Source organism: Amycolatopsis sp. cmx-11-12 (assembly GCF_046269425.1).
Lineage (GTDB): Bacteria > Actinomycetota > Actinomycetes > Mycobacteriales > Pseudonocardiaceae > Amycolatopsis.
In genome coordinates this window covers 168,182-209,631 of record NZ_JADNQM010000012.1, presented here as the reverse complement: position 1 = coordinate 209,631, position 41,450 = coordinate 168,182, and the positions used below count along the sequence as shown (strand labels likewise).

General features: G+C 68.6%; 40 protein-coding genes (1 of these 40 cut by a window edge). 14 read left to right on the top strand and 26 right to left on the bottom strand.

The window, feature by feature from the left end:
• Positions 1 to 172: 172 nt before the first annotated feature.
• The 3 genes from ACLARN_RS19310 to ACLARN_RS19300 all read right to left on the bottom strand — a co-directional run bounded on the left by ACLARN_RS19310 (position 173) and on the right by ACLARN_RS19300 (position 3,280).
• Positions 173 to 1,426 (bottom strand): sensor histidine kinase, encoded by a 1,254-nt coding sequence (locus ACLARN_RS19310; protein WP_409492809.1) that lies wholly within the window; start codon positions 1,424 to 1,426, stop codon positions 173 to 175.
• Between the two features lie 83 nt (positions 1,427 to 1,509).
• Positions 1,510 to 2,319, bottom strand: a complete 810-nt coding sequence (locus tag ACLARN_RS19305; protein ID WP_409492808.1) for a uroporphyrinogen-III synthase — start codon at positions 2,317 to 2,319, stop codon at positions 1,510 to 1,512.
• On the bottom strand, positions 2,312 to 3,280 hold the full coding sequence (locus ACLARN_RS19300) for a helix-turn-helix transcriptional regulator (RefSeq protein WP_409492807.1): 969 nt from the start codon (positions 3,278 to 3,280) through the stop codon (positions 2,312 to 2,314). The genes ACLARN_RS19305 and ACLARN_RS19300 overlap by 8 nt, the downstream gene beginning before the upstream one ends.
• 62 nt (positions 3,281 to 3,342) lie before the next feature.
• Between ACLARN_RS19300 and ACLARN_RS19295 the strand changes: the two genes are divergently transcribed.
• The 4 genes from ACLARN_RS19295 to ACLARN_RS19280 all read left to right on the top strand — a co-directional run bounded on the left by ACLARN_RS19295 (position 3,343) and on the right by ACLARN_RS19280 (position 7,128).
• Positions 3,343 to 3,738 carry a DUF3224 domain-containing protein gene (locus tag ACLARN_RS19295; RefSeq protein ID WP_409492806.1) on the top strand — a complete coding sequence of 132 codons (396 nt, stop codon included), beginning with the start codon at positions 3,343 to 3,345 and terminating at the stop codon, positions 3,736 to 3,738.
• Between the two features lie 9 nt (positions 3,739 to 3,747).
• On the top strand, positions 3,748 to 4,866 hold the full coding sequence (locus ACLARN_RS19290) for a DNA glycosylase AlkZ-like family protein (protein ID WP_409492805.1): 1,119 nt from the start codon (positions 3,748 to 3,750) through the stop codon (positions 4,864 to 4,866).
• A 196-nt stretch (positions 4,867 to 5,062) separates the two neighbouring features.
• On the top strand, positions 5,063 to 6,229 hold the full coding sequence (locus tag ACLARN_RS19285) for a hypothetical protein (RefSeq protein WP_409492804.1): 1,167 nt from the start codon (positions 5,063 to 5,065) through the stop codon (positions 6,227 to 6,229).
• A gap of 32 nt (positions 6,230 to 6,261) precedes the next feature.
• Positions 6,262 to 7,128 (top strand): hypothetical protein, encoded by an 867-nt coding sequence (locus tag ACLARN_RS19280; RefSeq protein WP_409492803.1) that lies wholly within the window; start codon positions 6,262 to 6,264, stop codon positions 7,126 to 7,128.
• Positions 7,129 to 7,173: 45 nt separating this feature from the next.
• Here ACLARN_RS19280 and ACLARN_RS19275 read toward each other — a convergent pair whose 3' ends face one another.
• The 6 genes from ACLARN_RS19275 to ACLARN_RS19250 are packed head-to-tail and all read right to left on the bottom strand — an operon-like array spanning position 7,174 to position 15,934.
• Positions 7,174 to 8,277: a uroporphyrinogen-III synthase gene (locus ACLARN_RS19275; RefSeq protein WP_409492802.1), complete on the bottom strand. Its 1,104-nt coding sequence runs from the start codon at positions 8,275 to 8,277 to the stop codon at positions 7,174 to 7,176.
• Positions 8,274 to 8,621 carry a nitrite reductase small subunit NirD gene (nirD, locus tag ACLARN_RS19270; protein ID WP_409492801.1) on the bottom strand — a complete coding sequence of 116 codons (348 nt, stop codon included), beginning with the start codon at positions 8,619 to 8,621 and terminating at the stop codon, positions 8,274 to 8,276. The genes ACLARN_RS19275 and nirD overlap by 4 nt, the downstream gene beginning before the upstream one ends.
• Positions 8,618 to 11,122 carry a nitrite reductase large subunit NirB gene (gene nirB, locus ACLARN_RS19265; protein WP_409492800.1) on the bottom strand — a complete coding sequence of 835 codons (2,505 nt, stop codon included), beginning with the start codon at positions 11,120 to 11,122 and terminating at the stop codon, positions 8,618 to 8,620. The genes nirD and nirB overlap by 4 nt, the downstream gene beginning before the upstream one ends.
• Positions 11,122 to 12,480 carry a nitrate/nitrite transporter gene (locus tag ACLARN_RS19260; RefSeq protein WP_409492799.1) on the bottom strand — a complete coding sequence of 453 codons (1,359 nt, stop codon included), beginning with the start codon at positions 12,478 to 12,480 and terminating at the stop codon, positions 11,122 to 11,124. The genes nirB and ACLARN_RS19260 overlap by 1 nt, the downstream gene beginning before the upstream one ends.
• A 29-nt stretch (positions 12,481 to 12,509) precedes the next feature.
• Entirely contained in the window at positions 12,510 to 13,937 is a 1,428-nt protein-coding gene (locus ACLARN_RS19255) for an FAD-dependent oxidoreductase (RefSeq protein ID WP_409492798.1), read from the bottom strand.
• On the bottom strand, positions 13,934 to 15,934 hold the full coding sequence (locus tag ACLARN_RS19250) for a molybdopterin oxidoreductase family protein (RefSeq protein WP_409492822.1): 2,001 nt from the start codon (positions 15,932 to 15,934) through the stop codon (positions 13,934 to 13,936). The genes ACLARN_RS19255 and ACLARN_RS19250 overlap by 4 nt, the downstream gene beginning before the upstream one ends.
• 246 nt (positions 15,935 to 16,180) lie before the next feature.
• Here ACLARN_RS19250 and ACLARN_RS19245 point away from each other — a divergent pair, with 246 nt between their 5' ends.
• From ACLARN_RS19245 to ACLARN_RS19235, 3 genes are read left to right on the top strand one after another with little or no spacing between them, the layout of a single operon-like run.
• Positions 16,181 to 16,705, top strand: coding sequence for a PadR family transcriptional regulator (locus tag ACLARN_RS19245; RefSeq protein WP_409492797.1), 525 nt, complete (start codon positions 16,181 to 16,183; stop codon positions 16,703 to 16,705).
• Between the two features lie 15 nt (positions 16,706 to 16,720).
• Positions 16,721 to 17,401 carry an ABC transporter ATP-binding protein gene (locus ACLARN_RS19240; RefSeq protein ID WP_409492796.1) on the top strand — a complete coding sequence of 227 codons (681 nt, stop codon included), beginning with the start codon at positions 16,721 to 16,723 and terminating at the stop codon, positions 17,399 to 17,401.
• Complete coding sequence (locus ACLARN_RS19235) at positions 17,398 to 19,638, top strand: FtsX-like permease family protein (protein WP_409492795.1); 2,241 nt, start codon at positions 17,398 to 17,400, stop codon at positions 19,636 to 19,638. The genes ACLARN_RS19240 and ACLARN_RS19235 overlap by 4 nt, the downstream gene beginning before the upstream one ends.
• A 44-nt stretch (positions 19,639 to 19,682) precedes the next feature.
• Here ACLARN_RS19235 and ACLARN_RS19230 read toward each other — a convergent pair whose 3' ends face one another.
• From ACLARN_RS19230 to ACLARN_RS19215, 4 genes are all read right to left on the bottom strand, one after another.
• Complete coding sequence (locus tag ACLARN_RS19230) at positions 19,683 to 20,480, bottom strand: TIGR02569 family protein (RefSeq protein WP_409492794.1); 798 nt, start codon at positions 20,478 to 20,480, stop codon at positions 19,683 to 19,685.
• A 395-nt stretch (positions 20,481 to 20,875) separates the two neighbouring features.
• The gene (gene moeZ / locus ACLARN_RS19225; RefSeq protein ID WP_409492793.1) at positions 20,876 to 22,054 is read right to left on the bottom strand and encodes an adenylyltransferase/sulfurtransferase MoeZ; all 1,179 of its coding nucleotides are present in this window, start codon (positions 22,052 to 22,054) and stop codon (positions 20,876 to 20,878) included.
• 117 nt (positions 22,055 to 22,171) lie between these two features.
• Positions 22,172 to 23,338: a DUF3152 domain-containing protein gene (locus ACLARN_RS19220; protein ID WP_409492792.1), complete on the bottom strand. Its 1,167-nt coding sequence runs from the start codon at positions 23,336 to 23,338 to the stop codon at positions 22,172 to 22,174.
• A gap of 81 nt (positions 23,339 to 23,419) precedes the next feature.
• The gene (locus ACLARN_RS19215) at positions 23,420 to 24,277 is read right to left on the bottom strand and encodes an alpha/beta fold hydrolase (protein ID WP_409492791.1); all 858 of its coding nucleotides are present in this window, start codon (positions 24,275 to 24,277) and stop codon (positions 23,420 to 23,422) included.
• 232 nt (positions 24,278 to 24,509) lie between these two features.
• On the opposite strand from ACLARN_RS19215, the gene ACLARN_RS19210 reads away from it, so the two are divergent.
• Both ACLARN_RS19210 and ACLARN_RS19205 read left to right on the top strand, forming a co-directional pair.
• The gene (locus ACLARN_RS19210; RefSeq protein WP_125796629.1) at positions 24,510 to 25,133 is read left to right on the top strand and encodes a TetR/AcrR family transcriptional regulator; all 624 of its coding nucleotides are present in this window, start codon (positions 24,510 to 24,512) and stop codon (positions 25,131 to 25,133) included.
• Between the two features lie 88 nt (positions 25,134 to 25,221).
• Positions 25,222 to 25,758 carry a carboxymuconolactone decarboxylase family protein gene (locus ACLARN_RS19205; protein ID WP_409492790.1) on the top strand — a complete coding sequence of 179 codons (537 nt, stop codon included), beginning with the start codon at positions 25,222 to 25,224 and terminating at the stop codon, positions 25,756 to 25,758.
• A 272-nt stretch (positions 25,759 to 26,030) separates the two neighbouring features.
• Here the strand turns inward: ACLARN_RS19205 and ACLARN_RS19200 are convergent, their stop codons facing one another.
• Positions 26,031 to 26,954, bottom strand: a complete 924-nt coding sequence (locus ACLARN_RS19200) for an alpha/beta fold hydrolase (protein ID WP_409492789.1) — start codon at positions 26,952 to 26,954, stop codon at positions 26,031 to 26,033.
• The gene (locus tag ACLARN_RS19195; RefSeq protein WP_409492788.1) at positions 26,951 to 27,859 is read right to left on the bottom strand and encodes an AurF N-oxygenase family protein; all 909 of its coding nucleotides are present in this window, start codon (positions 27,857 to 27,859) and stop codon (positions 26,951 to 26,953) included. The genes ACLARN_RS19200 and ACLARN_RS19195 overlap by 4 nt, the downstream gene beginning before the upstream one ends.
• A 50-nt stretch (positions 27,860 to 27,909) precedes the next feature.
• Between ACLARN_RS19195 and ACLARN_RS19190 the strand changes: the two genes are divergently transcribed.
• A complete protein-coding gene (locus ACLARN_RS19190) occupies positions 27,910 to 28,677 on the top strand; it encodes a TetR/AcrR family transcriptional regulator (protein ID WP_409492787.1) in 768 nt (255 codons plus the stop codon).
• Complete coding sequence (locus ACLARN_RS19185; protein WP_409492786.1) at positions 28,674 to 29,000, top strand: DUF4873 domain-containing protein; 327 nt, start codon at positions 28,674 to 28,676, stop codon at positions 28,998 to 29,000. Before ACLARN_RS19190 ends, ACLARN_RS19185 begins: the two co-directional genes overlap by 4 nt.
• Before the next feature lie 317 nt (positions 29,001 to 29,317).
• On the opposite strand, the gene ACLARN_RS19180 is transcribed toward ACLARN_RS19185, so the two are convergent.
• The 3 genes from ACLARN_RS19180 to ACLARN_RS19170 form a co-directional block, all read right to left on the bottom strand.
• On the bottom strand, positions 29,318 to 30,598 hold the full coding sequence (locus tag ACLARN_RS19180; RefSeq protein WP_409492785.1) for a heparan-alpha-glucosaminide N-acetyltransferase domain-containing protein: 1,281 nt from the start codon (positions 30,596 to 30,598) through the stop codon (positions 29,318 to 29,320).
• A gap of 114 nt (positions 30,599 to 30,712) precedes the next feature.
• A complete protein-coding gene (locus tag ACLARN_RS19175) occupies positions 30,713 to 30,943 on the bottom strand; it encodes a DUF3107 domain-containing protein (protein ID WP_005167610.1) in 231 nt (76 codons plus the stop codon).
• Between the two features lie 59 nt (positions 30,944 to 31,002).
• On the bottom strand, positions 31,003 to 31,656 hold the full coding sequence (locus ACLARN_RS19170) for a ferritin-like fold-containing protein (RefSeq protein WP_409492784.1): 654 nt from the start codon (positions 31,654 to 31,656) through the stop codon (positions 31,003 to 31,005).
• A 463-nt stretch (positions 31,657 to 32,119) separates the two neighbouring features.
• Here ACLARN_RS19170 and ACLARN_RS19165 point away from each other — a divergent pair, with 463 nt between their 5' ends.
• Positions 32,120 to 33,730, top strand: a complete 1,611-nt coding sequence (locus tag ACLARN_RS19165; protein ID WP_409492783.1) for a DEAD/DEAH box helicase — start codon at positions 32,120 to 32,122, stop codon at positions 33,728 to 33,730.
• Positions 33,731 to 33,767: 37 nt separating this feature from the next.
• Positions 33,768 to 35,162, top strand: coding sequence for a hypothetical protein (locus ACLARN_RS19160; protein WP_409492782.1), 1,395 nt, complete (start codon positions 33,768 to 33,770; stop codon positions 35,160 to 35,162).
• Positions 35,163 to 35,234: 72 nt separating this feature from the next.
• On the opposite strand, the gene ACLARN_RS19155 is transcribed toward ACLARN_RS19160, so the two are convergent.
• The 7 genes from ACLARN_RS19155 to ACLARN_RS19125 form a co-directional block, all read right to left on the bottom strand.
• Positions 35,235 to 35,897 (bottom strand): hypothetical protein, encoded by a 663-nt coding sequence (locus ACLARN_RS19155; protein ID WP_409492781.1) that lies wholly within the window; start codon positions 35,895 to 35,897, stop codon positions 35,235 to 35,237.
• 117 nt (positions 35,898 to 36,014) lie between these two features.
• The gene (locus ACLARN_RS19150) at positions 36,015 to 36,359 is read right to left on the bottom strand and encodes a hypothetical protein (protein ID WP_409492780.1); all 345 of its coding nucleotides are present in this window, start codon (positions 36,357 to 36,359) and stop codon (positions 36,015 to 36,017) included.
• 31 nt (positions 36,360 to 36,390) lie between these two features.
• Positions 36,391 to 37,251, bottom strand: coding sequence for a RecB family exonuclease (locus ACLARN_RS19145; RefSeq protein WP_409492779.1), 861 nt, complete (start codon positions 37,249 to 37,251; stop codon positions 36,391 to 36,393).
• Positions 37,252 to 37,480: 229 nt separating this feature from the next.
• Positions 37,481 to 38,110: a MarC family protein gene (locus ACLARN_RS19140; RefSeq protein WP_409492778.1), complete on the bottom strand. Its 630-nt coding sequence runs from the start codon at positions 38,108 to 38,110 to the stop codon at positions 37,481 to 37,483.
• A complete protein-coding gene (locus ACLARN_RS19135; RefSeq protein ID WP_409492777.1) occupies positions 38,107 to 38,970 on the bottom strand; it encodes a PHP domain-containing protein in 864 nt (287 codons plus the stop codon). Before ACLARN_RS19135 ends, ACLARN_RS19140 begins: the two co-directional genes overlap by 4 nt.
• Before the next feature lie 209 nt (positions 38,971 to 39,179).
• Entirely contained in the window at positions 39,180 to 39,740 is a 561-nt protein-coding gene (locus ACLARN_RS19130; protein WP_076163317.1) for a PH domain-containing protein, read from the bottom strand.
• A gap of 24 nt (positions 39,741 to 39,764) precedes the next feature.
• On the bottom strand, positions 39,765 to 39,926 hold the full coding sequence (locus tag ACLARN_RS19125) for a hypothetical protein (protein WP_005167589.1): 162 nt from the start codon (positions 39,924 to 39,926) through the stop codon (positions 39,765 to 39,767).
• Between the two features lie 186 nt (positions 39,927 to 40,112).
• On the opposite strand from ACLARN_RS19125, the gene ACLARN_RS19120 reads away from it, so the two are divergent.
• Positions 40,113 to 40,541 carry an NUDIX hydrolase gene (locus tag ACLARN_RS19120; protein ID WP_409492776.1) on the top strand — a complete coding sequence of 143 codons (429 nt, stop codon included), beginning with the start codon at positions 40,113 to 40,115 and terminating at the stop codon, positions 40,539 to 40,541.
• Between the two features lie 106 nt (positions 40,542 to 40,647).
• Here ACLARN_RS19120 and ACLARN_RS19115 read toward each other — a convergent pair whose 3' ends face one another.
• Positions 40,648 to 41,450 carry the 3' portion of a DUF2332 domain-containing protein gene (locus ACLARN_RS19115; RefSeq protein WP_409492775.1) on the bottom strand. It continues 304 nt past the right edge of the window, so the window shows 803 of its 1,107 coding nt (coding positions 305-1,107); the start codon falls outside the window, past its right edge — the gene reads right to left on this strand; its stop codon occupies positions 40,648 to 40,650.

Here is a 41,450-nt window from a genome sequence, read left to right as displayed (position 1 = left end):
ACTGTCGAGGGCTCCCTCACGTTCCAGCCACCACACTGACAGCTCCCCACCCTGTTACACCACAACCACAATCGCCGCTGTCAACCACACTGACCAGCCCCAACAGGATGAAAAGCCCCCATTGGGGGCGCCGCACACCTCGCGGCATGTCGCGAGCGTCTCCCGCAGGCCCTCAGTGCGGCACCCAAAGCGTCACCCGGGTCCCCCGCCCCGGATGCGAATCGATCGTCCCCCGCCCGCCGACCTCCGCCAGCCGCGCCATGATCGACTGGCTGATCCCGAACCCCGGCGGCCGGTCCAGCATGCTGAAACCGGTCCCCTGATCCCGCGCGATGACCGCGATGCCGCCTTCGCGCTCTTCGACGCGAAGCACGACCTGGTTCGTCCCGGCGTGCTTCACGGTGTTTCGGAGCGCTTCGCGGACGGCGTCGCGGATGGCGGTCCGGCGCGCGTGCGAGAGGCGGTAGTCCTCTTCGGTCTCGGCGGCGACGAGTTGGGTGCGGAGGCCGTCTCGCGCCATTTCGGTGGCGACCTCGGCGAGGTCCGCCGCGAGACCGCGGGCCGACGGCGCGTCCGGGCCGGCCAGTTCGCGTCGTAGTTCGGCGGCCTGTGCCCGCGCCGCGGCCCGCATCTCGGCGAGCCGTCGCACGGCGGCGGAATCGTCGTCGGGCGCCTCCATGCCCATCGCTTCCAAGGTTTGCAGCACGGAGTCGTGCATGACCCGCTGAGTCCGCAGGCGTTCGGCCCGCTGTCCGCGACGCATCCCGATCCCCAGCGCGAATCTGGTCCCGACGCCGAGCAGGATCAGGATCCCCGCCGTCGTCACCATCGCCACGACCAGCGCGACCATGCACCCCACCGACCGGCTCACCGCGAGCGGGTGGTCGATCGGGAGCCCGCCGATCCAGGTCAGGAACGCCCGGAACGGGAGAGCCGCGATCAGGAACAGGAAAGCGGCAGGCAGCCCGAACGACAGCGTCCACAGCGCCACCGTCCCGACCAGCCACGTCCACGCGACGTCGATGGCGAACGGCTGGATCTCGGCGGGCGCGGTCGCGGCCACGACCGTCGTGAGCACCATGCCCACCGCGAGATCCGCGTACATCAGCCGCCCGGACGTCTTCGCCCGGATCCCACGCCCCCGCACCACCCACCAGACGGCGAAGACGTTGAGCAACACCGCCAGGATCGTCGTGCTCAGCACCGGGACGATCCCGGCCGACCCGTTCGAGACCAGGAAACCGATGTACACCTTGGGAAACGCGGCCACGCGGTAGAAGATCGGGCCGAGCGCCGAGTAGCGGATCGCGCGCATCAGCAGCGAGTCCGCCGAGTCTTCGCGATAGCGCCAGTCGGGAACGGAATCGGGATCGGGTGCTTCGTCGGCCGGGCTCGCGCTCAGTACCGAAGATCCCTTGCGCAACATAGCCCGAACGAAGGTGACCGACTCGGACATCCTCCGCCCTCCCGTGCGTCCGGTGTCGAGCCTGGCAAAGGGGACCACACCCGTCAAGACGGCCGAATGCGCAGTTCCGCGACGAGAAGCTTCACCAACGCGCCGAGCCGTTGCCGTTCGGGCTGGACGGTCGGCACACCGGCGGCCTCCAGCGGTGCCGCGGTCACCGGCCCGACGCACGCGCACAGCACCGGACCTCGCAGCGCGGCAAGAAGTTCCTCGCGACGCGACCCCGCCAGCGTGAGCAGGTTCGCCGCCGCCGGAGCGGAAGTGAACGCCAGCGCGCCCACCCGCCCGGCGACCACACTTTCGACGAGATCGTGCACAGGTCCGACGTCGGACGGCGAAAGCCAGCGGTACGGCTGCGCCTGGACGACGTCCGCGCCGGAATCCCGCAGCAGCCCGGTGAGTTCGGGCAGCAGGGTGCCATGCAGCTGGACGGCGACGCGTGCCCCGCGCACCCCGGCATCACGCAAACCTTCGAACAGTTCGGCGTTGCTCTCCTCCGGTGCGGAGAATTCCTCACGCAGCCCCTCACCGCGCACCGCGCCGGCCGCTTTCGGCCCGCGTACGAAGATCCGTGACGCCGCCAGCCGGTCCAGCAGCGGTTCGCGCAGCCCCCAGCCTTCGGCCGCCGAAAGCCAGCCGCGGAACCCGGCACCGGTGGTGACCGCGGTGAACCCGACCGGTTCGGCCAGCACCTCGTCCGTGGCCGCCCGTAGTTCGGTGTCGTCGGGCAGCGGGACGATGCGGATGGTGGGCGCGTGCAGCACGGTCGCGCCATGTCGTTCGAGCGCGGCGATGAAGTCGTCGGCCCGCCGCTCCGCGGTGATCCCGATCGTGATGCCGCTGAGGTCAGCCATAACGCGCGCCCATCTTCCTGATCTCCTCCGCCAGCCGCTCGCGCAGATCCGGCGGTTCGAGCACTTCGAGGTTCCCGCCGAACCGCAGCAGTTCGCCGACGGCCGACTCTCCCAGCTCGACGGGCAGTTCCATCGTCAGCCAGCCGTTTTCATCCGGTTCGGCGTCCGCTTCCCGCAACGCCCGTGCTCCGACGGCTCCGAGATAGAACGGTAGGAGTATGCGGGCGAACTCGTTCAGCCGGACCATCGCCACGCGCGAGTACATCCGCTTCTCGAACTGCTCCGACCACTCCTGCCAGTATCGCGCGAGGTCGAAGTCGGACGGCCGTTCGAAGGTCTCGCCGAGATCCTCGAGCTCCTCGATCCGGGACACGCGATAGGTCCGGTCGGTCCCGTCGCACCGCGCCGCGAGATACCAGTTCCCCGCCTTGAGGATCAGGCCCAGCGGGTCGAGGACGCGGTCGACCTTCTTCTGTCCCCAGCGTTCGTACCGGACCTTGATCCGCCGCGCGTGCCACACCGCGTCGGCCAGCTCGGACAATCGCGGCAGGCTCTCGATCCCGCGATGCCAGCCGGGGACGTCCAGGTAGAACCGGTCGGAGACCTTGCTCGCCCCGGCGCGCAGCTCCGCGGGCATGGCCGCGTGCAGTTTGAGCTGCGCGGCGGCGAGGACCGTGCCCAGCCCGAGTTCGGCGGCCGCGCCCGGCAGACCGGCCAGCGAAAGCGATTGCGCCTCCTCCTCGGTCAGCCCGGTCAGCCGCGTGCGATAGCCGTCGACCAGCTGGTAGCCGCCCGTGCGCCCGCGATCGGCGTACACCGGCACGCCCGCCGCGGACAGCGCCTCGACGTCGCGGTAGACCGTCCGGACCGACACCTCCAGCTCGGCAGCCAGCTCCTCGGCCGTCATCCGGCCGCGGTTCTGCAACAGGAGGAGGACCGACAGGAGTCTGCTCGCGCGCATGAATCGAGTATCCCCGAAAAACCTGACATGATCTGACAGGTTTGACTGTCAGGGTGAGTCCCATGAACACCTTCGCCATGAAGAACTGGGACGAAAGCATCGTCAGCGGCACTGAGGGCGGCCCGCGCGTCGCCTACGCCCACGCCACGCTCGCCTACAGCGGGCTGATCGAGGGTGAGTCGGTCGTCGACTACCTGCTGTACTACGCGGGTGAGGGCTACGACGGCGGCGGCACGACCGCCCCGGGACTCGAACGCGTCGAAGGCAGTGTGGACGGCCGCAAGGGAAGTTTCGTGATCAAGCACGACACCGGATTCGACGCCAAGGGCATCTCGTCGGCGTTCACGGTGGTCGAGGGCTCCGGAACGGGTGAACTCGCCGGGATCACCGGGTTCGGTACCACCACGGGTGTGATCGGTGAGCCGACGATGTCGTACACACTCGAATTCGAAATCTAGGGAGGACAAGTGCTCGAGGTCGATCGCGAGCAGGTGCTGGCGTACCGGATCGCGGCGCACGGACTGCACCGCGAGGAGACGGACGCGGCCGAGGTGCCCGTGTTCGACCTCGGCTTGCAGGATTCCGCGCGCGACACCGCCCTGCTGGGCCTCGCCGCCCGTCTCGACGGCGACGTGACGCCCGCGGTCTGGGACGACGAGCGCTTCGTGCTCGCGTGGACGCATCGCGGCGCACCGCATTTCCACCGCCGCGCGGAGCTGGACGGGATCCGGGCGGCGCTCGTCCCGCTCGACGAGAAGGATGCGATGGCCCGGATCCTCTGGCAGCGCAAGCAGGTCGAGGCCGCCGGAATGTCCGCATTGGACGCTCTGTTCACCGCGGCGAAGGCGATCCGCAAGGTCGTCACCGGCACGCAGACCAAGGGAACGGTGAGCGGCGCGGTCACGAAACTGATCCCCGACGGCCTCTCGTACGCCTGCCGCGGCTGCGGTGTCGTGCACATCTACGAGCAGCTGATGCGGGTCGCGACGATCCACGCCGGTGTCCGCCTCGAAGCGGGCGCGACACCGGCGACGTTGGCACCACTGGAAGAACGAGGCACGCTGAAGACCTCGCCGGACGTCGAGGCCGCCACCCGTGTGGTCGAGGGCTACCTGCGGATCAACGGTCCGGCCGCCCCGGGTGACGCCGCCGCGTACGTCGGGACGACCCGCACCGGCGTCGACGCGATGTGGCCGGACGACCTGGTCGAGGTCCGCGTCGACGGCAAGAAGGCCTTCCTGCCGAAGGACCGGGTGTCCTTGCTGGAGAACCCGCCGGAGCCAGACATCGTCCGTCTGCTGCCGCCGCTGGACCCGTTCGTCCAGGCGCGGGACCGCGCCGTACTGGTGCCGGACAAGGCCCGGCAGAAGGAAGTTTGGAAGATCCTCGGCAACCCCGGCGCGCTGCTGGCCGACGGCGAGATCGCCGGGGTCTGGCGGGCCAAGGCGAGCGGGAAGAAGCGGCTCGACTTCACCGTAACCCCGTTCGACACCCCGCGTCCGGCCGTGCGGACGGAAGCCGAAGCGGAGGCCGCCCGTGTCGCCGCGGCACGGGAGTTCCCCGATTTCCGCGTCACCTTCTCGTGACCTACCACCCGCACAGCGCTCGCCGCAACCTCCCGAATCACAGCGCTGACTTGTCCCTGTAGTCCACTTGCGCGCTGTAGACAATCTCCACTTGCGCGCAGACTTGTCTACTAAGTCGACTTGCCCCGTCGGGACAAGTGCCCCTATCGGGCAAGTTTTGTTGACTCTCCGTGTGCAACTGTGACACGATCGTCTCGTGTCCACCGCCGAGAGCACGCCGACTAACCTTGCTGAGCAGGCCGTTCACACCCTGCGGGCGCTATTGGGCGATAGCTGGTCGGTGACCCCGTTGACGCCCGCACCAGATAAAGAACACGAGGGCGACAGCGCTTTCGACGGCCGCGTGACGATCGCTCCACCAGACAACAGTCCCTACACAGAACTGCTGATCACAGCACGACAATCAGTCACACCGCGCGAGGTCGAGACGCAGCTCGGCGCCATCCGAAACATCCTGGCGCACACCCACGCCTCGCCGACCATGCTGGTGGTCTCGCCATGGATCAGCGCACGCGCCCAACAGGAGCTGCGGGACCGCCGAATCGGCTACATCGATCTGACCGGCAACGTCTTCCTATCGGTCACATACCCTGCGATTCACCTTCATCTACAAGGCGCATCCCGCTCTCCCCGCGCGAATCGAGGAACGGCCACCGGCACCAAACGGGTCACCTTGGCAGGAGAGAAAGCAGGGAGGATCGTCCGTTTCCTCGCGGACTTCACGCCACCGTACAAAGCCACGGACATCGCGAACGCGACCGAGGTCGACTTGGGCTGGGTCTCGCGCCTGCTGGGCGCGCTCGACGACCAACGCCTGATCGAGCGCGCAAACCGCACGATCACCGACGTCGACTGGGCCGGTCTTCTCCACGCTCGGGCCATGACGACCAGGCTGCTCACCGACAACAACTACGTCGGCATGATCGCGCCTGCCGGGACTCAATCAGTACTGCGCAAACTGGCCACTTTTCCGCACCCTCCCTACGGAAAGCCACAGGTGATCGTGACCGGTCCGTACGCCGCCCGCGCAGTGGCCCCGCTAGCCACCGGCGGCCAACTGATGCTCTACGTCGACAACTCTGCCGGCTCCGTCGATTTCATGGCCGACTACCTTGGTCTGCTGCCTGCCGACCACGGGGCCGAAGTCCTGCTATTGCGCGCACGTGATGCGGTGATCTTCGAACGTCATCGCAAAGTCGACGACATCCCGCACGTGGCGCTGAGCCAGCTAGTGATGGACAGTCTCTCCGGCCCTGGGCGGATGCCGGCCGAGGCCGAGGCAGTACTCGACCGAATGCGGGCCACCGAGGAATTCTGGCGGCAACCCTGGCTCGCGAAGTTGGAATCGGCACCTCGCCGCTGAGTTGTTTCGCCAATCCCGTTCTCATCAGGAAGATGAATCCAACTGTGGCCAAGGTCCCCGACGGGGTCGACATTCAGGAACTGACCATCGTCGCACGGAAAGTGCTCCTCGATGGACTGACCGCGCTCAAGCCGCACCTCAACGCGCTGACCGTCGTCGGAGCCCAGGCGGTCTATCTTCAAACTGCGGAAGTACCACTAGCCGCCGCTGCCTACACATCCGACGGCGACCTCGGCGTTGACCCTCAACAGCTTGCCGACGAGCCCTTGCTGGAACAGGCGCTGCGGAACGCCGGCTTTGAGCGACTTCAGCAACACCAACCAGGACTCTGGGGCCGCACTGAGACCGTGGGCGACACCACCACAAAGGTCGAGTTGGACCTACTCATCGGCCAAACCCTTGCCGATGGCGGCAGCAGGAGTGCCAAGATCCAGCCTCACGACAGAATGGCCGCCCGGCGTGTGCCCGGCCTGGAGCCCGCAGTGGTCGACCGCAGGCCCATGATCATCACCGCACTGGAGTCCAGCGACGATCGCCGGATCCGAGTACACGTCGCGGGAGCCGCAGCACTCCTGGTCGCGAAAGCCCACAAGATCCACGACCGGCTGAACGACAGCGCTGCCCGCCCGGACCGATTGACCAACAAGGATGCCGGCGACGTCTATCGGCTCATAATGGGCACCCGCGCCGGGGAGGTCAGCGACACTTTCCAGGCACTTCTCGCGGACCCCAGAGTGGGCGACGTGACCGCCACAGGCCTTGCCTATTTGCGCGAGCAGTTCGGCGGTGCGGACACTGCCGGAGTCAGGCTTGCCATCGAGGCGCTGGTCGGTTCGGTCCCTGAAAATACCATTCGTGCCGTGGCACCCGCGTATATTCGTGTGCTCCCCATCCCGTAGCAGAACTCGTTCAAGTCACTTTCGGCATACGGACGAAACGCGGGGTCAGGGGTCGACGGCCAGGCGGTAGCCGCGTTTGACGACCGTCTGGACGAGTTTCGGGGCGCCCAGAGAGTTCCGCAGGCGGCCGATGGCGGTCTCGACGGCGTGTTCCTCGCCGCCATCGGGCAACGCGGAGATCAACTCCCGCCGGGAGAACACGCGGCCCGGAGACTCCGCCAGCGCCCGAAGCAGGGCCATCGGCGCTGGCGCGATGTCGCACCACTGCCCGTCCACCAGTGCCGCTTGGCCGCGCAGTTCGATGCTCCTCCCGCCCGCGTCCAGCCGGGGCGAGCGGGCTTCGAGTGCTTCGGACACCGTCCGCGCCAACGCTCCGATCCGCGACCGTGACGGCTGGACCGTCGGGATCCCGAGCGCGGCAAGCGGCCCCGCGGTGATCGGCCCGACGCAGGCCGCCACGACCCGCTTCTCCAGTGCCCGCACGATTCCCGGCAGCCGTCCGGTCCGCTTCGCCCTCGCCAGCAGCGACGCGACGGCGGGAGCGCTGGTGAACGGCAGGGCGTCCACGGAACCGTCCAGGACGGCGTCCAGCAGCCGGTCCAGCGGCCCGGGATCGGCCGGACCGACCCAGCGGTACACCGGCACCTCGATCACCTCGGCGCCCGCGGCGCGGAGACTGTCCACAAAGTACGGAAGCGGCTCGCCGTGTAACTGCACCGCGATCCGCTGACCGTCCACACCGGATTCGAGCAGATGCCGCAGCACCTCGGCGTTGCTCTCCGACACTGGCGAGTAGTCCTCCGAGAGCCCGGCCGAGCGGATCGCGCCCTTGGCCTTCGGGCCCCGCGCCAGCAGCGACGACTCCCCCAGCCGCTCCAGCAGTTCCTCCCCCAGCCCCCAGCCTTCGGCGGCCTCGGTCCAGCCACGGAAACCGATCCCCGTCGTCGCGACGACGATGTCGGCCCGCTCTTCCAGCAGGCGCATGGTGGCCGACCGCAGTTCGGTGTCGTCGGCGAGCGGCACGATCCGGATGGCCGGGCCGTACCGCACGGTGGCACCCTTGCGCACGAACAGCGCGCCGAGCTCGTCAGCCCGCCGCGCCGCCGTGATCCCGATGACGAATCCCGCCAGGGGAGGGACGTCTGTCACGGTGAATCCTCCACCTCCACCACACCTCCGGTGACCCGCACCCGATACGCCTCGACCGACACACCTTCGGCGTCGAGGCAGCCTCCGGTCCGCAAATCGAATCGTTCCTTGTACACCGGCGAAGCCACCACCGGGACACCGCCGGCGTCGCCGACGATCCCCCGCGAAAGCACCGCCGCACCGCTGATCGGGTCCATATTGGACAGTGCGTACCAGCGGTCGCCGGGCAGCCGGAAGATCGCCACCTGCACGCCGTCGTCGAGCAGGGCGGCGACACCGGACCATTCCGGGACAGCGCCCGCAGCGCAGACGGCCGTCCAGGTGCGCTCGATCGAGGTCGTCACTGTTTCACCTCCGGCATGCCCAAAAGCACGGGCACCTTCTGGTCGCGTTCGGTACGGAACGAGATCGTCGGATCCGGAGTGCCCGGCGCGTTGACGAACGAGCTGAACTTCGCCAGCTTCTCCGGATCCTCCAGCACTCCACGCCATTCGTCGGCGTAGTCGCCGACATGCTTGGCCATCGCCGCGTCGAGGTCCTCGCAGATGCCGAGCTTGTCGTCGACGATAACCGCGCGCAGGTGGTCGAGTCCGCCGTCCATCTCCTCGACCCACGGCGCGGTGCGCTGCAATCGGTCGGCCGTGCGGACGTAGAACATCAGGAACCGGTCGATAGTGCGGATCAGCGTCTCGGTGTCCACTTCGGACACCAGAAGGTCCGCGTGCCGCGGCGTCGCGCCGCCGTTCCCGCCGACGTAAAGGTTCCAGCCTTTGTCGGTCGCGATGATGCCGAAGTCCTTGCTGCGAGCCTCCGCGCATTCCCGTGCGCAACCCGACACAGCGGACTTCAGCTTGTGCGGCGAACGAAGCCCTCGATACCGCAGTTCCAGCTCGATCGCGAGGCCGACACTGTCCTGCACGCCGTACCGGCACCATGTCGAACCGACACAGGACTTGACCGTACGCAACGACTTCCCGTACGCGTGCCCCGATTCGAACCCGGCGTCGACGAGCCGCCGCCAGATCAGTGGCAGCTGGTCGACGGTAGCGCCGAACAAATCGACCCGCTGCCCACCGGTGATCTTGGTGTACAGCCCGAAGTCCATCGCCACCTGCGCGATCACCATCAGCTTCTCGGGCGTGATCTCACCGCCCGGGATCCGCGGGACCACCGAGTAGGTGCCGTTGCGCTGGAGGTTCGCCAGGAACTTGTCGTTGGTGTCTTGCAGAGTCGCCTGCTCACCGGCGAGGATATGCCCGTTGCCCAGCGTGGCCAGGATCGACGCGATCGCCGGTTTGCAGATCGCGCACCCGGTTCCGCTTCCGTACCGGTCGATCATCTCGCTGAACGTACTGATCCGCGTGGCCTGAAGGATCTGGAACAACTCCGCGCGCGACTGCGAAAAGTGCTCGCACAGCGCCTTCGACTGCTCGACACCGCAAGCCGTCAGCAGCTTGCCCAGCAGCGGGACGCACGATCCGCACGCCGTCCCGGCCCGCGTGCAGCCCTTGATCTTGGCGACCGAATCGCAACCGTCTTCGGTGATCGCGTGCGTGATCGCGCCCTTGGAGACCGCGTTGCAGGAACAGATCTGCGCGGCATCGGGCAGCGCGTCCACACCGACCGCCGCGCCGCCACCGGCCGGAGCGAGGATCGCGCCCGGTTCGGCGGGCAACGGCCTGCCGACCATCGCGCGCAGCGTGTTGAACTCGCTCGCGTCACCGACGAGAACGCCGCCCAGCAACGTCTTCGAGTCGTCGGACACCACGAGCTTCTTGTAGGTCCCGGCGACAGCGTCGTTGAACGCGACTTCGAGCGCGCCCTCGGTCGCCGCGTGCGCGTCGCCGAAACTGGCGACGTCGACACCCATGAGCTTGAGTTTTGTCGACATGTCGGGCTCGGGGAATGTGCCCTCACCGCCTGTCAGCTGTGCGGCGACGATCTCCGCCATCGCGTACCCGGGCGCGACGATGCCGTACACCTTTCCGGCCACGGCAGCACATTCGCCGATCGCGTACACCGCCGGGTCGGACGTCCGGCACGAGTCGTCGACCAGGATGCCGCCCCGTGCGCCGACTTCCAGCCCGGACGACCGGGCGAGGTCGTCGCGCGGCCGGATCCCGGCGGAGAACACGACCAGATCGACGTCGAGTTCCGTGCCGTTGCCGAGCCGCGCGAGGTAGCGTTCGCCGTCCGGCTCGATGGCGTCGGTCGACGTTCCCGTGTGGACGGTCACGTCGAGCTCGGTGATCAGCCGACGCAGCAGGCCGCCGCCGCCCTCGTCGACCTGCAGCGGCATCAGCCGCGGCGCCATCTCGACCACATGCGGCGAGAGTCCCATGTCCCGCAAGGCCTTCGCGGCTTCCAACCCCAGGAGCCCACCACCGATGACGACCGCCGAACGCCGCCCGCGTCCAGGCCGCTGAGCGGCTTCCCGGATGGCGTCGAGATCCTCGATCGTCCGGTAGACGAAGCAGCCGGGAAGATCGTGCCCTGGCACCGGCGGGACGAACGGCCGCGAACCGGTCGCGAGGACGAGCGCGTCGTACGACTGCTCGTACCCGGACTCGGTGACGACGACCTTGTGCTCCCGGTCCACCGACACCACCGCGTCGCCGAGCCGCAGCTCGACCAGCGGGTCATCCGCGTAATCCGCGCCGGAAAGCGCCAACGAAGCCGGATCCCAAGTGTCCACATAGGACGTCAGAGCGACGCGATCGTAAGCGGGCCTGGCCTCTTCGGCGAGGACCACCACCTGCCACTCGCCCGCCTTGTCCTCCGCGCGCACCGCTTCCACAAGCCGGTGCGCGACCATCCCGTGCCCCGCGACGACGAGTTTCCGCATCAGACCTCCGCTCCGGCGAGCGCCAGGCCTCGGGTGCTCGCCACCTCCGTCTGCTGTTTGCGCAGGTACACCGCCCACGTGACGGTGAAGCACAGCCCGTAGAAGACGAGGAAGGCGACGAACGCCGGCACCCCGCTCTTCGTGTCCGCGAACGACTGCCGGAAGGCCAGGTTGATGAACAGCCCGCCGAGCGCGCCGATCGCCCCCGCCAGCCCGATCAACGCGCCGGAGAGCTTGCGTGCCTTGAGCATTTCGAGGGTCTCGTCGGCACCTTCGCTGATCGCGACCTTCGCTTTGGCGCGGAAGATCGCCGGGATCATCTTGTACGTCGAGCCGTTGCCGATGCCGGTGAGCACGAACAACACGATGAACGCGACGGTGAACAGCGCCAGCGAGTTCGACGTCGACGCCAGGATCAGCACCACGGTCGCCGCGGCCATGCCGACGAACGTCACGAAGGTGACCTTGCCGCCGCCGATCCGGTCGGCCAGCCAGCCGCCCGTCGGACGCGAGAACGAACCGAGCAGCGGGCCGAGGAACGTCACCGCGGCCGCCTGCAACGGGGTCCGGCCGAACTGGTTCTGCAGCACCAGGCCGAAGGCGAAGCTGTACCCGATGAACGAACCGAACGTGCCGACGTAGAGGAACGACATCACCCAGGTGTGCGGATCCTTGACGACCTCGCGCATCGCCTTGGTGTCGCCCTTCATCGAGGCGAGGTTGTCCATGAAGAAGTACGCGCAGGTCGCGGCGAGCACGATCAGCGGGATGTAGATCGCGAGCACCAGCCGGGGCGCGGTCGCGCCGACGGTGCCGATGACCAGCAGGCCGATCAGCTGGATCGCCGCCACACCGAGGTTCCCGCCGCCCGCGTTGAGCCCGAGCGCCCAGCCCTTGTGCTTCTCGGGATAGAACGCGTTGATGTTGGTCATCGACGACGCGAAGTTCCCGCCGCCGACCCCGCCGAGCGCGGCGATCAGCAAGAACGTGCCGAGCGACGTACCCGGTTGCATCGCGATCGCCGCCAGCACCGTGGGCGCCAAAAGCAACAACGCGCTGACGATCGTCCAGTTCCGCCCGCCGAACCTCGCGACCGCGAAGGTGTAGAGCGGCCGCATGAGCGCGCCGATCAGCGTCGGCGTGGAGACCAGGAGGAACTTGTCGGCGGCTGAGAAACCATACTGCGGCCCCATGAACAGGACCATGACCGACCACAGTGTCCAGACGGAGAAGCCGATGTGCTCGGCCAGGATGGAGAACCAGAGGTTCCGCCGGGCGACCTTCTTCCCGGTCTCCTCCCAGAACCGCTCGTTCTCCGGATCCCAGTGCTCGATCCAGCGCTTTCCACGAGCTTCCATGAGGTCCTCCTTGGTGGATGCGTTCGGGTTCACTGGGCGGCCAGCCATTTCGCGACCCCGCCGACGGCGTCCTTGCAGCCGCCGCAGCCGGTCGTCGCGCGGGTCGCCCCGGCGAGGGCGGGAACGTCGGTGGCACCGGCACGCCAGGCCTCGACGAGCCGTCCCTTGGTCACCGCGTTGCAGCGGCAGATGACCGCCGACGCGGGCAGATCGGCCGGGCTCGACGCCGACGGCGACCCGGCGGGCAGCGCGCGTCCCAAAAGGACGGCGAGCCGGTCTTCGGGCACCGGAGTGCCCCGGTCGTAGAGTTGCGTGATCGTCGCGGCCGCGTCGGGCAGGCCGAGCAGGATCGCCCCCGCCACCTTGTTCTCGCGGACGACGAGCTTGCCGTAGCGACAGCCCGCCGGATCGCTGAAGGTGAGCACTTCCGCGGTCGGGTCGTCCGCGCCGGTCATCGTCTCGCCGAGCGCGGTGAGGTCGATGCCGCGGGCCTTCAACCGGGTCACCGGCTGGGTGCCGCGATAACGCGACGCGGATTTCGTCCCGGTGACCAGATCCGCGACGACGGCGGCCTGTTCCCACGCGGGTTGCACGAGACCGCCGAACGCGCCGGGATGCCGGGCACAGTCGCCGATCGCGTGGATCCGGCCGTCGCTGGTACGCAGCAGATCGTCGACGACGATGCCGCCCTCGACGGTCAGCCCGGCGTCCACGGCCAGCTTCGTCTCGGCGCGGACACCGGTCGAGACGACGATGAGATCGGCGGGCACGTGGGTGCCGTCGTCCAGTTTGAGCCCGTCACCGCTGACATAACGCGCGGCCCCGACGCCGAGCCGGAAGCCGACGCCGAGTTCTTCGAGTTTCCTGGTCAGCACCCGCGCGGATTCCGCGTCCAACTGACGTTCCATGATGTGCGGCATCGGATGCACGACGGTGACGAGGTTTCCGCGCCCCGCCAGGCCTCGCGCGGCTTCCAGGCCGAGCAGCCCGCCGCCGAGTACGGCGACCGGGGCACCCAGTTTGGCGGCGTCGAGGATGCGGGCGCAGTCGTCGAGGGTGCGGAACGCGACGACGTCAGGACCGGGTTCGAGCCCCTCGACCGGCGGCATCCACGGGTTGGCGCCGGTGGCGAGCACGAGCGCGTCGTAGTCCACAGTGGACCCGTCATCGAGGTGTACTCGCCGGGCCGCACGGTCGATCGACGTCGCGGCGACCCCGCGCCGCAGGTCGGCTCCGGTGCGGGTCGGCCAGTCGTCGTCGTGCAGCCGGACAACCTCGGGCCGCATGGTCCCGGCGACCACCGACGACAGCAGTACGCGGTTGTAGGCGGCGTGCGTCTCCGCGCCGACGACGGTGAGCCGGACGCGTTCGCCGTCGGGATCGCGGCGGTGGATGTCGTCGGCCAGCCGTGCGCCCGCCATCCCGTATCCGGCGATGACCACCGACCGGGGGCTCACGCGACGTCTCCGGCCGGGGCGAGCGCGACCGCGCACACCTTGAACTCGGGCATCCGGCTCGTCGGGTCGAGTGCCGGGTTGGTCAGCAGGTTCGCCCTTCCTTCGCCAGGAAAGTGGAACGGCAGGAACACCAGATCCGGGCGCAGCGACGGCACGCAGCGGACGCGGGCGATGGTCTCCCCGCGCCGGGATCGCACGACCGCGAGATCGCCCTCGGCCAGCCCCGCCCGGGCGGCGGTGTCCGGATGTACTTCCACGAAGGCCTCCGCTACGACGTCGTTCAGCTCCTTGACCAGCCGGGTCTGTGCCCCGGACTGGTAGTGCTGCAGGACCCGGCCCGTGGTGGCCTGCAAGGGAAATTCGGCGTCGGGTACTTCGGCCGGGCCGACGTGATCCACCGGTACGAACCGCGCGCGACCGTCCGGGTGGGCGAAGGAGTCGAGGAACATCCGCGGCGTGCCGGGATGCGATTCCGCCGGAACGGGCCAGTACAGTGCCTCGCCGTCACGGAGCCGGTCGTAGGTGATGCCGGAGTAGTCGGCGATGCCGCCCTTCGATGCCTGGCGGAGTTCGGTGAAGACGGTCTCGGCGTCGGAGGAGAACCGGCCGTCGGGCTGCCCGAGCCGCCGGGCGAGTTCCGAAAGCACGTACAGATCCGTCCTCGCGCCGGACGGCGGGTCGATAGCCTTGCGCCGCAACAGGATCCGGCCTTCGAGGTTGGTCATCGTGCCGTCTTCTTCGGCCCATTGGGTGACCGGCAGGACGACGTCGGCCATCGCCGCGGTCTCCGACAGCACGAGGTCCGAGACGACCAGGAAGTCCAAAGAGGACACTTTCTCCTGGACACTTCCCGCCCGGGGCGCCGAAACGACGAGATTACTGCCGAACACCATCAACGCGCTCGGTCCGTCGTCGGTGCCGAGCGCTTCCAGCAGCTCGACGGCCGAGCGGCCCGGCCCCGGCAGGGATTCCGGTGGCACACCCCAGACTTCGGCGACGTACTCGCGGGCGGCGGGATCGTCGATCTTGCGGTACCCCGGCAACTGGTCGGCCTTCTGGCCGTGTTCGCGACCGCCCTGGCCGTTGCCCTGCCCGGTCAGGCAGCCGAAGCCGGAACCCTGACGCCCCGGCAGACCGAGGGCGAGTGCGAGGTTGATCCACGCGTTCACCATCGCCGTGCCGTTGGCGTGCTGTTCGGTACCCCGCGCGGTGAGAATGTAGGCATTACGGGCGGAAGCCAGTTTCGCGGCGACACGGCGCTGGTCCGCGGCGGAGACCCCGGTGATCTGCTCGACGCGCTCCGGCCACCAGGCCGCGACCGAACGCCACAGTTCCTCGAAACCGTTCGTACGCGCGTCCACATAGGACTGATCGAGCAGCCCGTCGGCGACGACGGCGTGCAGGATCCCTTGCGCGAGCGCGACATCGGTACCCGGTGCGGGCGCGAGGTGCAGTCCGGCCAGTTCGGCGGTCGGGGTACGGCGCGGGTCGACCACGATCAGGTCCGCGCCGCGCAGGTGCTGCGTGAACGGCGGCATCGTCTCGGCGGGGTTCGCGCCGACGAGCAGGACGGCGTCGGCGGCGGCGAGATCCGTGACCGGGAACGGCATCCCGCGATCGGCGCCGAACGCCTTGATCCCGGCCGCGGCCGCCGACGACATGCAGAACCGGCCGTTGTAGTCGATCTGCGAGGTACCCAGCGCGACGCGGGCGAATTTCCCCAGCAGGTAAGCCTTTTCATTGGTCAGGCCGCCGCCGCCGAAGACGGCGACCGAGTCGGCGCCCTTGGCCGCGCGGATCTCGGTGAGCCGCCGCGCGACGAGGTCGAGCGCTTGTTCCCAGGTCGCGGGCCGGAGTTCGCCGTCGGCCCTGATCAACGGTGTGGTCAGGCGCGAAGGCGAGGTGAGGAGTTCTCCTGACGTCCAGCCCTTCTGACACAGGCCACCGGCGTTGACCGGGAAGTCGCGCGGGGTGACGCGGGCGCCGTCGAGGCTCATCCCGCACTGCAAGGCGCAGTACGGGCAGTGTGTGGCCACGGCTCGGGCGGGGGCGGCGAGCGGCACGGGCACCTCCTCCAGGCGTCGATTGCGCTTGAAGGTAGGCAGGCCTTGTTACCTGAAAACTCCTGAATGTTTCAGGCGTTTGACATTGCCCGCCGCCGATGGACGTCACACCGTGAGGACCCGTAGGACTATGAACTAGGTGTATAGACGGTGCGTATACACACTGTGTATAGTCGCCGTATGTCCATCGGGAACACCCTGCTCGGCCTGCTCGAAGCCGGCCCCAAACACGGTTACGACCTCAAACAGCTCTACGACAAGCAGTTCCGGCAAGACCGACCACTGCACTACGGGCAGGTCTACTCGACGCTGAACCGGCTGCTGAAGAACGGCCTCGTCGAGGAGAACGGCGTCGAAGCTGGCGGCGGTCCGGACCGGAAGCGGTACGCGATCACCGACGCAGGCGTCACCAACGTCGAGGAATGGCTGAAAAGCCCGGAAAATCCGTCCGTCTACCTGCAGAACACGCTCTACACCAAGGTCGTGCTCGCCCTCCTGTCCGGCCGCGGCGCCCAGGACCTGCTCGACGCCCAGCGCGGCTCCCACCTCCGCGCCATGCGTGAGCTCACCGCCCGCAAGACCGACGGCGACCTCGCCGATCAGCTCATCTGCGATCACGCGCTGTTCCACCTCGAGGCGGATCTGCGGTGGCTGGAGCTCACCGCGGCCCGCCTCGACGATCTCGCGCGTCAGCTGACGCGCTGACCTGGGGACCACAAAGTGGAAACACCGTTGTTACAAGGCTTGGGCCTGCACAAGGCCTTCGGCCCCGATCAGGCGCTCGCCGGGGCAGGGCTGACGCTCGAAGCCGGGGAGATCGTCGCGATCATGGGCCCGTCGGGCTCGGGGAAGTCGACACTGCTGCACTGCCTGTCCGGCATCGTGCGCCCCGACAAAGGACAGGTGCTGTTCCGCGGCCGCGAACTCGCGAACATGCCCGACGCCGAACGCAGTGCCTTGCGGCGTACCGAGTTCGGCTTCGTCTTCCAGTTCGGGCAGCTCGTGCCGGAGCTGACCTGCCTGGAGAACGTCGCGCTGCCGCTGCGGTTGGGCGGCATCAAGCGCCGTCCCGCCGAACGACTCGCGCGGGACTGGCTCGACCGGCTGCAAGTCGGCGACTCGGACCACAGCATGCCCGGCCAGGTGTCGGGCGGGCAGAGCCAGCGGGTCGCCATGGCCAGGGCGCTGATCACCGAACCGTCGGTGATCTTCGCGGACGAACCGACCGGCGCGCTGGACACGCTCAGCGGCGAAGCGGTGATGCGCCTGCTTTCCGAGACGGCGAAGCAGACGAACGCCGCCGTCGTCCTGGTCACCCACGAACCGCGGGTGGCCGCCTACTCAGACCGGGAGGTCATCGTGCGAGACGGCCGGACACGTGAACCGGCGGTGACCCGGTGACCGGACGCGAAGACCTGTTGCTGGGGTTCCGGCTGGCCGTCGGGGGCGGCCGGGGCTCGATCGTCAGGCTCGTCCTGAGCGCCGCCGGCATCGGGCTCGCGGTGACGATCCTGCTGACCGGTGCCTCCGCGGGCACCATCAAGGAGAACCGGGACCAGCGGGCGTTCACCTCGTACGTGTGGAGCGAACCGATCCCTGGCGTCGCCCCGCTGGCCTACCGCGCGACGACGACCGACTTCCGCGGTCAGGCGATCTCGCTCGTCCACCTGCGGCCCACCGGGCCGAACTCGCCGATCCCGCCGGGTGTGGACCGGCTGCCCGCGCCGGGCGAGGTCTTCCTTTCGCCGAAGCTGGACGAACTCGTCGCGGCCGACACCAGTGGCCTGCTGCGGCCACGGCTGCCCGGTGAGCCGGTCGGGGTCATCGCCGCGGAGACCGTGCTCAATCCGAACGACCTGGTCGCCTACGTCGGCTCCGGTACGTTGCGATCCGGCCCCATGGTCTACGGCTTCGGCGCCGAGCGCGGCTACGGCGGCGTGGTCGAACAGGGCGTCCTGGCGCTGCTGTTGATCGGGCTCTTCGTCCTGCTCACGCCGGTGTTCATCTTCATCGGGACGATCTCCCGGCTCGGCGGCGCCACCCGGGACCGGCGGCTCGCCGCGTTGCGGCTGGCGGGCTCGTCCGTCCGGCAGCTGCGCCGGATCACCGCGGCGGAATCGCTCGTGGGCGCCGCGGCCGGGCTCGTCGCCGGCGCCGCGTTGTTCCTGCTCTTCCGCAGTGCGGTGACGAACTTCCAGGTGTTCCGCTTCGGGCTCTACCCGAAGGACCTCACACCGCCGTGGCCGCTGGTGGCGCTGATCGTGCTGCTCGTCCCCGCGCTGACCGTGGTGACGGCGTGGTTCGCCCAGCGGCACACGATCGTCGAGCCGCTGGGCGTCGTCCGCGAGTCCACACCGCCGAAGCGGCGGTTGTGGTGGCGGCTACTTCCGGTCCTCGTCGGACTCGCCTTGGTCCTCCCGGATTTCGGCATGGCGAGCGATCTCGGCCGGGCGGCGCTGATCGCCGGGGTGGTCCTGCTGATGCTCGGGATCCCGGCGCTGCTGCCGTGGCTGCTGGAACTCGTCGTGTCCCGGATCAAGGGCGGGTCACCATCGTTCCAGCTCGCGATCCGCCGCCTGCGGACCGACAGCGGGACGCCGTCGCGGGTGGTCGCGGGCCTCTGTGTGGTGCTCGCCGGGGCGATCGGGCTGCAGAGCCTGATGGCGGGCCAGGCGGCGTTGCAGGACGAGTACCGGGACACGACGGCAGGCCGGACGATCGTCAACGCGGAGGGCCCGGTGGCCGACAAAGCGGTGGCCGCGGTGCGCGCGGTTCCGGGCGCGGCCGATTTCCAGGCCATGCGCTCGCTGTTCGTCACGGACAGCGGGGACCAGTCCCTCTCCTCGTTCGCCGTCGCCGACTGCCCCGCGATCGAAGCGTCGACAGGAGTGACGGGCTGCCGCGACGGCGACGTGTTCGCCGAAGCGCCGTCGTTCCACAAAGGACAGTCGGTGACGCTCACGGACCTCGACAAACGAGAACAGCCCTGGTCCGTTCCGGCCACACCGCGACCGCTCGGCCCGGAGAAGTCGGGGATCGCCCGATACCTCGGGGTGCGCGTGCTCGCGACGCCGGCCGCGGTGGCGGGCGTCGATCTGACGGCCGCCTCGGTCGCGATGAGCCTGCGTGACGGGGCCGCGAACCCGGACTTCGTCGAACTGGTGCGGAACTCGGTCGCCACGCTCGGCTGGGAGGCCACGGTGAGCGCGTACAACCGGGAACGAGTCACCGACGAGGCCCGGATGTTCGGGGACGCGCGGAACATCCTGCTCGGCGGCGCGCTGTTCGTCCTGCTGCTGGCCGGGGTGAGCCTGCTCGTGCTCGCCCAGGAACAGATCCGGGAACGGCGACGGGCCCTCGGCGCGCTGTCGGCCACCGGGGTCCCGGTGCGCGTGATCCTCCGGTCCCTGATGTGGCAGAACGGGATCCCGCTGCTGCTGGGGATCGTGATCGCGACGGCGACCGGGATCGGGATCGCCGCGGTGGGCAGGCGGATGTTCTGGGACGCGGTGTCCATCGACTGGGCCGCGGTCGGGGTGCTCACCGCGGCGGCGATCGTGATGGTGCTGCTGGTGACGGCGTCGACGCTGCCGTCCGTGCGCTCGGCGGCGAAGACGGAGAGCCTGCGCACCGAGTGAAGCCGGTGAAGGCCCCTTCTTTCGAGGAGGGGCCTTCACCTGTTCTACAAGACGGCGCTGACGTCGCGAGCGGCGGCGCGAAGCCCATCGTGCGCCGCTCGCGTCGAGCGCGGGTCGAGGGCGTTGGCGGCCAGGCGGAACAGGACGGCCCGCAGGAGCAGCTGTGGCCATTCCGGCAGATGCGCCCAGCGTTCGAGAAGATCGATGGTGGCGCCGCCCCAGGCCAGCGCGTCGACCGCGACGATCGCGGCACCCCATTCACCGGGCCGGTAGTACGGCACGAAATCGACGATGCCGGGAGCCTCGTCACCGTCGAACAGCACTCCGGCGAGCAGCTCCCCATGAACGACCTGGTCCGGCAGCTTGACCGGTCTTCGGGAGCCCGCCAGCACCTCGAACCAGCGGCCGCCCTTGTTCTCGTCGAGGGACATGTCCGCTTCGCCCCACGCGAGTTTGTCGGCCAAGGCCTCGATATCGGTGCGCCGCCCCAGGAAATCCGGCCGCGGCAACCCCGCCGTCGTCCGGTGCAGCTTGACCGCCGCGTGCACGACCTCGTCGTAGCGATGCTCGGCCGTCCCGGACACGAACCGGTTCGCCGACCAGCCGCCGAGCACCCACCGGCCGTCACTGGACCGGACGGGCTTCGCGACCCGCAACCCCGGCTCGTCCACGGCTTCCAGCGCACGGGCCGTCCACAGGGTCCGCGACCTGTCCACGACCGGCTTCAGCACGAGATCGCCGTAGCGCCAGGCGGTGGTGCCGGGCAGCGGCTCCGCGTCACCGGTACGTCCGCCGAACGCCGCGCAGACGTGAGCCGGAGGGCTTTCCAGAGTGGCACGCACGGCTCGGCACGTTACCCCGTCTTCCGCGCCACGAACGAGAAGACGCGCTGGTGGAGGGTCGCTCCCAACCCGCGTGAAGGCCCCCTTCACGCGGCTGAGCCGAGGGAAGGGGGCCTTCACGCGGGAAACACCGTCAGTAAGTCGGCACGCTCTGGTCGCCTGAAGTACATGATGGCCCCCTTCCTTGTGTTAGGCGCAAGGAAGGGGGCCATCATGTACTTGGGAAGGCGTGAAGGTCGAGCTTCCTCGGCTGAGCCTTCATGCGCCATCGTTGTGGCTGGTGGGTCTACTGGGGCATGTTCCAAGTTCGTGAAGGACTCTTTGAGGGACTCTGGGTCCCTCAAAGAGTCCTTCACGGACCGCGGTCCCGACCCCAGCCCACGCGGGAAACACCGTCAGTAGGTCGGCAAGCTCTGGTCGATCTGCCGCGCCCAGGCCAGCACGCCGCCACCGAGGTGGGTCGCGTCCTTGAACCCGGCCTGGTGCAGCGCGGCCAGGGCCTCCGCCGAACGCGCGCCCGACTTGCAGTGCAGCACGATCGGCTTGTCCTGCGGCAGTTCGGACAGCGCCTCGCCCGAGAGGATCTTGTCCTTCGGGATCAGCGTCGCGCCCTTGATGTTCACGATCTCGTACTCATGCGGCTCGCGGACGTCGATGAGGGCGAAGTTGTCGCCGCTGTCGAACTTGGCCTTGAGCTCCGCCGGAGTGATCGTGTGCCCCGAAGCGGCCGAAGCGGCTTCGTCGGACACGACACCGCAGAACGCTTCGTAGTCGATGAGCTCGGTGATCTGCGGGGTCTCCGGATCCTTGCGGATCTTGACCTCGCGGTACTTCATCTCGAGCGCGTCGTAGCTGACGAGCCTGCCCAGCAGCGGCTCACCGATGCCGGTGATCAGCTTGATCGCCTCGTTGACCATGATCGAACCGATCGACGCGCACAGCACGCCCAGCACGCCACCCTCGGCGCACGACGGGACCATGCCGGGCGGCGGCGGCTCGGGGTAGAGGTCGCGGTAGTTGAGGCCCTTGCCGTTCGGCGCGTCCTCCCAGAACACGCTCGCCTGGCCCTCGAACCGGTAGATCGAGCCCCACACGTAGGGCTTGCCGGTGAGCACGGCGGCGTCGTTGACCAGGTAGCGCGTCGCGAAGTTGTCGGTGCCGTCGAGGATCAGGTCGTACTGCTCGAACAGCTCCAGCGCGTTCGACGACTCGAGCCGGTCGGTGTGCAGGTGCACCTTCACGAAGGGGTTGATCTCGGCGATGGTCTCCTGCGCCGACGCGGCCTTGAGCTTGCCGATGTCGGACTGGCCGTGGATGACCTGGCGGTGCAGGTTCGATTCGTCGACCTCGTCGAAGTCGACGATGCCGAGCGTGCCGACCCCGGCCGCGGCCAGGTACAGCAGCGCCGGGCTACCGAGGCCACCGGCACCGATGACCAGCACCTTGGCGTTCTTCAGCCGCTTCTGCCCGGTCACCCCGACGTCCGGGATGATCAGGTGACGGCTGTACCGGGCCACCTCTTCCTTGGTGAGCTCGGCGGCCGGCTCGACGAGCGGCGGCAGCGTGCCTGACATCGGGTCCTCCATCTCGCGTGGATCGCGGGTCGCATCCCAGTATCTACAACACCGACAGGCGGAAACGACTTCCCCTGTTTCATATCCTGGGAATTTCCAGCAGATGGGACGGCGCGACTAAGGTGTTTGATTCGGCCAGGAGCCCGGCTTGCAGACCTTGCCGTCCGCGAGCACCCTGCCGCGGTCACCGCCGGGCAGGTTGTTCAGCTGTGCGACGAAGTCGTTGGAGACGCCGAAGGTCTGCTGCATCATCACCGGCGCGATCCCGCCGTCGACCTGGCAGCCCACGTGTTTTCCGCCCAGGGCATGCCCGACTTCGTGATTGATGGCGTACTGGCGATACCCGGTCATGTCACTCTCGAAGGCCATCGCCCCCCGCACCCAGCGGGCGAGGTTGATCACCACGCGCTTGTCGAAGCTCGAGCGATAACACGACGTCTCGTAGGTGATCTGGAACATGCAGACGTCCGCGCGATGCGTCGTGTCCGGTGTGGTGAGGCTCACCCGGAAGCTGGGGTTCGGGAAGCTCGCATCCACGCGCTGGAGCGCCTTTTTGCCGTCCCACGTCCAGCTCTTGGGATTGGACAGGGTGCCCTCCACCATCGCGGCGAAGCTGTCGTCGCCCTGGTAGCTGGCCGGATCGATGCCGTCCTCGACCTCGATCGTGTAGGTGAACAGCTGCCCCGTGCCCACCTTCTCGCCCTTGCCCGGCACCACGTGATAGGTGCCTTTGCCGGACTGGGTGAAGTTGCCGCCCTTGGGCAGGTCGGCAGTCGGGATCTTGAGATCGACCGGTTTGGCGGGGTTCTCCGGGAGGACGTCGCCGCCTCCGTCGACACCCGCGCCCGGCTCGCCGCCGTTGCCCGCGGCACCGTCGGCCGAAGCGAGGCTCGCCCCGTCGGGGGCGATCGGCTCGGCCGGGCCGGTGGCGGTGTTGAAGACGACCAGCGCGGTGATCACCACAAGGATCGGCAGCGCATACACGCGCCAGCCGTAGGTCTTGGCGAAGTGGCCGATGCCGCCTTCGCTCTTGCGCTTGGCGCCTTTGGCGGCGCCGGGCTCGTGCGGCTTCCAGGACGCGCTGAGCGGCTGGGCGCTGGTCCGGCGGCCGCCCGGGCGGTAGCGATCTTCGTCGAGCCGCTGTGACGGTGGCGGCGACGGCCGGTACTGGCCGGTGCGCGGAACATCGGAGGCCCGGGGCTGAGCGCGTGGCGAACGACGGGCGGAGGCGGAGTACTGAGACCGCCGACCTTCGCCCTGCGCGCCTTGCTTCACCCGATCCACGGGCACCAGGGTGCCATAACCGAACTGTGATGTTGTGAGCGACCGCCGCGACGCGCGGTGTGTCCTACCCACCCGAATGGGCTACCAGGTGCCCGATTCGACCGATTCCCACATCCCCAAAACGGCCTTCGCTACGACATTCGGGCGTTCCATCTGGGCCACATGGCCGGTTCGAGGCAGAACCAGCAACCGGGCGTGCGGAAGTAGCCGAGCGGTGCGCTCGGCGCGCCGGACGGAGATCACCCGGTCGTGCTGCCCCCACACGACGAGCGTCGGCGTGGCGACCGTCGGCGCGACGGCCCACAGCGACGCGGGTCCGCGCGCGGACCACGTCCGGAAGATGCCGAACGTGCTGCGGGCCAGCGCGGGAGCGGCCCAGGCGAAGCCGGCCCGGGCGCTGTGCTCCTCTTCCAGCTCGTTCAGCCTGCTCTCGGCGAAGCGGCCCGGGTCGGCGAAGCACAGATTGATGACCTGCATGGCGCGTTCGCGCGGGCCGAGCGCGGCCAGCTGACGGCGCACCCGGGGACCGATCAGCGGCAGGTACGCGAACGCCATCCGCGGATCGGACAGCCTGCTCATGCTGGGCCGGAGATCCGGCATCGCGGGCGAGATCAGCGTCAGCGTCTTCACCAGCTCCGGACGGCGGGCCGCGACGAGCAGCGCGACCGCGCCGCCCATCGAGTTGCCGAGCAGATGCACCGGCCCGGTTCCGAGGCCCTCGATGTGGCCCGCGACGATCTCGGCGTGCGCGTCGAGACTGAAGCTGAACCCGTCCGGCGGCTCCGAATAGCCGAAACCCGGCAAATCGACCGAAGTGCCCCCGGCCTGGGGCGCCAGGAGCGCGGCGAGGTCGGTCCAGTTCGTGGACGAACCGCCGAGCCCGTGGACGTAGACCGCCGTTTCGGGACCTCCCGGCGTCCGGCGGATGTGCAATTTCACCCCGCCGACACCTATTGTTTCCCCGGGCCACGGCGGCGGCGCGGGATCAAGCGACGGCAATGACCTGCGCGACAGCGGTACGTGGGTCAGTGGTGAGCGGCCCGCGGCGGCACGGGAAACTGGAGAAGACACAGCATCAAGGATGCCCGACCCTTGGCGGTTCGGCCGTACCGGCGAGTAATCTCGAGTTCACTTCACGCGGCGGTGACCCCGCCCTTGAACTGGAGGAAGAATGACCGAAATGGCGCGACTGCAGGCCCGAGGCGTCCGCCTGCCCAGGACGGAACGGCGCGCCCAGCTGCTGGCCGCCGCGCAGCGGGTGTTCGCCGCGAACGGATACCACGCCGCCGCGATGGACGAGATCGCCGAAGAGGCCGGGGTCAGCAAGCCCGTCCTCTATCAGCACTTCCCCGGCAAGCTCGACCTCTACATCGCGCTGCTGGAGAGCCACGTCGACGAACTGGTGCGGCGGGTCAAGGACGCGCTCGACTCCACGACGGACAACAAGCAGCGCGTCCCGGCGACCGTCGGCGCGTTCTTCGACTTCGTCGACAACGACGCGGGCGCCTTCCGCATGGTCTTCGAGTCCGACCTGCGCGGCGAGCCCGCCGTGCAGGAGGCCGTGGACCGGGCGACATCGGCCAGCGTCGACGCGATCACCGAGACCATCACCGCCGACGCGGGCCTCGACGAGGACAAGGCGCGGCTGCTCGCCGTCGGCCTCGTGGGTCTCTCGCAGGTCAGCGCGCGGTTCTGGCTGGCGCACCACAAGTCGATGAGCAAGGAAGAGGCCGTCGCCCTCACCGCCAACCTCGCCTGGCGAGGCATCGGCGGTGGCTTCCCGCTCCAGCACTGACCGCGTTTCGACCATCCAGCGGCACCGCGGCGGGCCGGGGTTCGGCTATGACTCGAGTGACCGCGTTGCCGATCCGCGAGGAGTCCCCATGCCGCACATCGCGCTCGACGAGAACCTGCCCGGAATCAGAGGTCTGTTCGCCTACCGGCCGGAGACGGCGGCGGCGCTCGGACAGCTCGCCGAAGTCCTGCTTCGCGGGCCGAGCAGCCTCAGCGTCGGCGAACGCGAGCTGATCGGCGCTGTCGTCTCGCGCGGTAACGACTGCACGTACTGCTCACGCAGTCACGCCGCCGTCGCCGCCGAAGCACTCGAAGGCGGTATGCCGGTCGTCGAAGCGGCCTGGAAGGACATCGACGGCGCGCCCGTGTCGGCGAAGATGAAGGCGCTCCTGCACATCGCGCTCGCCGTCCGTGAAGGCGGGAAATCCGTGGGCGAAGACCTGATCGCGGCCGCCCGCGCGGAAGAAGCGACGGACCTCGAAATCCACGACACGGTGCTGATCGCGGCCGCTTTCTGCATGTTCAACCGGTACGTCGACGGGCTGGGGACCATCGCCTCGGACGACCCGGACGCGTACCAGGACGCGGGGGCCCGCCTCTTGGCAGGCGGCTACACACGCCTCTGAAGAGAGCAAGGGACCTTTGCTATCGCTTGCTCACCCCAGAACGGGTCTCCCCAAGGGCGCCCCGCGCCCGACGGAGACTTCACCGTCGCGCGCCCTCTTTGGGCCGGAGGCCCACGGAAACCTTTTGTAGGGCGCCTTCTGCGAGAACGTGAGTTCCACGCGGTCGGCGCCCTGCGAAAGGTTTCCGTCAGCGCGCGACAGATGACAGAGCAAGGGACCTTTGCTATCGCTTGCCCCACCGAGAGCGATAGCAAAGGTCCCCTGCTCCTTCTTCAGACCCTCACAGCGCGGCGCACGAGTGCCGCGATGCGGTCCGAAACCTCCTGAGAGCGTTCCTGCGGAAGCATGTGCCCGGCACCCGGATACCGCACGAATTCGGCGTCCGGCAACGCATCCGCTATGACCTTGGCGTGGGTGGTCGGGCAGAGCCGGTCCCGCTCCCCCGACAGCACGACCACCGGTTTCCCCAGCAGCGCGGCCAGCGTGACCCGGCAGTCGTGTCGCGAGATCGCGTCCTGGAATCCGGCGACGCTCGCCGGATGCGCGCACAGCAGCTGTTCCGCCACCGAGTCCACGTCCGCCCGCCGCGGCCGCCGCCCGAAGACGAGCAGTCGCGCGCCAGGGCGCACCACCGACAGCGGCAACGGCAAGGCGTCCCGGCGGTTTTTCGCGAGCAGCTTCGCGAGGCGCCGTTCGAACCTCGCCGCGCCGCTGCCCGCGATCCCCGGCAGGCCGAGGGTGATCCGGTCCATCTCACCGGACGACGTGGCGACGAAGGCGACACCGGCGACGCGCCGGGCCACGAGTTCGGGGTGACTGCGGGACAACTCCATGATCGTCATGCCGCCCATGGAATGTCCCGCGAGCACGATCGGTCCGTTCGGTACGCGGTCTTCGATCAGCTCGGCGAGGTCGTTCGCCAGCGTCGGGATCGTGGCCGTGCCCGGTTTCGCCGGCGCGGAACCACCGTGCCCGCGCAGGTCGTAGCGCAGGATCCGGACGGAGTCGCCGAGCCGGGCCACCACGCTGTCCCAGGTCCGGTGGTCCTGTGTCCAGCCGTGGACCAGCACCAGCGTGAGTTCGGAGTCGGCGGGGCCGCTCATCTCGACGTGCAGCGCGGTGCCGTCACCGGTCACGAACCGGTGTTCCCGGGACGGGTCCCAGGACACGGTGCCGCGCTGTTTGACGCCCCTCATCGCTTCCCCGGCAGCAGGAAGGACTTGCGCCAGAAGTACATTCCCGGCTTCCCGACCAGACCGGACTCCTGGAGGAACGGCATGATCTTCTCGCCGGCCCAGCGCACGCTCTCCTGCCAGTTCGGGTTGTTCATCGCGGCTTCGACACCGTCACGCGGACGGATGCCGACGGCCTTGTAGACATGCGGGTTGATGAACGCCCGCGTCACGAAGTACGAGATCAGCGCGATGATGAACTGCTGATAGACGATTTCCTTCTTTGACAGCTTCGCCATCCCGCGAGTGACCTCTTCGCGGGCGAAGGTGACGTGACGGGCTTCTTCGAGCACGTGGATCCGGTTGACCATGCGCACCAGCGGCTGGATGTCCGGGTCGTTCATCTGCTCGCGCTGAAGCCGGTCGAGTACCTCTTCGGCGACGAGGATCGCGCCGTAGCGCGCGGGCCCGTAGCTGATCGACGGCATCAGTTTCGCGAGACGGCGCAGCCACGGCACCGGCCCGTAGGACGGGCAGCCGATCCGCGACGCCATCCGCGCGAACATCGTCGAGTGACGGCATTCGTCCGCGATCTCGGTCAGCGCGTACTGCGCGTGCGAACTGGTCGGGTCTTCGTCGTAGACCTCCTTGAGCAGCATCTGCATCAGGAGGATTTCGAACCACAGCCCGGTCGTGGCGACGCTCGCGACCTCGTGCTTGCCAAGTTCGATGCGCTGCTCTTCGGACAGCGAGTCCCACAGCTTGGTGCCGTAAAGCGAGGAACGGTGTGCCGGGATGAAGTGCTTCCCGTCCACCAGCGGAGCGTTCCAGTCGATGTCGACGTCGGGGTCGTAGAACTTGTTTGCGGAGGACTTGAGCAGCCGCTCGGCCGTCTTCTCCCGGTCTGTTTCCTTCAGCGCCCGCGTCATTGCCGACACACCCCTATCTGTAACTCGCGGTAACAGTTACCTCTGGTAGCATGACGGGGGTGATCGAACGTGTCAAGCGCAACAGCAAGCAGTCGAGCAAGCACCCCACAGCGGGTGAGGCCGACACGGGTGACGCCCGTCGCGACCGCTGGCGCAAGCACCGAATCGCGCGCCGCGCGGAGTTCGTCGAGGCAGCCCTCCGCGCGCTCGACACCCACGGACCGGACCTCGGCATGGAAGACGTCGCCGCCGAAGCGGGCGTCACGAAACCCGTGCTGTACCGGCACTTCGACGACAAGGCCGATCTGTACGTCGCGCTCGGGCAGCGCGGCACGGAGATCCTCTTCCAGCGGCTGATCCCGGCCATCAACTCCGAACTGGCCCCGGTCCCCCGGATCCGGATGGCGCTCGACGCGTTCTTCAGCGTCATCGAGGAGCACCCCAACCTGTACCGCTTGCTCGCGCGCGGAGGTCTGCAAGAGAAGGTGCTCGTCAAGTCCGACGTCGTCGCCGAGGACAAGGAACTGATCGCCACCGCGCTGACGGCGCTGCTCGGCGACTACATGCGGATGTTCAACATGGACTCCGGCGCCGCCGAACCGTGGGCGCACGGCATCGTCGGCATGGTGCAGAGCACCGGCGAATGGTGGCTGGACCGGCGCTCGATGGGCCGCGACAGCGTCGTCGAATACCTGACGCAGATCATCTGGGCCGCGATCGACGGCCTCTCCCGGCAGCAGGGCATCGTCATCGACCCGAACCTGCCGCTCGAAGAGAACAAGGTCGTCCAGATGCGCCAAGACGTGGAGGCACAGTGAGCGAGCACGACGAAGACGGCTACTCCGGCGAAGCGGTCCTCGTGATCGACGGGACCGAGATCGCGGCGACCGTCGAACTGCGGGGCTACTTCCAGCCGATCGACGGCTACTACCGCTGGTACGGCCGCGTGGCCACCAGCGAGCAGGTGTCCGCGGCCGTCGGCGGCAAGAAGACCGCCGTCGAGATCCGCGCGGGCGAGTACAGCGCGAAGGGTGAACTCTCCGACCCGGACCCGTGGGACCGCTACCGCATCATGGGCACCAGCACGCCGCCCTTCCACGTGCCCACCAGCCTCGAAGAACTGAACGAACTCAACGCCTGAGGGCTTCGGAAGTACATGAAGGCCCCCTTTCTTGCGTCTAGCGCAAGGAAGGGGGCCTTCATGTACTTGGGATCAGCCTCCGGGCGAGCAAGGGACCTTTGCTATCGCTGCCAGGTGACAGCAAAGGTCCCTTGCTCTCTTTCCGCAGGTCAGCGGCAGTAAGGCGTGGGGCGTTCAGCGTCCAGATTCCTACATCGTCACGAGGTCGCGCAGCTCAAGCCACCCAGGCACGGCCGCAGACCACCCCTAAACGCGCGTGAAGGCCCCCTTCCCTCGGCTCAGCCGAGGGAAGGGGGCCTTCACGCGCCAAAAGACCGTCAACCCCGCCGCTGAGCAGGCACCCGCGCCACCGCGCCCAGGTACTTCGGCCAGTTCGACAGCTTGTTCATCGCCCATTCCAGCGGTCCGCGGCCGATGAACTTCCGCCACAGCACCGCGGCGGTCAGCGCGACCACCGAGAACTCGACGAAGTGCAGCACGCTGAAGATCGAATCGCCGTCGCTCTCGTCCCACAGCAGCGCGATGGCCACGAAATGCAGCACGTACGCGCTCAGCACCCGCCCGCCCAGATCCGAAAGCGGCCGCAGCACGCGCTCGAACTTCGGCATCAGCAGCTGGCAGCCACCGATCACCGCCGCCGCGATCCCGATCGAGATCAGCAGGTCGAACGGCGTGTACGAGGTTCCGGTCGGCAGCAGTTCCCAAGCCCAGCTGGTGGTCGGCGGCGTGCCGTGGATCCAGGTCTGGTGGAGCCGGAAGAACTCCGACGGCGTCATCCCCGCCTGCGCGGCGGCCGGTTCCAGTGAGCGGTACACCGCCTGCATGCCGCCGAGCGGCCCGGTCGCGATCCAGGACACGAGATACCCGCCCACCGCGAGCGCCGATCCGCCGAAGAACAGGCGGCGGCACACGCTGCGCGAGGTCAGGTCCATCCGCCCGAGGGACATCCCCGCGAACACGTACGCCATCAGCGTCACCGCGGGGAAGGTCCCGGTCAGGACGAGGACGGTCGCGGCCTTCAGCAGACCTGTCGACGTGACGTCGTCCGCGGTCAGGTCCGGTGCGAAGAACAGCAGGTCGCGGGGCAGAAGCTGAGCCCTGATCAGATGTGAGAGCAGCGGGCCGGCCACGGCGACGACGACCGCGGCGATCGCCAGCGCCTTCGCGCTCGCGCGCAGCCACGGGATCGCGAAGAGGAAACAGGCCCCGTAGTAGGCCAGGATCACCATGTAGCCGGTCTCGAGGCTGGTCAGCCACAGCCCCAGCGCCACCAGGAGCGGTGCGCGGGTCGCCAGCTTGAGCGCGACGCGGGTCCGGTCGCGGCCCAGTTTCGGACGGCGACCGCCGGACATCAGCGCGATCGAGACACCGGCCAGCACCGCGAACAGCGCCGCGGAGTGCCCTTCGAACGGTTTGAACAGCACCCCGACGCCGCCTTTGGCGGGATCAGGGCCGACATGCACCGCGTACATGCCGAGGACGGCCAGGCCGCGGGCGACGTCGATACCGGTCAGCCGCCCAGCGACCCGCTTGCCTTGTTCGGGAACAGTGCGCGCGCCGTCGACCAGCGCGCGGTCCATCACAGTGACGCCGTCCACCTCATTTCTCGGCTAGCCCCCTGCCGTCCCCGCCTTAGCGTGACGATCAAATCTGAGAGCTGGCTGAGACGCAGCGGTGACGCCACTGTGACATCGGACTACAACCCAATCGGGTTAGCCACCAACAGCGAAGCCGACCTTGCGAACGTCTGACGGCGCGATCTCGACGTAGGCGATCCGGTCGGTGGGCACGATGTACTTACGGCCCTTTTCGTCGTCGAGGCGGAAGATCCCGTCGCCGGCCCTCAAGGCGTTCGCGACCAGTTCCTCGACCTCGTCGGGCGACTGGCTGCTGGACACCACGAGCTCCCGCGGCGTGTCCTTGATGCCGATCTTGACCTCCACGTGGGACCTCCGCTTGAAAGTTCGAAATTACTGGCCCGCCAAGGCTAGCCGAAGAGACGTCAGCCGAGCCCCAGCACCTGCATGCGTTTGGTGTGCCCCTGCTGCAACCGGCGGAACAACGCGGCGATTCCCGAAAGGTCGCCCGACCCTTCGACGATCAGTTCGGCGAGCCCGTCCCGCTCGGCGACGACGTACTGGGCCTGCGTCAGCGCCTCGCCCAGCAGGCGGCGGCCCCACAGCGCGAGCTTGTCGCGCGCCTTCGGGTCGGCGCCGATCCCGGCCGCGACTTCGCGCTCGGCGAAGGCCGAATGCCCGGTGTCGGCGAGCACGGTGAGCACCAGATCCTTGGTCTCGGGGTCGAGCCAGCTGGCCATCTCGCGGTAGAGGTCCGCCGCGAGCCCGTCGCCGACGTAGGCCTTCACCAGCGACTCCAGCCAGGAACGCGGCTTCGTGGAGGCGTGCCAAGCGTCGATGTGCCCGACGAAGGGCCGCATCGCGTCCTCGATGGCGACGCCGTGCCCCGCGAGGTGCTTGGTGAGCAGGTCGTAGTGCCCGATCTCGGCGGCCGCCATGGACGCCAGCGCGGCCCGGCCGGAGAGCGTCGGCGCGGTGCGCGCGTCCTCGGCCATGCGATCGAAAGCGGACAATTCCCCATAGGCGAGTACGCCGAGCAAATCGACTACGCCCTCACTGATCTGCTTTGCCTCCGTCACGGCGACGAGGGTATCGCCGAACACACTCGCGGAGTGCTGAAGAGACCGATCCCACCCTCCCCGGCGCGCCGGGGGCTATCCGAAAACCGCAGATCAGGTAGACTGGCTGCCGGATACGACGGATCATCCGTCCCGGATCGGGACGCTGCTGCGGCTGAAGGACAGCCGGTGCGGCCCTGATCAGCGCAAGAATGATGTGCGTGCACGCCATCCTGCGGCATTCCCACGAAGGGCCGCTTCAGCGCCAGTAGCGCGGAGCCCGAGCGAATTTTCGTGGTCGAGTGTCGATCGGTGACCAGGGCAGTGCGCGCTGGTCACGAGAGAGGCGAGCACCCTGACCACGAACGAAACCACGACCGAAGAGAACGCCACCACCGGCCTGCCGGAGGCCGTCGCGCTGGAACACAGCGAGAGCGGCCCGGCGGCACTGGACGTGTCGCACCCGCTTCAGGCGGGCGCACCGGTGGAACCCGAAGCCCCCTCCTTCGCGTCCTTCGGCGTCAAGCCGGAGATCGTGAAGGCGCTGAGCGAGGCCGGGATCGAGCGCACCTTCGCCATCCAGGCCCTGACCCTGCCGCTGGCCATGGCCGGCGACGACCTCATCGGCCAGGCCCGCACCGGTATGGGCAAGACGCTGGGCTTCGGCGTCCCGCTGCTGCACCGCGTCGAGGTCCCCGGCGACGGCACCCCGCAGGTGCTGGTCGTCGTGCCGACCCGCGAGCTGTGCATCCAGGTCGCGAACGACCTCAAGGGCGCGGGCAAGCACCTCGGCATCCGCACGCTGGCCATCTACGGTGGCCGCCCGTACGAGCCGCAGATCGCGGCGCTCCGCAGCGGCGTCGACGTCGTCATCGGCACGCCCGGCCGTCTGCTGGACCTGGCCGAGCAGAAGCACCTGGTGTTGGGCAAGGTCCGCGGTCTGGTGCTGGACGAGGCCGACGAGATGCTCGACCTCGGCTTCCTGCCCGACATCGAGCGCATCCTGCGGATGGTCCCGGACAAGCGGCAGACGATGCTGTTCTCGGCGACCATGCCGGGCCCGATCATCACGCTGGCCCGCACGTTCCTCACCCAGCCGACGCATATCCGCGCCGAGGAGAACGACGCCGGCGCCATCCACGAGCGCACCACCCAGTTCGTTTACCGGGCGCACTCGATGGACAAGCCCGAGCTGATCGCCCGCGCGCTCCAGGCCGAGGGCCGTGGCCTGACGATGATCTTCACCCGCACCAAGCGCACCGCGCAGAAGGTCGCCGACGAACTCGTCGAGCGTGGCTTCGCGGCCGCCGCCGTGCACGGCGACCTCGGCCAGGGCGCCCGCGAGCAGGCACTGCGCGCGTTCCGTGCCGGCAAGGTCGACGTACTGGTGGCCACCGATGTCGCCGCGCGCGGGATCGACATCGACGACGTCACGCACGTGATCAACTACCAGACGCCTGAGGACGAGAAGAACTACGTCCACCGCATCGGCCGCACCGGCCGCGCGGGCCGCACCGGTGTCGCGATCACCCTCGTCGACTGGGACGACGAACCGCGTTGGAAGCTGATCTCCGACACGCTCGGGCTCGACATGCCCGAGCCGGCCGAGACGTACTCGTCGTCGAAGCACCTGTTCAGCGACCTCGGCATCCCCGAGGGCATCGTCGGGCGCCTCCCGCTGTCGAAGCGGACCCGCGCCGGCCTTTCGGCCGAGGTCGAGGAAGACCTGGGCGGCAAGCGCCGGGGTCGTGGCCAGGGTCCGGCGAAGGACAAGGACGAAGAGGCGCCCCGCAAGCGCAACCGCACGCCGCGCAAGCGGACCCGCGGTGGTGCCGACGCGGCCGCCAAGATCGAGGCCGCCGACGCCGACGCCGCCGCGAACGCTTCCGAGGACAGCGCGGAAGGCCAGAGCGAAGGTGCTTCGGAAGGCCGCACTCGCACGCGCCGCCGCAGCCGTGGCGCCGCGAAGCCGAGCCCGGAGGTCAGTGGCCCCGCGGTCGAGAAGGAGGCAGGCGACAGCGCCGAGCGTCCGGCTCGCCGACGCCGCCGTCGCCGTCCCTCGGCGACTTCTGATACACCTGCGTCGGCAGACTGAGTAAATCTCGGACGCGGACGTAGGGAGCTAGGGGCACGTGAGCGAACGTTGGGACGCCGCGCCGGACGAAGATCCGGCGCGGCCCGTGCCCGCTGATCCCGAACAGACGTCGAACGGTGGCGGGCCGGACACCTCGGCCACGATCGGCACCGAAGACGTGCTGGACGCCGAACCCGCCCAGCCGGAGGCCTCCGAGCCTCCGCTGGCCGGGAAACGCTCCCGGCGCTCGCCGTGGAACCGCACGCGGGATCGCGTGATCGTCGCGGTGATCGTGGTGGTCGTCGCGGTCACCGGCGTCGTCATCGGCGTGACCAGCGACAACGCGGCGACAGTCGCGCAGGTCGCGGCCACCTTGCCGCCAGGGCTCCCGCCCGCCCCGGCGGAAGTACCCGGCTCGCTGACCGAACTGTGGCAGGCACCGAGTTCGTCGACGCCCGTCCCGATCGGTGAGGCCAACAGCGTCGTCACCGCCGACAAGGGCGAAGTACTCGGCCGCGACCCGTACACCGGCGATGTCCGGTGGCGCTATTCCCGCGATCTCGAGCTGTGCACCGTCGCGCTCGCCGGGATCAAGGTGGACGCGGTGTACCGCAAGGACACCGGTTGCAGCGAGGTCACCCAGCTCGACGCCGGGACCGGGCGCCGCACCGCGCAGCGCAACGGCGACGCGGAACTCGGCACCCAGCTGGTCGTCGACGGCTCGCATGTCACCACGACCGGCAAGAAACTGCTCAACACCTGGCGCGACGACCTGGTCAAGAGCATGGAGTACGGCCAGGTCCCGGCCATCGTGAACGCGAACAAGCAGCCGAGGACGGGCTGCACCTACGGCACGGTGGCCGCCGCGGCCGGCAAGATCGGCGTGATCGAGCGCTGCCCCGGCGACCCGGCCGACCGCTTCACCGTCTACCGCGCGACCAACGACGAGGCCGACGAACCGAAGGTCGACTACAGCACCGTGCTCGCCGGGAAGAACGCGAAAGTCGTCGCGATGTCCGGCGACCTCGCGCTGATCGCGCTGCCGGAACAGAAACTGCTGGTCATCTACGGCGGCGACGGCGTCCAGAAATCGGCGTACCCGCTCGACGCGCCCGCCGCGGACATCGCGCAGGATCCGGTGGGCGGCATCATGGCGACCGCGTGGACCGCGCAGGGCGTCTACTGGTTCACTGGCTCGAAGACCATGGCGTTCTCACGCGACGACCTCACGCCGCGCTGGACGCTGAACAGCTCAGTCGGCCCGGGCGTGACCTTCGGGGATCAGCTGGTCGTGCCGATCCAGGGCGGGCTCGCCGTACTGGACGAGCTGACCGGCACGACAATCCGCACCGTCGGCGTCGACCGGCACGGCTACACCGGCCCGGTGCGGCTCTCGTCGGTCGGGCCGGTGCTGCTGGAGCAGCGTGGCGCCACCGTGGCCGCCCTCAAGTGACCGACCGGCGATAGCAAAGGTCCCTTGCTCCCCCGGTGCGAGGTCACTCCATCGGCTCGGTGGATTCGGTCGTCACGTCGTCGCGGACCTACGAAGCCGACCGACTTCCTTCCAGCACCATCCGCCGCCCTCGCCGACGAGCGTGCCGGTGGCGGTGGAGGGCCGCCCCGCGATGCTCACCATGACGACCGCCTTGTACTCGGTTTCGGAGATCCTCGTGACCTCGCCGAGCCTGGCGTCCGACGCGTCCCCGACTCGATCGATGATCTGGTCGATGTCCTTTTCCGCGTTCCCGCACTTGAGCGCCGTCAACGCGGGCTTGTCGTGGGCGTTGATACCGTCGACGATCGCCTGCGCGGTCCCTTCAGGGCTGGCCGCTTTCTCGGCCTTGTCGTCGCCGAGGAAGAACCCGGGAGCGACGAATCCGGTGATACCCAGCGTGACCAGTACCACGGCAGCGGCGGCGATGCCCACGATGAGGCCGGTCTTGCTGTTCTTCGGTGGCGCGGGCGGCCCGCCGAACCCCTGCCCGTACTGCTGGTTCTGACCGTAGGGCTGCTGGCCGTAGCCGGGCTGCTGCTGGGGGTACTGCTGCTGGGGGTATTGCTGCTGGGGGTACGCGCCGCTCTGGTCGTACCCGCCCTGCTGGTACTGCTGCTCCGGGTACTGCTGCTCTGGGTACTGCTGCCCGCCATGGCCGTACCGCGGCTGTTCTGGCTGGGGTGGGTAGGTCATCAACGGTGCCTTTCGTGCTCGCTGCGCGGCAGCGTCTTCGTCTACGACGTGCCCAGTGAGCCACATTTTCCGGCTCGCCAGGTCGCTTTTCCGGACAGTGTCACTTTCCTGCCGTGTTCAGTTCCACCAGAACAGGCTCAAAGCCGCCGTCACGCTCACCACGACGCCGAGACCCGCGAAGCCCGCGACACGGCCATTCCGCGCATCGGCCACTCGCTGACAGAGCAGGGCGGCCACCGCCGCGACCGGATGTCCGATCAGCATCAGCGGTCCTGGCCCCGGAGCGCCGGTGAAGAGGCAGATCCCGGCGATCGAAAGCACGCACACCGCGAGGACGACCATCCCGGCCGCGAGCGATCCGGTCAGCCCGCGCCAGAACCGGCCGCGTCCGGGCACCGCGGGAACGCCCGGTTCCTCGGGCGGCGGTGCGGTCGCGAGCTCTTCGGTGTCCGGTGACGACACGTCCTCGCCTGTCCAATCGTCGGGTTTCGAGCTAAGGGGCCAGCAACTCCCACGGCTGAGCCGCGGGCCCGGCCTCCTGGCCTGCCGCGCAGCTGGGCCGGAAGTCGCACCAGGAGCAACGGCGGCCGGGGCGTGCGGGGAACAGCACGTCCTCGTCGCCGCCCGCGTTCAGGGTATCCGTTGCCAGCCGCAGGTCCCCGGCGGTCTCGTCGGCGCGCTGGAGATGCCGTTTGAGGCTCTGCTCGGTGTGCTCGGCGGCCGCGATGGTGCCGGTGGGCACGTGATGCAACTCGACCTGGTAGCACGGCGTCCGCAACGTCCTGGCGGCCGCGACCGCGTACAGCGCCAAGGCTTGCGAAGAGCGCGCCTCGTACTCGTCCGGCTCACGACGGCCGGTCTTGTAGTCGATGATCACCAGTTCCCGGCCGCGCTGGTCGATGCGGTCGGCGCGACCCTCGATGATGAGACTGGGCCCGCTGCCCGGCTCGAGTGTGACGGGCGCCGAAACCCAGCGCTCCAGCCCGACCGGATCGACGCTGACGTCGTTGTGCTCGACGTACTCCGCCACCCATCCCTTGGCACGCGCGCGATAGCGGGCGGCCTGGTCGGTGTCTTCGAACCCGGCGTCCTTCCAGTGCTCGGCGACGAGCGCCATCGCCCGCTGCGGCACGCGCTTGATCACCGGCAGGTCGAACAACGCCCGCAACGCGTTGTGCACCACCGCGCCGAGCGTGCTGTGCGCCCACGCCCCGGTGCGGGTCGGGGACGGGCGGTCGAGGTACGACATGCGGTAGCGGCGCGGGCAATCTTCGAACGTCGCGAGGCGCGCGGGCGAGACTTTCGTCAGCTTGCGCGGTGCCTCGACGCCGAAGTCGAAACCAATCTGCTCCATCGGATCACCCCGCCCGCAACGCTACGCACCCCCACCGACACTTTTCGAGGGGATCCCCAGGGAGAGAGCAAGGGACCTTTGCTATCGCTTGTGGGCTGGGCGAAGTACGTGAAGGGCCCCTTGAGGGACCCAGGGTCCGTGAAGGCCTCCTTCACTACCTTCAGGGTAGGCAAGGAGGCCTTCACGGCACGCCCGAGAGAGCAAGGGACCTTTGCTATCGCCCCGCCGGTCAAGTACCCGCGATGAAGCCCTTCACCGAGTTCGCCACCAGCTCGACCGCGATGGCGGCCAGCAGCAGACCGGCGATCTTCGCCAGCAGCGTGATCCCGCTTTCCTTGATCAGCCGGATGACCACACCCGAGTACCGCATGCACAGGTACAGCACGAAGTGCACCGTCACGATCGAAAGCGCGAGAGCCACGTACGCGCCGGGGTGCCCGTCGGCCTGCCGCACGAAGACGATGGTCGCGGCGATCGCGCCCGGACCGGCGAGCAGCGGCGTCCCGAGTGGCACCAGCGCGACGTTGACGTCGTCACCCGCCGCCTCGGCCTCACCACCGGTGTTGCCGGTGAGCAACTGCAACGCGATCAGCAGCAGCAACAGCCCGCCCGCGCCCTGCAACGCCGGGATGCCGATGCCGAGATACGAAAGGATCGCCTGCCCGGCCACCGCGAACAGCGAGATCACCAGCAGCGAGACCAGCACCGCCTGCCGCGCGGCCTTGGCGCGGAACGCCACCGACTTCCGGCCGGTCAGGCTCAGGAACACCGGCACCGTGCCGGGCGGGTCCATGATGACGATCAGCGTGATCGTCGCGCTCATGAACAGGCGCGCGTCGAAGAAGTCCGTGATCGTCACCGGGTCACGACCTCGGACCCGGTCGACCGCGAGACGAGTTCCTCCAGCGCGAGCGGGTCGGTGGTCTCGTCGCCGAGGTCGATGGTCTTGTTCGTGCCGTGGTAGTCGCTCGACCCGGTGCGCACGAGCCCCAGCTCCCCCGCCAGCCCGTGCAGCCGGACGCGGGTCTCCTCGTCGTGGTTCGGGTGATCGACCTCGACGCCGGTCAGGCCGTGCGCGGCCAGCGCCGCGAGCACGTCGACGGTGATGGTCGCGCCGCGCGTGTAGGCGAAGGGGTGCGCGATCACGGTGACCCCGCCCGCGTCCGTGATCATGTCGATCGCGTCCTCCACGAGCGTGTCCTGCCGCGCCACGAAGTACCCGCTGCCGTTGCCGAGATAACTCCCGAAGGCCTCGTTTACCGAAGAGACGACACCGGCGCGCACCAAGGCCTGCGCGAGATGCGGCCGCCCGGCCGAACCGTCCTCGGGCAGCAGAGACATGACCTCGTCGGGATCGACCGGCAGGCCGTCGGCGGCCATCCGCTCGGCCATCACGCGCAGCCGCCACCGCCGCTCCGACCGCAGCCGGGTCTGCTCGGCGACGAGCGCCGGGGACGCCGGGTCGAAGAGATACGCGAGCAGATGGACGCTGACATGCCGCCCGGTCACCGGATCGACGGAGATCGTGGACAACTCGGCGCCGGGCACCAGCGAAAGCCCGTGCGGGAGTGCCTCGGCGGCCGGGGCCCAGCCGGCCGTGGTGTCGTGATCGGTGATCGCGACGACGTCGAGGCCCGCCTTCGCGGCGGCGGCGACCAGCCCGGCAGGGCTGTCGGTACCGTCGGAGGCGGTGGAGTGGGCGTGCAGGTCGATGCGCATCAGCTGTATTGTCTATCGCGCTGATCAGGGCCGCGCTGCCAGGGCGCGACTAGGTGCCCTGCGTCTCCATCGCGGTAAGGGCGCCCTGCCATCGCGCCCCTGAGGCCTGGCGGCCAAAAGGCGCGCGACTCCAAAAGATCAAAAGACCTGGGTCACTTCAGCCGAGGCTGAGGCTCCTGGGTCACCGCTGAGTCGGTACCGGCCGGCGACTAGCCGACCTTCTTCTTGCCGCGTGCGGCACGCTGCGCCTTGATCATCGAAAAGCGCTCGGCCTGCTTCTGCTTGTCGCCGAAGACGAGTTCGGAGATCGTGTCGTAGAACTCTTCCGGCCGCGGCAGGTAGTCGATGCGGTTCAGCGCCTGGATCTGACCGGCCGACTCGACCACCATCGTCCCGTACCCCATCATCCGGCCCCAGGCCGAACGTTCGTACGTGAGGTCGGTGACCTTGGTGATCGGCATCATCAGCACCTTGGTGGTGAAGACACCGGTGGTCATCACGAACCGTTTGTCCGTGACGACCAACCGCTCGACCCACCACTCCATCACCACGTACGCGAAGCGCAGGATGACGAGCAACGCGGCATACCAGAGGATGTTCTGGATCACCCACGCGGCGGGCGGCAGCAGGTAGGACACCAGGACGCAGACGGCCAGCAAAGCGGCCGTCTCGAAGGTTTCCCACAACAGCACCGCCCAGTGACGGCGGATCCTGATGACCCGTCGCTCGGTGTCGAGGAGATACTCGTCTGGATCGCGTGGTGCGAACATACCGATAGAGTATCCGCTCCCCCGCTAGCTGAAGACGTTGCTGACGAAGGTGATCACCGATTCGGCCGAGTCACGCAGGAAGCCGATGATGTTTCCCACGAGGCCCGCGGCCTGACCTGGCTGCGCGATCACGAAGAACAGCACCAACGCGATTCCTGCGAAAGTGAGGAGCTTTTTCGCGTTCACAGCGATCAATCCTGTCTCTTACGGTGACTGACTGCGGATACTGACTATTCATTTTGTACCGCACCTTCCACCCGCGCGGGAGGGAAGTCCCGCGCTTGGGTCAGCCGGCGAGGGGAAGTGTACCGTACGGCTACTCTCCGTGTATAGGACAGCCGTTGTCAGGGCACCCGCGTCTACCATTCGGGAATGAACACCGTTTCGGACAGCACCGTCCGCTGTGTCGGCGGCATCGTCCACGACGAACACGGGCGGATCCTGCTGATCCGGCGCGCGAATGAACCCGGACGAGGACTGTGGTCGGTCCCCGGCGGGCGGGTCGAACCCGGCGAAACGGACGAAGTGGCCGTCATCCGTGAGATGCGCGAAGAGACGGGACTGGACGTGATGCCGGGCACATACGTCGGCAACGCGCGCCGCGGCCGATACGACATTCACGACTACGCCTGCACGGTCAGCGGCGGCACTCTCCGTGCCGGGGACGACGCCGACGACGCCCGCTGGATCGACGCCGTGACCTTGATCGAACTCGACGAGCAGGGCCGATTGGCCGAACTCTTGTTCGTCACTCTCCGCGACTGGGGTGTGCTGCCGAGCGGGGATGTCCCGCCGAAGTGACGACCGCCGTGCCCGATTCGGCAAATGACGCGTGGATTAAGCAGCACAAGAGGTGAAAAATTAGCCTTGCCGATGCTTTACCGACATCTCCCGAACAGCCGAAAGGCTAAACCGGGAGCCAGGTCATCCGCTGTCCGTGCGGCGCCGTCCTGGCCAGTGCGCGCACGTCCGGGGTCCCGTCATCCCAACGGACGAGTCCGAGCACGGCCGATCCACCGTTGGTGTCGGCCAGTTCGGTCCGGCCGGGGAGCAACGGCTCCAGCGCGGCGGCGTAGAACTCCTCGCTGACCCACCACAACGGCCGTCCGGCGGCGAGTTCGCGCAAGGCGTCGAGGAACTCGGCCCGCCGCTCCCCCAGATACGCCAGCACGTGGCTGGTCAGCACCACGAGAGGGGCGTCCGAGCCCACGGTGGCGGCCGCCGAGGCGAGGTCGTCGACGGCGTCGCCGGTGATCAGCTCCGGCCGCTGCTTGGCCTGCGCGGCCGCGGCGGTGCGCAGGAGGCGGATCCGGTCCGGCTGGTCGGCCCAGACGCAGGCTTCGAGCCAGGCCAGTTCGTCCTCGTCGGTCAGATCCACCGGGGCGCGGTCGAGGCCGGCGCGGGCGGTGACCGTCAGCTTCTTCGGCACCTTCGGCGTGACGGCGCCGGGTGCGAGGTCGAGCGCGCAATGCAGGCCGACAGCGGCCTTCGCGGGCCCTGCGGTGAGCTGTTCGCCGCCGTCGCACTGGTAGCGATAGGCGTACTTGTCCAGGCCGAGCAGCAGGCCTGCGCTGCAACCGACCTCGAGCAGCGCGATCTTGCCGCCCGCTTCCTTCGCCGCCGCCGTCACCGCGGGGTAGAGCAGGGCGGCGCGGCGGACCTCGTTGGTCTGCGTGTACCGCGAGGAGATGATCGCCCGCGCCCGGTCCG

Coding starts and splice junctions, on each gene's coding strand:
- ACLARN_RS19310 (WP_409492809.1), bottom strand. CDS start 1,426: ATGTTGCGCAAGGGATCTTCGGTACTGAGCGCGAGCCCGGCCGACGAA.
- ACLARN_RS19245 (WP_409492797.1), top strand. CDS start 16,181: ATGTCCATCGGGAACACCCTGCTCGGCCTGCTCGAAGCCGGCCCCAAA.
- ACLARN_RS19145 (WP_409492779.1), bottom strand. CDS start 37,251: ATGGAGCAGATTGGTTTCGACTTCGGCGTCGAGGCACCGCGCAAGCTG.
- ACLARN_RS19155 (WP_409492781.1), bottom strand. CDS start 35,897: ATGACCTACCCACCCCAGCCAGAACAGCCGCGGTACGGCCATGGCGGG.
- ACLARN_RS19280 (WP_409492803.1), top strand. CDS start 6,262: ATGAATCCAACTGTGGCCAAGGTCCCCGACGGGGTCGACATTCAGGAA.
- ACLARN_RS19305 (WP_409492808.1), bottom strand. CDS start 2,319: ATGGCTGACCTCAGCGGCATCACGATCGGGATCACCGCGGAGCGGCGG.
- ACLARN_RS19135 (WP_409492777.1), bottom strand. CDS start 38,970: ATGCGCATCGACCTGCACGCCCACTCCACCGCCTCCGACGGTACCGAC.
- ACLARN_RS19295 (WP_409492806.1), top strand. CDS start 3,343: ATGAACACCTTCGCCATGAAGAACTGGGACGAAAGCATCGTCAGCGGC.
- ACLARN_RS19300 (WP_409492807.1), bottom strand. CDS start 3,280: ATGCGCGCGAGCAGACTCCTGTCGGTCCTCCTCCTGTTGCAGAACCGC.
- nirB (WP_409492800.1), bottom strand. CDS start 11,122: ATGCGGAAACTCGTCGTCGCGGGGCACGGGATGGTCGCGCACCGGCTT.
- ACLARN_RS19130 (WP_076163317.1), bottom strand. CDS start 39,740: ATGTTCGCACCACGCGATCCAGACGAGTATCTCCTCGACACCGAGCGA.
- ACLARN_RS19250 (WP_409492822.1), bottom strand. CDS start 15,934: ATGAGCCTCGACGGCGCCCGCGTCACCCCGCGCGACTTCCCGGTCAAC.
- moeZ (WP_409492793.1), bottom strand. CDS start 22,054: ATGTCAGGCACGCTGCCGCCGCTCGTCGAGCCGGCCGCCGAGCTCACC.
- ACLARN_RS19205 (WP_409492790.1), top strand. CDS start 25,222: ATGCCGCACATCGCGCTCGACGAGAACCTGCCCGGAATCAGAGGTCTG.
- ACLARN_RS19260 (WP_409492799.1), bottom strand. CDS start 12,480: ATGGAAGCTCGTGGAAAGCGCTGGATCGAGCACTGGGATCCGGAGAAC.
- ACLARN_RS19200 (WP_409492789.1), bottom strand. CDS start 26,954: ATGAGGGGCGTCAAACAGCGCGGCACCGTGTCCTGGGACCCGTCCCGG.
- ACLARN_RS19190 (WP_409492787.1), top strand. CDS start 27,910: ATGACGGGGGTGATCGAACGTGTCAAGCGCAACAGCAAGCAGTCGAGC.
- ACLARN_RS19210 (WP_125796629.1), top strand. CDS start 24,510: ATGACCGAAATGGCGCGACTGCAGGCCCGAGGCGTCCGCCTGCCCAGG.
- ACLARN_RS19195 (WP_409492788.1), bottom strand. CDS start 27,859: ATGACGCGGGCGCTGAAGGAAACAGACCGGGAGAAGACGGCCGAGCGG.
- ACLARN_RS19120 (WP_409492776.1), top strand. CDS start 40,113: ATGAACACCGTTTCGGACAGCACCGTCCGCTGTGTCGGCGGCATCGTC.